Origin of the sequence: Micromonospora sp. WMMD961, assembly GCF_029626145.1 — a bacterium.
In the GTDB taxonomy this organism is placed as follows: Bacteria; Actinomycetota; Actinomycetes; order Mycobacteriales; family Micromonosporaceae; genus Micromonospora.
Genome location: NZ_JARUBJ010000002.1, coordinates 1808116 through 1865786 on the forward strand (window position 1 = coordinate 1808116; position 57671 = coordinate 1865786).

Consider the following 57671-nt stretch of genomic DNA (forward strand, 5'->3'; position numbering starts at 1 on the left):
ACTGTCACCGCGCTCACCGGCGTACCGGTCAGGATGGTCGCCCCGGCGGCGCGGGCGGCCTCGGCGAACGTCCGCGAGACGGTGCCCATCCCACCCTCGGCGATCATCCAGGTGCCGCCCGAGCCCGGGAGTCGGCACATGTTGTGGACGAGGAAGTTGTGGCCGGTGCCGGGGTCGTCCGGGCCGGCGTTGAGGCCGGACAGCCCGTCGGTGACCGCGTACATGCTGACCAACAGCTCGGAGCGGAACTCGAACCGGGCCAGGTAGTCGGCGACCGAGCCCTTGACGAGGTCGACGAAGACCTGCCGCAGGGCCGGTCGGACGTGCCGCTCGGCGGTCTCCTGGACGTTGAGCGGCTCGGCCAGCCAGGCCGGCGCGAGGTCCTCGCGCAGCGCCGCCAGCTCGGCCTGCATGGCGTCGTCGGCGGCCACGTCGGCGGGGGAGAAGAACTCGGCGAGCTGCGCCCGGGTCGCGGCGGTGTCACTGCCGAAGAGCAGGTACGGCGAGCCGAGGCCGCCCGGGGTGGGCAGGAAGTAGTGCGGGTCGCGGCGCAGCACCGGGATCCGTACGTCGAGGGTGGCGAGCAGCTCCGGCGGCATCAGTCCGAGCAGGTACGAGCCGGTGGAGTGGCGCAGGCCCGGCACCTTCGGGAACGGGCTCTCGGTGCGGGTCGCGCCACCGATCACGTCGGCGGCCTCCAGCACCAGGACGTCCAGCCCGGCGCGGGCCAGCAGTACTGCGGAGACCAGGCCGTTGTGCCCGGCACCGACGATCACGACGTCGGCGCGGGCCGGAATCTCACTGCTCATGCCGCGGCAGCCTAGTCCGCGCCGCCCGGCCAGGTCAGCCCTTCGCCCGCCCAGCCGTCACCGCTCGTTCACCGGGCAGTGGCTGTGATCGATGCCGGTGTGGTCCTACCGTCGGTTGGACATCGACCACTCCGGGAGGTTCACCGATGGACCGTCGTACCGTCCTGCGTTCCGCCGTCGCCGGTGCCGCCGCTTTCTCCGGCAGCCTCTGGGCCGGGGCCGCGCTGGCCGCGCCCGCCCAGCCCGGCCCCGGCCCGTACGGGGACCTGTTGGCGGCCGACGTCAACGGCATCCAGTTGCCGGCCGGTTTCACCAGTCGGGTGATCGCTCGTTCCGGACAGCGGGTCACCGGCACCTCGTACCTCTGGCACTGGGCCCCGGACGGCGGCGCCTGTTTCCCCGCCGGCGACGGCTGGATCTACGTGTCGAACTCGGAGGTCCCGTTCGTCGGGGGCGCGTCGGCGGTCCGCTTCGGCGCGGATGGTTCGGTCGTCTCGGCGTACCGGATTCTCGGTGGCACGAACGTCAACTGCGCCGGTGGCGCCACCCCGTGGGGCACCTGGCTCTCCTGCGAGGAGGTGCCGCTCGGTCGGGTCTTCGAGACCTGGCCGGACGGCAGCCGGTCGGCCGAGGAGCGGACCCGGATGGGCCGGTTCACCCACGAGGCCGCCGCCTGCGACCCGGACCGCAGGGTGGTCTACCTGACCGAGGACGAGGAGGACGGCTGCTTCTACCGCTTCGTGCCGGACACCTGGGGCGACCTGCGTACCGGGCGGGTGCAGGTGCTCTGCGCACCCGCCGACCAGGTCGCCGGGCCGGTCACCTGGCGGGACGTCCCGGACCGGGACGGCTTCCCGATCCCCACCCGACTCCAGGTGGGTGCCGCGAAGCACTTCGACGGCGGTGAGGGCTGCTGGTACGACCGGGGCACCTGCTGGTTCACCACCAAGGGCGACAACCGGGTCTGGGCGTACGACGCGGTCAACCAGCGTCTCGACCTGGCGTACGACGACTCGTTGGTGCCGGCGGGCGCGGCACCGCTGACCGGGGTGGACAACATCACGGGCACCGCCTCCGGCGACCTCTACGTCGCCGAGGACGGCGGCAACATGGAAATCAACGTCATCACGCCGGCCGGCGTGGTGGCGCCCGTCGTGCGGATCATCGGGCAGTCGTCGTCGGAGATCACCGGCCCGGCCTTCTCCCCGGACGGCTCCCGCCTGTACTTCTCCTCCCAGCGCGGCACCAGCGGTGCGTCAACCGGTGCCAACGGCATCACCTACGAGATCCAAGGCCCCTTCCGCCGCTGACCCCACCCCACCCCACCCCACCCCACCCCACCCCACCCCACCCCACCCCCACCCCCGTTGCCTCGGTGATCATGAAGTTATTGCCACGACTCGCCGACGTCGATGGCGATAACTTCATGATCAACCCGACTGGGCGGGGGTGGCGGGGCGGGCGGCGCGGTTGGTGCGCCAGGTGGAGAGGGCCAGGGTGGCGGAGTAGCCGGCCAGGACGATCACGTGGAACAGGTAGAGCCAGAGGAGCACGGCCACGCCGGCACCGATCTCGTCGAAGCCGCCGAAAGGCACCCCCAGGTCCAGCGGAAGCGAGGCGAAGAGCACGAAGCCGTGCAGGAAGCCGGAGAGGTTCGCGGCGGTGAACGACCCGACCCCGAGGGTGGAGAGCCAGTCCGGTGAGGCCGGCCCGACCACCCGGAACACCCACATCAGCACCGGCGTGAGCACCAGCCAGACCGCCAGGAACGACAGCACCACGCCGAGCACACCCAACCAACCGCCCTGCCGTACGAGGCGGGTGGTGAGCGGAAGCGCCAGCAGGATGGAGAGCAGCAGTGCGGGGGCCGGCGCGAGCAGTGGCAGCAGCAGGAGCCGGCCCCGCCAGCCGACCAGGTGCTCGTCGGAGCGGGGCGCGGCAACCGACACGAATGCCCGGCGCAGACCCTCGCCGTACAGCGAGGCCGGCAGCAGGGAGGCCAGCGCCAGCAGCGGGGTCAACTCCACTCCGGCGTTGACCAGCGCGTCCACCGCCCGGGGTGCGCCGATCGCGGTGGGCAGGGCCTCCACGGCGTGCGAGGTGAGCCGGCGGACCCGGTCGGCCCCGGCCACCAGCGCGGTGAGCCAGATCGCCAGCAGGGCGACCGGCACCACCGCGATCGCCCCGTAGAAGGTGATCGCGGCGGCGTGTAGCGACAGATCCCGCCCGCGCACCGGGCGGAACGCGGCGCTGGTGATCCGCTTCGTTCGCTGCCATCCGTTGCCCATCGCCGTCTCCTTCCCGGTCGTCGGGGTCGCCACTCCTTAAGATCGCCGGTCATGACTGTTCTCACCACCGAACGCCTCATCCTGCGCGATTGGACCGACGAGCCGGCCGATCTCGCCCGGATCTACGACATCTACTCCCGCCCGGAGATCACTCGCTGGCTGGCCGTGTCACCGGGCCTGCCAATGACCGACCCGGCGCAGGCGGTCGAGCGGCTGCAGGTCTGGCGGGACCGGCGCGCCGCCGACGGCGGTCGGTACGGCACCTGGGCGATCGAGGTTCGCGACACCGGCCTGGTGGCGGGCACCGTGCTGCTCAAGCCGCTACCGGGCATCGACGAGGCGGTGCGGACCGGGGACATCGAGACGGGTTGGCACCTGCACCCGGACTCGTGGGGTCACGGGTACGCCACCGAAGCCGCTCGGGCGCTGCTGGCCCGGGAGTTCGCAGCCGGTACCCAGGAGATCTACGCCGTGGTGTCGCCGGGCAACGAGCCGTCGATGGCGGTCTGCCGGCGACTCGGCATGACGCACGTGGGCCAGCGCACCGACTGGTACGGCGGCGAGTTGTTGGAGACCTTCGTCCGCGCGGCGCCGGGCGGCTGATCACTGTCCTCGAAGGTCGCAGGTCCGGATGCCAATCCGGCACCCCGGGCCTGCTCCCGCCGTGCGCACCCGGCCGCGCCGCGCCCCGCGCTGCGCGCCTCCGCACTCGCGGCCGATACGGCTCAACGTGCTGTCCGCCCTGCCGCCTGCCCTCCTCGCGGCCTCGCGGCCGGTGACGTCCAGCCGCCCGACGACGTGTGGCGCGTGCAAGACCGTAAATAGTCACGCTGGTCGAAGTGTTGACGCTCCCGTAGCACATCAGTAACCTCTGGGCAAAGCCATGCAAGATTTCGACAAAGTCGTGCTTGTTTTCGTGCATCAGCTCGGAAGACCCGGCTTGACGTCTTCGCATGCCGCTGTACTGCCGCTCACCCCACCCGTGGTCACCCCCGCCCGCGGCAACCGTCCCCCGACGACAGGACAGTCATGAGACGAACGAATCTGTTCAGGATGGTGGCGGCCACAGCTGCCGCCGCGCTGGTCGCCACGGCCGGGGCGACCGCCGTCGCGATCCCGGCCGCCGCCCGCCCCGCCGAAGCTGCCCGCCCCGCCGACACGGCGGCCGCGCCGAGCAGCGACTTCGCCCCGGCTGCCACCAACCTCGCCCAGGGCCGGCCCACCCAGGAGAGCGGCCACGCCGACGTCTACGACTCGTCGAAGGTCGTCGACGGCAACGCGGGCAGCTACTGGGAGAGCGTCAACAACGCGTTCCCGCAGTGGGTACAGGTCGACCTCGGCGCAGCGCAGAGCGTCAACCAGGTCGTGCTGAAGCTGCCGACGAACGGCTGGGCGACCCGGACGCAGACGTTGAGCGTGCGGGGCAGCACCAACGGTTCGTCCTTCACCGATCTGGTCGGGTCGCAGACGTACACCTTCAACCCGGCGAGCGGCAGCACTGTCACGATCAACTTCAGCGCGACCTCCACCCGCTACGTGCGGATCACCGTCACCGCGAACAGCGGCTGGCCGGCGGGGCAGCTCTCCGAGCTGGAGGTGTACGGCAGCGGAGGCACCACCCCGGACACCACCGCGCCGAGCGTCCCGGGCAGCCTCTCGTACACCCAGTCGGGCACCACCATCAGCCTCAACTGGGTCGCGTCGACCGACAACGCGGGCGGCAGCGGCATCGCCGGCTACGACGTCTACCGCAACGGCGCGTTCCTCCAGTCCGTCGGGAACGTGACCACCTTCAACGACACCCAGCCGGTCACGGCGACGGTGTCGTACTACGTCCGGGCGCGCGACGCCGCCGGCAACCTGTCCGGTAACAGCAACACGGTCACCCGCACGGGCAGTGGCGACACCACCGCGCCGAGCGTCCCGGGGACGCTGTCGCAGAGCACGTCGGGCAGCACGATCACGCTGAACTGGGGTGCCTCCACCGACTCCGGTGGCAGTGGCCTGGCCGGCTACAACGTCTACCGGGGTGGCAACCTGATCGCGACGCTGGGCACCGTCCTCACCTACCAGGACACCCAGCCGGCGACGGCCACCGTCTCCTACTACGTCCGGGCCCGTGACGGCGCCGGCAACCTGTCCGGCAACAGCAACACCGTCACCCGGACCGGCAGCAACCCGCCTGCCTGCACCAACGTGGCGCAGGGCAAGAGCATGACAGCGAGCGGCTCCACCTTCAGCTTCACCCCGGACAAGGCGAACGACGGGCAGCTCGGCACCTACTGGGAGGGCGCGGCGAGCTACCCGCAGAACCTGACAGTGGCGCTGGGCGCGAACCACTCGATCTCCGGTGTCACCGTCAAGCTCAACCCGGACTCGGCCTGGGGTACGCGTACCCAGACCATCCAGGTCCTCGGCCGCGACCAGGCGTCGTCGTCGTACACCAGTCTGGTGTCGGCGGCGGCCTACCAGTTCGTGCAGGGCACCAACGTGGTGACCATCCCGGTCAGCGCGACCACCGCGGACGTGCAGTTGCGGTTCACCGGCAACACCGGCGCACCGTCCGGGCAGGTCGCGGAGCTTGAGGTGTGCGGTACGCCGGCACCCAACCCGGACCTGGTGGTCAGCTCGCTGAGCTGGTCGCCGTCGTCGCCCAGCGAGGTCAGCCAGGTGACCTTGTCGGCGGTGGTGCAGAACATCGGATCCGCCGCCGCGGCGGCCACCACAGTCAACTTCAGCCTGGCCGGCGCGGTCGTGGGCAGCGCCACTGTGGGCGCGCTCGCCGCGGGCGCCTCGACCACCGTGTCGTTCAACGCCGGTACGCGGCCGATGGGCAGTTACGCCGTCTCGGCGGTGGTCGACCCGACGAACACGATCGTCGAGCAGAACAACGGCAACAACAGCCTCACCGCACCGTCGCCCCTTGTCGTGGCGCAGGCCCCGGGCCCGGACCTCCAGGTGCTCAGCATCGCCTCCAACCCGCCGAACCCGGCGGTCGGGGCGTCCGTCACCTTCACCGTGGCGGTCCGCAACCGGGGTACCACCGCGACCGGCGCGACGACAGTCACCCGGTTGGTGGCGGGCAGCACCACCCTCAACACCAACACCGCCTCGATCGCGGCCGGCGCGACGGTCACCGTGGCCGTCAGCGGCAGTTGGACCGCCACCAGCGGCGGTGCCACCCTCACCGCCACCGCTGACGCCACCAACGTGGTCGCCGAGACCAACGAGACCAACAACGCGTTCAGCCAGTCGATAGTGGTCGGGCGCGGGGCAGCCGTCCCATACACCTCCTACGAGGCGGAGGCCGGTCGTTACCAGGGCACGCTGCTGGAGGCCGACCCGCTGCGCACCTTCGGCCACACCAACTTCGCCAGCGAGTCCTCGGGCCGCAAGTCGGTACGGCTCACCAGCACCGGCCAGTTCGTGGAGTTCACCTCGGCCAACCAGGCCAACTCCATAGTGGTGCGCAACTCCATCCCGGACGCTCCCGGCGGTGGCGGCATCGAGGCGACCATCAGCCTCTACGTCAACGACGTCTTCTCCCGGAAGTTGACCCTGTCGTCGAAGCACAGCTGGCTCTACGGCAACACCGACGGGCCGGAGGCGCTGACCAACACCCCGCAGGCCGACGCCCGGCGGCTCTTCGACGAGTCGAACGCGCTGCTGGCGCAGTCGTACCCGGCCGGCACCCGCTTCAAGTTGCAGCGCGACTCGGGTGACACCGCCTCGTTCTACGTCATCGACATGATCGACCTGGAGCAGGTGGCACCGCCCGCGAGCCAGCCGGCCGGCTGCACCTCGATCACCGCGTACGGTGCGGTCCCGAACGACGGGCTCGACGACACCGCCGCCATCCAGCGGGCGGTGACCGACGACCAGAACGGCGTCATCGGCTGCGTGTGGATTCCCGCCGGGCAGTGGCGGCAGGAGCAGAAGATCCTGACCGACGACCCGCTGAACCGGGGTACGCACAACCAGGTCGGCATCAGCAACGTCACCATCCGGGGCGCCGGCATGTGGCACTCGCAGCTGTACACGCTGACCGAGCCGCAGAACGTGGTGGGCGGCATCAACCACCCGCACGAGGGCAACTTCGGCTTCGACATCGACAAGAACACCCAGATCTCCGACATCGCCATCTTCGGCTCGGGCCGGATTCGTGGTGGTGACGGCAACGCCGAGGGTGGCGTGGGCCTGAACGGTCGCTTCGGCACCGGCACCAAGATCAGCAACGTGTGGATCGAGCACGCCAACGTGGGTGTCTGGGTCGGCCGGGACTACGACAACATCCCCGACCTGTGGGGGCCGGCCGACGGGCTGGAGTTCAGCGGTATGCGGATCCGCAACACGTACGCCGACGGCATCAACTTCAGCAACGGCACGCGCAACTCGCGGGTGTTCAACTCGTCGTTCCGCACCACGGGCGACGACGCGCTCGCCGTCTGGGCCAACCCGTACGTGAAGGACCGCAACGTCGACATCGCCCACGACAACCACTTCGTCAACAACACCATCCAGTTGCCCTGGCGGGCGAACGGCATCGCCATCTACGGCGGCTACGACAACTCGATCGAGAACAACCTGATCTACGACACCGCGAACTACCCGGGCATCATGCTGGCGACCGACCACGACCCGCTGCCGTTCTCCGGCACGACGCTGATCGCCAACAACGGGCTCTACCGCACCGGCGGCGCATTCTGGAACGAGGACCAGGAGTTCGGTGCCATCACCCTCTTCCCCTCCACCCGGGACATCGTCGGGGTCACCATCCGTGACACCGACATCATCGATTCGACGTACGACGGCATCCAGTTCAAGAACGGTGGCGGCAACATGCCGAACGTCGCCATCACCAACGTGCGGATCGACAAGTCCAACAACGGCGCCGGCATCCTCGCGATGAGCGGCGCCCGCGGCAACGCCAACCTGACGAACGTGACCATCACCAACTCGGCCGACGGCAACATCGTCATCCAGCCGGGCTCACAGTTCGTCATCACCCCCTGATCGACATTTGTTAAGTGACGTCGGGGTGTCCGCATGGTGCGGACACCCCGACGTTCGTCGTGGCAGGGGTCAACGCCAGCTCGTTCACCGAGATCTTGGAAGAATCCGGCCCCTGGAGGGGCGATTTCCTTCCAAGATCTGCACGAACCACTCGCGCGGTCTTCCGTGCGATTGGCGGGAGTCACTGTTCTGCGAGTTCGATGCCCTCCTCACCCCGGGAGCTCTGGCCGGCGCTCTGCGCGATGGCTCGCTGGCATGGAGACGAGTACGTCGAGCTGCTGGCCCTTGAGCCGGATTGCGATACGTACTGCCTGTCGACGCCGGCAACGTCCTCGCGATCCGCGAGGAGGCGACCGGCATCGCGGAGCGGCAGTGCTTCCAGTGCTCGCTCGGCCAGGTGAAGACGGCCTGGACCGCCAAGAACCAGGCGCCAAGGACGCCACCACCACGTACACCTATGGCAAGGCCGACGGGAACCAGCCCCGGCCGGCGCCGCGATCGCGGCCGCCGAGCGGTTGTACGAGCTGACCGGCGAGACGAAGTCCGTCACCTCCCTCCAGAACGGTGACCAGCAGACCCTGTCGTGGACGTACGACGGCCAGGTCGAGCGGATCGTCGGCGAGGGCACCAAGGGCCGGAGCTCGTACGTCGGCCCGGCCAACACGTGCGTCGACCTCAGTCGTGGGTTGGCCGTCCCGAACCAGCCTTTGCAGTTGTACGGGTGCAATGGGTCACCCGCGCAGCGGTGGGGCTTTGCCGCCACGCCGAACCTGAGCAACCCGAACCTGGGCACGCTGTCCCCAACCCCCTTGTCGACCGATCAGTGGCAGAAGTGCTGCTGGTAGAGGTGGCAAACAGGTCGGACTGGGTGTGCGATGACGCGCAACTGGGGCTGCGGTGGCTAGGCTGAGCTGAGCAGAATGTCCCGCTGAGGGGGTGAGCCGGATGGCCCAGGCCGCGTTCGCGCCGGAGCCGGCGCCGCAGCACACCGAGCCGTCGTTCGACGTGCTGCGGTGGCACGACGAACCCTGGACTGCGCAGCTCGCCCTCGACCTGTTGCCGGAGACCAACGGCCCCAAGGTTGAGGTCCTGAGCGGAAGCGTGATCGTGACACCACACGCGGGAATCGATCATCAGTCGGTCGAGCGGGAGTTGCCGTACGTGCTGCACCGCGCTGCGCGGAAGGCCGGATTCTGGGTCTATCCGGAGATCAACGTCATCTCCGGAGAGGATCTCTTCATTCCGGACATCGCTGTGCTGCGTAAATCCGGGGGTGGCCGCACGACGGTCCCCATCGCCGAGGCGGTGTTGTTGGGGGAGATCGTCTCGCCAGTTAATCGGCGCAAAGACGTGATCGACAGACCTCGGGAGTACGCCGCCGTCGGGGTGCCGTTCTTCCTCCGGGTGGACCTGCGTAACCGGGTGCCGACCATGGCCCTGTTCGAGCTGTCCGACGGCGAGTACCGGCCGTTGGCCGCCGCTGCGGCAGGGAGCACCTTCGCGATGCGGGAGCCGTTCGAGTTCTCCATTGATCCGGCCGAGTTGCTGGACGAGGAGGAGCCGGCCGAGGAGGGCTGAGCCGCCCCTTGATCGACACAAGGTCGGCGAGGTGGGGGTGTCGGGTAGCGGGGTTACGGCTAGATCGGCGATGTGGTGTTGATCAAGGGTGGGCGCGAGGGCGGGCGCAGCGGGGCGGGACGGCGCGGGGGAGGGCTGAGGCTCCCAGCGGGCTTGCAGTGACGGTGGGGAAGAATGGGCTCGTGACTTCACCCCGCGATCTTGTTCTGCTCGGGTCCACAGGTTCGATCGGTACGCAGGCCATCGACATCGTCCGGCGTAACCCGGACCGGTTCCGGGTGGTCGCCGTGGGCGCGGGTGGTGGCAACGTCGAGCTGCTCGCCGCGCAGGCCCTGGAGCTGGGCGTCGACGCGGTCGGGGTGGCTCGGGCGTCCGCCGCGCAGGATCTCCAGCTCGCGTTCTACGCGGAGGCGAGTCGGCGTGGGTGGGCCACCGGTGACTTCAAGCTTCCCAAGATCGTGGCCGGGCCGGACGCGATGGCCGAGCTGGCCCAGTGGCCGTGCGACATCGTGCTCAACGGGGTGGTCGGCTCGCTGGGCCTCGCTCCTACGCTGGCCGCGCTGGGTGCTGGTCGTACCCTCGCGCTTGCCAACAAGGAGTCGCTCGTGGCCGGCGGCCCGCTGGTCAAGGCCGCGGTGACGCGGCCGGGGCAGATCGTGCCGGTCGACTCGGAGCATTCGGCGCTGGCCCAGTGTCTGCGCTCCGGTACGCGCGGTGAGGTGCGCCGGCTGATCGTGACGGCCAGCGGCGGTCCGTTCCGGGGCCGGCGACGCGACGAGTTGACGCAGGTCACACCTGAGCAGGCGCTCGCGCACCCCACCTGGAACATGGGGCCGGTCGTCACGATCAACTCAGCGACCATGGTCAACAAGGCTCTTGAGGTGATCGAGGCGCACGAGCTGTTCGACGTGCCGTATGCCGACATCACCGTGATGGTGCACCCGCAGTCGGTGATCCACTCGATGGTCGAGTTCGTCGACGGGTCGACGATCGCCCAGGCCAGCCCACCGGACATGCGGCTGCCGATCGCGCTCGGCATCGGCTGGCCGGACCGGGTGCCGGAGGCCGCCACCGCCGTCGACTGGACGGCCGCGCACACCTGGGAGTTCGCGCCGCTCGACGACGAGGCGTTCCCGGCCGTCGCGCTGGCCAAGGCCGCCGGCGAGGCCGGACGCAGCCGCCCGGCGATCTACAACGCGGCGAACGAGGAGTGCGTCGAGGCGTTCGTGGCGGGCCGGCTGCCGTTCCTCGGCATCGTCGACACCCTCGAACGCGTGTTGGAGGAGGCTCCGGACTTCGGCGAACCAGGTACCGTCGAGGACGTGCTCGCGGCCGAGTCGTGGGCACGCGCGCACGCGCAGGAGATCATCGCGGGTTCGGTGGAAGGAGCTTGATGTCGTACCTGCTCGGGGTGGTCCTCTTCGCCCTGGCCATTCTCATCTCGGTGAGCCTGCACGAGGCGGGGCACCTGCTGACCGCCAAGGCGTTCGGGATGAAGGTCACGAAGTACTTCGTCGGCTTCGGCCCCACGATCTGGTCGTTCAAGCGGGGTGAGACCGAGTACGGCCTCAAGGGCATCCCCCTCGGCGGCTTCTGCAAGATCGTCGGGATGACCCCGCAGGACGACGACGTCGAGCCGGGCGACGAGTCGCGGGTGATGTGGCGCTACCCGGTCTGGAAGCGGACGATCGTGATGGCCGCCGGGTCGATCACGCACTTCGCGCTCGCCCTGGTCACGATCTGGATCCTCGCCGTCTCCGCCGGCCTGCCCAACCCGGACTTCCCGACCACCGACGCGCAGGCCCGCCAGGAGCCGGCCGTCATCCGACTCAGTGACTGCGTGGTGGCGGAGAACTCGGTGCGCGCCTGCGCCCCCGGCGACGCCGCCAGCCCGGCCGCCCAGGCGCAGCTGAAGAACGGCGACCGGATCACCGCGATCAACGGCACCCCGGTCAACTCCTACGGCGACCTGCTCACCACACTGCGGGGGCTCAAGCCCGGCGACACCACGCAGATCGCGTACGTCCGCGACGGGCAGCCGGGCACCACCAGCACCGTGCTCGCGCAGACCCAACGTCCGCCGCTGGACGACCCGAACGGCACCGTCGCGCCGGTGGCCGCGCTCGGCGTCGGGCTCGTCCCCAGCACCCCCACCCGCGTGACGTACGGCCCGGTCGGCGCCTTCGGCGCCACCGCCGACTTCACCGGTCAGCTCGCCGTCGGCACCTTCGAGGCGTTGCAGCGTCTCCCGCAGAAGGTCCCCGCCCTGTGGACCGCCCTCACCGGCGGCGAGCGCGACATCGACACCCCGATCAGCGTGGTCGGCGCCAGCCGACTCGGCGGCGAAGCGGTGGAGAACAACGCCTGGCTGGTCTTCTTCATGCTCTTCGTGTCGCTGAACTTCTTCATCGGCGTGTTCAACCTGCTGCCGCTGCTCCCGGTGGACGGCGGCCACATCGCCGTCGCCTGGTTCGAACGCGCCCGCTCCTGGATCTACAGCAAGATCGGCCGCGCCGACCCCGGCCGGGTGGACTACCTCAAACTGATGCCCTTCACGTACGCGGTGATCCTGATCGGTGGCGCGTTCACGCTGCTGACCATCGCCGCGGACGTCGTCAACCCGATCACGCTCTTCTCAAGGTGAGTGCCTGAAGTGACAGCTATCAGTCTCGGTATGCCAGCCGTGCCGCCTCCGCCGCTCGCTCCCCGTCGGGCCAGCCGCCAGATCATGGTCGGTTCGGTCCCGGTCGGTGGCGGTGCGCCGGTGTCCGTGCAGTCGATGACCACGACCCTCACCTCCGACATCAACGCGACCCTCCAGCAGATCGCCGAGCTGACCGCGTCCGGCTGCCAGATCGTCCGGGTGGCCGTGCCGTCCCAGGACGACGTCGAAGCGCTGCCCGCGATCGCCAAGAAGTCGCAGATCCCGGTGATCGCCGACATCCACTTCCAGCCCAAGTACGTCTTCGCCGCGATCGACGCCGGCTGCGCCGCGGTCCGGGTCAACCCGGGCAACATCCGCCAGTTCGACGACAAGGTCAAGGAGATCGCCCGCGCCGCCGGGGACGCGGGGGTGCCGATCCGCATCGGCGTCAACGCCGGCTCGCTGGACAAGCGGCTGCTGTCGAAGTACGGCAAGGCCACCGCCGAAGCGCTCGTCGAGTCGGCGCTGTGGGAGTGCTCGCTGTTCGAGGAGCACGGCTTCCGCGACATCAAGATCTCGGTCAAGCACAACGACCCGGTCGTGATGATCCGCGCGTACCGGCAGCTCGCCGAGCAGTGCGACTACCCGCTGCACCTCGGCGTCACCGAGGCCGGGCCGGCGTTCCAGGGCACCATCAAGTCGGCGGTCGCCTTCGGTGCGCTGCTGGCCGAGGGGATCGGCGACACCATCCGGGTGTCGCTGTCCGCGCCGCCGGTCGAGGAGATCAAGGTCGGCAACCAGATCCTGGAGTCCCTCGGTCTGCGCGAGCGCGGCCTGGAGATCGTCTCCTGCCCGTCCTGCGGGCGCGCCCAGGTGGACGTCTACAAGCTCGCCGAGGAGGTCACCGCCGGCCTGGAAGGGCTGCCGGTGCCGCTGCGGGTCGCCGTCATGGGTTGCGTCGTCAACGGTCCCGGCGAGGCCCGCGAGGCCGACCTCGGTGTCGCCTCCGGCAACGGCAAGGGCCAGATCTTCGTCAAGGGGCAGGTCGTCAAGACGGTGCCCGAGGCGCAGATCGTGGAGACGCTGATCGAGGAGGCGCTGCGGATCGCCGACGAGATGGGCGCCGAACTGCCCGAGGAGCTGCGCGGGCTGGTCACCGGCCCGACGGTCACCGTGCACTGATTTTCCATCTGGAAAATGCGGCCGTTCCCCGTGCGGGGAACGGCCGCATTCGTCGTACCCGATGGCGTTCCTGCTGCCGTGTGCGACGCGGGGGTCGCGCGTGCCGGCAGGTGTCGTGCGGACGTCGGCGCTGGTCGGCGCTGGTCGTGCGGACGTTGGTGTTCGGGTCGGCGTTGGTGTTCGGGTCACTCGGATTCGGCGAGGATCGCGTACAGCTTGCGTCGCGTCTCGTCGAGCACCTGCGCGGCCCGCTCGCGTTGGTCGTCGGTGCCGTTCATCATGACCTGGCGCAGAGCGTTCATCGCCTGCGCGCCGGAGTCGCGGATGTCGTGCCAACTGGTCACAGTGGTCTGGGCGACGTCCGCCCACGCCGGGGTCTGCGCGGCCTCGGTGGCCTCTGCCTGCCCGGCCTCGGTGACCGTGAACCGCTTCCGCCCGCCGCCGGACTCCTCAGTGCTGGCGACGATCACGCCCTCGTCCTCCAGTAGCTGGAGGGTGGGGTAGATCGACCCGGGGCTCGGTCGCCACGCACCGCCGGTGCGGGAGTCGATTTCCTGGATCATCTCGTAGCCGTGCATCGGCCGCTCGGTGAGCAGAGCCAGCACAGCGGCCCGGACGTTGGGGCGTCGCCCCCGACCTCGACCTCTGCCGCGACCCCGGCCGCCCCAGGGGCCGCCGTGTCCGTGCTCGTGACCATGGTCGTGCGGGCCGGGCGGAACCGGCGGGAAGCCGAACCCTCGCATCCGCGCCTCGTGCATCGGGTGGTGCTGTCGATGGAACCTCATCAGGTTCTCCCTCTCTTCGTACTGTCGCTGATGCATCAACGATATATCGGCAATGCATCGTCGACAACCCTCGTTCTTGAAAACCGTACGTACGTCTTGCTAACGTCGCGGTCATGAGCCTGCTTCCCCCACCCGGGCCGGCCCGGATCCTCACCCTCGGAACCCTGGTCAAGACCGTCGGGCGCGGCCTCTGGCTCGTCGCCAGCGCCCTCTTCCTCACCCGATCGGTAGGCCTGTCGGCGACCCAGGTCGGCATCGGGTTGACCATCTCGGCGCTCGTCGGGGTCCTGGCCAGCGCGCCGAGTGGCTACCTGGCCGACCGCGTCGGCCCACGCGGCGTACAGGTCGGCGCGCTGATCGTCGCCGGCACCCTCACCGTCGGCCTGATCGCCGTCCGGTCCTTCCCCACGTTCGTACTGGTGGGTGCCGCCACCGCACTCGCCGACGCGGTCGAGCGCGGCGCCCGGGGCGCGTTGATCGCCGGAGCGATCCCGGCCGACCAGCGGGTACGCACCCGCGCCTACCTGCGCGCCACCACCAACGTCGGGATCTCCGTCGGCGCGGTCCTCGGCGGCTTCGCCATCGCCGCCGACACCCGGACCGGGTACGTCGCACTGATCCTGACCACCGCAGCGGCGTCACTCGCCGCCGCACTGGTCTTCCTCCGACTGCCCCGCATCGCCCCGGTCGCCGCCCCGACGCACGGCCCCCGACTGATCGCCCTACGGGACCGCCCGTTCCTGGCCTTCACCCTTGTCGACGGGCTCATGTCCATGCACTTCAGCCTGCTCCCCATCGCACTGCCGCTGTGGATCGCCTCGCACACCACGGCACCCATCTGGATGATCTCCGCGTTGACGTTGGTCAACACCGCGCTCGTGGTCCTCCTCCAGGTACGCGCCGCCGGCGCCGCCGCCACAGTGCCCGCAGCCGCCCGCGCCGCCCGTCGAGCCGGCGCCGCCATCGCCCTGGCCTGCGTACTCTTCGCCACCAGCGGCGCGCTCCCCACCGCCGGGGCGGTGGGCCTGCTCGGCGTCGGGTCGCTCGCCCACGTGATTGGGGAACTGTGGCACTCCGCCGCCGGCTGGGCGATCTCCTTCGGGCTCGCGCCGACCAACGCCCAGGGGCAGTACCAGGGGACCTACGGCATGGGCTACGAACTGGGCAAGATGCTCGCCCCGGTGGTGGTGACCACCCTCGCCCTCGGCTGGGGCGTACCGGGCTGGCTGGTGCTCGGTGCGCTGTTCCTCCTGCTCGGGGCCCTCGTGCCACCCGTCGTCCGGTGGGCCGAGCGGACCCGCCCCACCAGCGAGCCGGCCAAGCCGGTGCCGGCCTTGTCACTCGACCGGCGCAGCAGGGGGTCGATCTGGCAGGCTGGTAGTCGTGCTGACGGTGCCGGTACGGCAACTGGGGGAATCGGAGCGCCGCGCGGTCGAGCGACTCCTCGACCATGACCCGTTCGCGGGCGCGCAGGTCGCCGAGCGAATCGCCGCGCGCGGCCTCTCGTGGTGGCGGGCCGAAGGCAGAATCCTGGGGTACGGCGCACGCCGCAACCTGGAATCGCTGTGCTGGCTCGGCGGCAACCTGACCCCGGTCCTGGCGAGCGACGCCGCGGTGGCCGCCTTCGCCGACCTGCTCGCCGGCGAGGAACGGCTGTGCTCCTCCATCGTCGGCCGGGCCGATGCCGTACTTGGCCTCTGGGACCGGCTCTCCGACACATGGGGGCCAGCGCGAGACGTCCGCCCCAACCAACCACTGCTGGCCACGGACACCCTGCCATCCGTACCTGCCGACCCGGAGGTACGCCAGGTCCGTAGCGGAGAGGTCGACAAGCTCTTCCCGGCGGCGGTGGCCATGTACACCGAGGAGGTCGGTGTCTCCCCGCTGGCCGATGACGGCGGACGTAGCTACCGCCGGCGGGTCAACGACCTGGTCCGAGCCGGTCGGGCGTACGCCCGCTTCGTCGACGGCACTGTCGTCTTCAAGGCGGAGTTGGCCGTGGTGACCAAGCGGACGGCGCAGGTCCAGGGCGTCTGGGTGGCACCCGAGTGGCGGGGCCGCGGGATCGCCACGGCGGCCATGGCAGCAGTGGTCCGCGACGCGCTGCTGCGGGTCGCCCCCACGGTCAGCCTCTACGTCAACGACTTCAACCTCCCGGCCCGCCGGGTCTACGAACGCTGCGGCTTCCAACCGATCGGCACCCTCGCGACGGTCCTGTTCTGACCCCGCCGGGTGCCTGGTCGTCCGTGACCGTTCCGCCCTTCACGTTGGCAGGCGCGCGTGGTCGCGGGTCGAGCTGGCCCGCCTGTTTTGTCTTCCTGAGGCGCAGGTCGCGCGCAGCTCCGTAGATCTTGGACAGTTTCCGTTCTCGCGTTCTCGCGTAACGGAAACTGTCCAAGATCTCGGGGTGGATGTGCCGCTGGCCGGCACCCCGGGTGGGGTGCCGGCCAGCGGTCGGGCTGTGCGGTGGGTCAGCTGTTCCAGTACTGGCCGACCAGGTCGGCGGCCTGCTGCTCCCACTGGGCGTACGCGTCCGGGTAGGCCGACACCTGCACGGTCTGCGCGGCCTCGGTCAGCGGCATGTCCTGCCACCCGTCGACCTGCTTCAGGCCCTTCAGGAACGCCGTGGTGGAGTACTCGGGGTCGGTGATCTGCTCCGGGGTGCCCCAACCACTGGACGGGCGCTGCTGGAACAGACCCAGCGAGTCATGGTCGTTCATATCGCCCAGGTGGCCCAGGTTCTCCAACTTCGACTCCTGCAGGCTGGTGGCGATCGAGATGACCGCGGCCCGCTCGGGCAGGCCGGCCTTCTTCGTCGCGGCGATGATCGCCTTGACGTTGGCGGTCTGCTCGTCGTTCAGGTCGATGTGCGACTGCTCGCCCTGCGGCTTCGGCGCCGCCGACTGCACCGCAACCGCAACCGGCTTCGCATCCACGGCCGGGGTGGCGGCGTGGGCGGCGATCGGGCCGGCGAACACACCACCGGCGAACGCCAGACCAGCAACGGACAGCACACTCTTACGCATGATCGTGTTCATGGGGGAAGCTCCTTCGGGGGTAAGGACACCCGCACACGTGCCGCGGGTGTGAGCACCTCGTCCGGCGCTGCAACAAAGTCTTGAGGGGTTCATCGGCGGCCTGCGAGCGGGGGCTCGCGGCGCCGGGGTCCAGGTGTAACGACCCGGGGTCGGGGGTCATTCCCGGGGGCGGACCATCGCGCCGACCGGCCGTGGTCCTGCGATCGTCAGGGTGTGTAACGACCCCGACCCGGCCAGGATTCCAGCCGGCATGTGCCTCCGACCACACGCCGATACCACCCAAACGGAACAAGATACTCGACCCCAGGTGCCAAACCGCCCAGGCCGACGGGCAGAACACCCCCAGCCCCGCTTGATCCACACGACGTCGCTGATGTGGGGGTATCCGTGTGGGTTTGATACCGCGACGTCGTCGAAACGGAGTCGATCATCCCTATTTGGGAGGTCCGGGCGGCGTTGCGCCATCGGGGTCGAGGGTTCGGGCGGCGTTGCGTCGGCGGGGTTTGGCCGGTCTTGCGGCATGGGGGTCGAGGGTTCGGGCGGCGTTGCGGGGGTGGTCGTCGAGGTGTGGCGATCCGCTCGGCGAGCGACCCGACCAGCCCCGGGCGGCATCGCCCAATGGCGTCATCGAGGTGCCCAGGGCGCGGCGCGGCGGATGAGGGAGACAGCCGGATGCCCTGCTCAGAGCCCGGAAAATCGGTTGAGATGAGGTGCTGACGCCGGCAGGCTGAAGTCTCCGCCACCCCACATCCGGAGGACTTCCATGCGCCTGCTCCGAGATCTGTGGGGCACCTCGACGCGCCGGATGACGGTTGTGGTCATCCTGATCGCGCTCGGCGCCGCCGGTCAGGCCGGTGCCTCGGCGTTGGCGGGCGCGGTGCTGGTGCACCGCTCGGCCGGCTTCTTCGCCGTGCTGGCCGCGGCACTGGTCGCCGTGGTCCTCAGCGACCTCGCGGTGAGCCTGCTGATGGCCGGCCTGACCGCCGACTGGTCCGCCGACGTGCGTCGCCGGCTCTGTCAGGTCGCATTCGGGCAGGACCTGCCGACGCTGGAGACCACCCCGGTGGGCGAGTTGCTCGACCGGATCGACGGGGATGTCTACCAGGTGGCGTCGGCGATCCGTAACCAGGGCACGCGGCTCGCCCAGGGGCTCTGCGTCGGCCTGTTGTCGATGGTCGTGGCGCTGGTCGTGTGGTGGCCGGCCGGGGTGGCGATGTTGCTGCTCACCGTGGTGCTCGCCGTCAGCCTTCGCCGGCCCACCGCGCGGATCGGTCCGGCCCGGATGGCCGAGGAGGAGGCGTGGTCGGACCTGGCCGCGGTGATGGAGGAGGCGGTGCACGGACAGGACGACGTACGGACCAGTCTGGCCCGGCCGTACGTGCTGCGCCTGTACGCGCGGCGGGCCGCCGCCGTGCTGTCCCGGGGTCGCCTGGTCTGGGTGCTGTCCGCCAAGGTGGCGTCGGCCGCCACCGCGACGATCCGGGCTGGCATCGGCGTGGTGGTGCTCGGCGGGGCCTGGGCGCTGGCCACCGGCCGGGTCGACGCCGCCCGCCTCACCGCCATCTGGCTGCTGGCGCTGGCCTTCGGCGCCACGGCCGAACACGTCAGCCGGATGGTGCCGGAGATCCAGGAGGCTCTCGGCGCGTGGGCCCGGGTGCAGTTGCTCCAGCGGGCCCGGCAGGAACCCGTCGGCGGCCTCCACCCGACCGAGGGTGACCTGCGCATCGAGGACCTGACCTTCAGGTATCAGGAAAGCGGCCGGGGGGCCGCGCTGCGCGGGCTCAGCCTGACCTTCGCGCGCGGTCGCTCGTACGCGCTGATCGGGCGGACCGGTTCGGGTAAGTCGACGCTGGCGAAGGTGCTCACCAGAGCCGTCGACGTGCCGCCGGGAACGGTCTTCCTCGGCGGCACCGACCTGGGTGACCTCGATGTCGAGCAACTGCGCCGCTGGGTGGCACTGGTGCCGCAGCGCACCGAGATCCTGGCCGGCACGCTCGCCGAGAACGTCGCGCTCTTCGATCCGGATCTGCTCGACGCCGCAGCCCGGGCACTCGACGAGTTGGGCCTGGCGGGTTGGATCGCCGAGCTACCGGACGGCTTGGCTACCCGGCTGGGGGAGGGCGGGCATGTGCTCTCCGCCGGTCAGGAGCAGTTGGTGGCGTTCGCCCGGATCCTGGTCCGTGATCCCCATGTGGTGATCCTCGACGAGGCCACCGCGCGGCTCGACCCGGTGACCGAGGCGCGGGTGCAGCGAGCCACCGAACGACTGCTGCGCGACCGGATCGGGATCGTCATCGCGCACCGGCTCTCGTCCGTGCGCCGCTGCGACGAGGTGGTGGTGCTGGCCGACGGTGCGGTGGTCGAAGCCGGCCCGCTGGAGACGTCGACGCGCTTCGCCGAACTGCTGGCGACCAGTCACGCCGCCGCGTACGCCACGGCCGCACCGGCCGGCCGCGCCGGCGGCGGCACCGACCTGCTGGTCGGCCCCGACCCGAACGACGCCTGGCCAACCGGGCCGGCGACCGCGTGGCCCGATCCGGTCGAGCCCGCGTCCGTGCGGGCCGAGCCGGCGATCGCGCGGGCCGAGCCGGGTAACCCGACCGGGCGGGCCGAGCTGGTCGAGCCGGCGACCGAGCCGGTCGGGGCGAACCGCGCCGACCCGCCGCCGCTGCCGCCCATGCCGCCGGCCCGGACGTTGCGGGAGATCTTCCGGCTCTGCCTCAACGATCCGCGGTACGGGATGGCTGCGGTCGGGCTGTTCCTCGGGCTCAGCCTGCTGGGGCTGGACGGGCCGGTGCTGCCCTGGCTCTGGGCCGATCTGGTCGACGGCACCGGCAGCCCGTACCTGCCGGCGGTCGGGATCGTGGCCGGGTTGCTGGTCACCATGCCGCTGCCGTACTACACCCATGTCTGGTTCCCGGGGTGGTGGGTGCGGCAGATGCTGCGGATCGGCCTGCGCCTGGTACACGGTCAGACCGGGCCGCGCCGGGTCAGCTCGCACACCCCGGCCGAGGTCGTGGCGCAGGGCGGCGACACCGAGCGGGTGGTGCAGCTCGCCGACAACGTGCTGGACCAGATCGTCGCGCTGGTCCTGGTGGTCGCCATGACGGCGGTCACCGGCAGTGTCGTGCCGGGACTGTTCTTCCTGGGCACGATGGTCGTCTCCGGGCTGGCCGCGACGTTGTTCGGGCCGAAGCTCGAACGGGCGGCGCGGGCCACTGTGGCGGCGCGGGCCGCCTTCGCCACGGCGCTGGTCTCCGCGCTGTCCGCGGCGCGGACGGTGAAGCTCGCCGGCGCGACCACGGCGGTGCTACGCCATCTGGCCAGCCTGGACGTGCTGCGCAGCGACCGGCAGCGGCGGGAGATCGCGGTGCAGGTGTGGGCGCGTTCCACGCCGTCGATGGCCAGTGGACTGTTGCCGATCGGCGCGTGGGCGCTCTACCTGAGCGGTGGACTCTCCGCCGGGGCGGTGCTGGTGGCGGTCTCCACGCTGGGCGCGGCCCGCTGGTTCGCCTGGACCACCGCGTCGTTGATCTCCCAGCTGCCGTCGGCGCGGGTCTGGACCCGGCGTACGGTGGCGATGACCGGAGTGAGCGCGTACTCCGCGGGGGTTCCGGCTGTCGACCTGGCCGCCGGGACGGCGCCCGCGCCGACGCCGGCACCCCGGCACCCGCTGCGCCGCCTGGAACTGCGCGACTTCGGAGTGGTGCACTCCGACGGTACGGTGGCCGTCCGGAATGTCGACCTGACCGTGCAGCGTGGGCAGCTGGTGCTGGTGGTCGGGCCGGTCGGGTCGGGCAAGTCCTCGTTGCTGCGGGCGCTGGCCGGGATCGTGCACCACACCGGTGAGCTGGCCTGGAACGGCGACCCGGTCACCGAGCCGGAGCTGTTCCTGCGCCCCAACCAGGTCGGCTACGTCGGCCAGTTGCCCCGGGTGCTGTCCGGCACGGTCGCCGACAACATCGCGCTCGGGCACCAGGTCGACGCGGCGGGCGCGGTCAGCACCGCCCAGCTCGACCACGACCTGGTCGCCGCCGGCGGTGGGCTCGGCCTGCTCATCGGGCACAAGGGCACCCGGCTGTCCGGCGGGCAGTTGCAGCGGTTGGCGCTGGCTCGCGCGCTGGCACCGCGTACCGAATTGTTGGTCGCCGACGACGTGTCGTCGGCGCTGGACGTCACCACCGAGCTGGCGCTGTGGCAGGCGTTGCGCGACCACGGGGTGACAGTGGTCGGCTCGACGGCGAAGCGCGCGGCGCTGGTCCGGGCCGATCACGTGGTGGTGTTGCTCGGCGGGGCGGTCGCGGCCCAGGGCACCTGGCAGGACCTGGAGGGTGACTGGTCGCACCTGGCCGGCTGACGGTCGGGCGGCTGTCGGGGCACGGCAGCCGCCCGACCACGTCGGTGTCAGTAGGCGCGGGCGTACTGGTCGGGTCCGCTGTACGCGACGCCGAGCTTCGCGGCTGCCCGGCGCGGCCAGTACGGGTCGCGCAGCAACTCCCGGCCGAGCAGCACCAGGTCGGCTTCGCCGCCGGCGACGATCTGCTCGGCGTGCTCGGGCTCGACGATCAGGCCCACCGCGCCGGTCGGCACGCCGGCCTCGCGGCGGATCTGGGCGGCCAGCGGCACCTGGTAGCCGGGGCCGAGCGGGATGCGCTGCTCGACGCTGACGCCCCCGGACGACGCGTCGACCAGGTCGACGCCGACACCGGCCAGCTCGCCGGCCAGCACCACACTGTCGTCGATCGTCCAACCGCCCTCGACCCAGTCGGTGGCGGAGATCCGGGTCAGCACCGGCACGTCCTCGCCGACCGCGGCGCGCACCGCGCGGGCCACCTCCAGGGTGAGCCGCATCCGGGCGGCCCGGTCGCCGCCGTACGAGTCGGTGCGGCGGTTGGTCAGCGGCGAGAGGAACTCGTTGAGCAGGTAGCCGTGCGCGGCGTGGATCTCCACGGCGGCGAAGCCGGCGTCCAGCGACCGCTCGGCGGCGGTCGCGAACGCCTCGACCACGCCGGCGATGCCGGCCTCGTCGAGGCTGGTCGGCGTCCGGTAGCCGGTGGTGAACGCCTCCGAGCCGGGCGCGACGGGCGTCCATCCGCCCTCGGCGTCCGGCACGCCGCCGCGTTCCGGTGCCCACGGCCGGTACGTGGAGGCCTTGAACCCGGCGTGCGCGAGCTGCACGGCCGGCACCGAGCCGTGGGCGGCGACGAACGCCGTCACCGGCCGCCAGGCGTCGACGTGGGCGCCGGACCACAGCCCGGTGTCCTGGGGGCTGATCCGGCCCTCGGGGAGTACGGCGGTCGCCTCGGTCAGCACCAGACCGGCACCGCCGACCGCGCGGCTGCCCAGGTGGGTCAGGTGCCAGTCGGTGGGCAGACCGTCGGGGCCGGCGGAGTACTGGCACATCGGTGCCATGGCGATCCGGTTGGGCAATGTGACCGCACGCAGGGCCAGGGGGGTGAACAGGGAACTCATGGGGGACATCCTCTCGAACGGCGGCGGCGACGGGTCCCCGGGGAGAGGGGCCCGTCGCCGCACGACGGTGACGTGGTCAGGCGGGAACAGGGCTCAGTTCGGGCCGGGTCTCCGCGACCGGCTCCGGTTCGCTCAGGTCGCGTCGACCGGCGGACTCGTACGCGACCCGGTCGAGGGTGCCCTCGCGGGCGGCGACGACGGTCGGCACCAGAGCCTGCCCGGCCACGTTGGTGGCGGTGCGGATCATGTCCAGGATCGGGTCGATGGCCAGCAGCAGGCCGGCGCCGGCGAGCGGCAGGCCCAGCGTGCTGAGGGTCAGGGTCAGCATCACGATCGCGCCGGTCAGGCCGGCGGTGGCCGCCGAACCGACCACCGAGACGAAGGCGATCAGCAGGTAGTCGGTCAGGCCGAGCTGCACACCGAACACCTGGGCCACGAAGATCGCGGCGAGCGCCGGGTAGACGGCGGCGCAACCGTCCATCTTCGTGGTGGCGCCGAACGGCACCGCGAACGAGGCGTACTCGCGGGGCACGCCGAGCCGCTCGACGGAACGCTGGGTCACCGGCATGGTGCCGACCGAGGAACGGGACACGAAGGCCAGCTCGATCGCCGGCCAGGCACCGGCGAAGAAGCGCAGCGGGTTGAGCCGGCCGGCGAGGATCAGCACCAGCGGGTAGACCACGAACAGCACGATGGCGCAGCCGACGTAGACGGCGGTGGTGAACTTGGCGAGGGGGGCCAGCAGGTCCCAGCCGTACGAGGCGACGGCGTTGCCGATCAGGCCGAGCGTGCCGATCGGGGCGAGGCGGATGACCCACCAGAGCGCCTTCTGGACGATCTCCAGCAGGGAGCGGTTCAACGCCACGAACGGCTCGGCGGCTTCGCCGACGAGCAGGGCGGCGGCGCCCACGACGACGGCGAGGAAGACGATCTGCAGGACGTTGCCCTCGACGAACGCGCCGATCGGGTTGGTGGGCACGATGCCGGTGAGGAAGTCGGTCCACGAGCCGGTCTTCTTCGGTGCGGCAGCGCCACCCAGGTCGAGGCTCACGCCCCGGCCGGGGTTGGTGAGCAGGCCGAGCCCGATGCCGATGCTCACCGCGATCAGGGCGGTGATGCCGAACCACATCAGCGTCTTGAGGGCGAGCCGGGCGGCGTTGGCGACACCGCGCAGGCTGACCACGCTGACCACGATGGCGGTGAAGACCAACGGCGGCACGGCCAGCTTGAGGAGCTGGACGAAGAGGCTGCCGACGGTGTGCAGGGTGCTGGTCAGCCAGCTCAGGTCGTTGGTGCGGGCCAGGAAGCCCAGCGCGACGCCGAGCACGAGGCCGAGCAGGATCTGCACGGAGAAGGGAATCTTGCGCAGGCTGAAGGGCATGGTCTATCCATTTGTCCGGTCTGATTCAGGGCAGGCGTGAAAGCGCAGCTAGCCCGTACAGATGCCACTGGCCTGCAGTCGGAGATCGACATACAGGCGGACAGTGAGGCCCCAGACATTGGTCATCGTTCGCCGACGCTACGCCGATTTCCGTTTATTGGAAGGAGTGGTCGGCGTGAGGCTCCTTACAGCGGGTGAACTTTCCGCTGCCAGGGCCAGTGCGGTGGCGGTGGCCACACCCCACAGCACGGCGAGTGCGAGGATCAGCCGCTCCAGCACGCCCACGAACGTGCCCCGACCGAGGACGAGCATCGCCAGCCCCACTGCGGCGCAGAGCGGCAGGGTCAGCGCGGCGGCCACGCCGGCCAGTCGGCGTACCGTCGGGCCCGCCGGCCCGGACACGGCGAGCGTGACCATGGCGAAGACCACCGCCGCGGTCGCCGCGATGCTCGCGCCGCCGTGCACCAGATCCGCTACCGTCGCACGTTCGAACGGCGGCAACGGGCAGCCGGCGGAGCAGGTCACCGCTCCGGACACGGCGGTGAAGACCGCGCTGGTGGCGAGCAGCGCCGGGGCCGCCCACACCCCGGAGGGCAGCGCCGCGCCGACCAGCAGCAGCGCGGCGGCAAGAGCGAGGATCCCGATCCGGTACGTCGGGGCGTGCGCACTGCCGGCGATGCCCGCCTCGCTGACGTACCCGGTGAGCCCTGGACCGGGGCCGGCGACCACGGCGACCGTCACCGCGACCGCACCGGCCACCGCGCAGCCGGCCGCCGCGGACCCGGCGACCCGGCGGGCGACGTCGGCGCGGATCCCCGCCGAGGTCGTGGTGCCGGGCCGACCCGGCTCAACCACGCCCGTGCGGCGTGCCCCAGCCGGACTCGTCCGGCCCGAGCGGCACGATCCCGGTCGGGTTGATCTCCCGGTGCGTGCCGTAGTAGTGCCGTTTGATGTGGTCGAAGTCGACCGTCTCGCCGAAGCCCGGGGTCTGGAACAGGTCCCGGGCGTACGCCCACAGCACCGGCATCTCGGTCAGCTTGCTGCGGTTGCACTTGAAGTGTCCGTGGTACGCGGCGTCGAAGCGGACCAGCGTGGTGAACAGCCGCACGTCGGCCTCGGTGATCGCGTCGCCCATCAGGTAGCGCTGCCCGGCGAGGCGTTCGGAGAGGACGTCCAGTCGGGCGAACAGAGCCCGGAACGCCTCGTCGTACGCCTCCTGGGAGGTGGCGAACCCGCACCGGTAGACGCCGTTGTTGACGTCGGTGTGGATCTCGGCCATCAGCGCGTCCATCTCGGGACGCAACTCGACCGGGTACAGGTCCGGCGCGCCGGGCGCGTGCAGCCGCCGCCACTCGGTGGAGAAGTCGAGGGTGAGCTGCGGGTAGTCGTTGGTGACGACGCGGCCGGTCAGTGTGTCCACCAGCGCCGGCACTGTCACCCGGCCGGTGTAGTCCGGGTCGGTGGCCAGGTACGCCTCGGAGAGGAAGCCGACACCGAGGACCGGGTCGAAGCCGTCCGGGTCGAGGGCGAATGCCCAGCCCCGCTCGTCCCGGATCGGGTCGACGGTGCCCAGCGAGATCGCGTCGTCCAGCCCGAGCAGGCCGCGCACGATCCTCGCCCGGTGCGCCCACGGGCACGCCCGGCACCAGATCAGCCGGTACCGGCCGGCCTCCAGGGGCCAACGGTCCTGCTCGTCCGGGCCGCCGCCGGGTGGCGACGTGGAGTCGGCGGTGACCCGCCCGGTGAACCGGTTGGGCTGGCGGACGAACGCGCCGCCGCCACTGGTCTCTGCGCTGAACTGGGCCCGAGCCATGCCGCCAACCTATCCGCTGCCGGCGCGGATATCCTGGCGGCCGGTAGCCCCCGCGAACCGGTGGGCGTGCCTCCACCCCCGCCGTCTGCACCCCCGAAGGACTCGCGATGACCGTGGCATACCTGGTGGCCGGTGTCCGCACCCCGATCGGCCGGTACGCCGGCGCGCTGGCCGGCATCCGCCCCGACGACCTGGCCGCGCACGTGATCCGCGAGCTGGCCGCCCGTCACCCGTCGGTGGACTGGGCGCGGGTGGACGACGTCGTGCTCGGCTGCGCCAACCAGGCCGGCGAGGACAACCGCAACGTGGCCCGGATGGCGGCGCTGCTGGCCGGCCTACCCGAGGAGGTGCCGGGCAGCACTGTCAACCGGCTCTGCGGCTCGGGCCTGGACGCGCTCGCCACCGCCGCCCGGTCCATCGTCGCCGGGGACGCGGAGCTGGTGATCGCCGGCGGGGTGGAGAGCATGAGCCGTGCGCCGTTCGTCATGCCGAAGGCGACGTCGGCGTACTCCCGCTCGGCCGAGGTGTACGACACCACGCTGGGCTGGCGGTTGGTGAACCCGCTGATGCGTGACGGGTGGGGCGTCGACTCGATGCCGGAGACGGCGGAGAACGTCGCCGCCGAGTACGGCGTCAGCCGGGCCGAGCAGGACGCCTTCGCGTACCGCTCGCAGCAGCGCGCGGCCAAGGCGCAGGCCGACGGCCGGTTCGCCGAGGAGATCGTGGCGGTGTCCGTGCCGGCCGGCCGTCGGGAGACCCGGCTGGTCGAGGTCGACGAGCACCCCCGGGAGACCACGCTGGAGAAGCTGGCGGCGCTGCCGACACCGTTCCGCGACGGCGGCACGGTGACCGCCGGCAACTCGTCGGGCGTCAACGACGGTGCGGTGGCTCTGCTGGTCGCCAGCGAGGCGGCGGTGCAGCGGTACGGCCTCACGCCGCTGGCTCGGGTCAGCGGCGCGGCGGCGGCCGGCGTACCGCCCCGGATCATGGGGATCGGCCCGGTGCCGGCGACCCGTAAGCTGCTCGCCCGGGTCGGCGTCGAGCTGGGTGCGGTGGACGTGGTGGAGCTGAACGAGGCGTTCGCCGCGCAGTCCGTGGCGGTGTTGCGGGAGCTGGGGCTGCCGGTGGGCGCCGAACACGTCAACCCGAACGGCGGCGCGATCGCGCTGGGGCACCCGCTCGGTGCCAGCGGCGCGCGCCTGGCGCTGACCGCCGCCCTGGAGTTGCGCCGCCGCGGAGGTCGCCGGGCTCTGGCCACCATGTGCATCGGTGTCGGTCAAGGGATCTCGCTGTTGCTGGAGTCAGCCGCCTAGAGTGGTCCACACCACACGACCCGCGGGTCTGCCGGTGGTCGTGCACGTCCGTCGACGCCGGTGCCGTCCCGCGTCGCGGCGACGAACTGGGGAGCACACCGATGCCCGACGGACTGCCGACCGAGATCGATCTGACCAGGCCGAGCGCGGCCCGGGTGTACGACTACTTCCTTGGCGGGGCGCACAACTTCGAGATCGACCGGCAGTTGGCCGAACAGATCGCGAGCATGACCCCGAACCTCGCCGCCACCATGCGGTCCGGCCGTGAGTTCCTACGACGGTCCGTCCGGGTGCTGCTCGACGCCGGAATCGACCAGTTCCTCGACATCGGCTCCGGAATTCCTACCGTCGGCAACGTGCACGAGGTGGCGCAGGGGAAGAACCCCAAGGCCCGGGTGGTGTACGTCGACATCGACCCGGTGGCGGTGGCGCACAGCCGGGAGTTGCTCGCGGGCAACGAGCTGACCGGGGTCATCCACGCCGACCTGCGTGAGCCGGAGCGGATCCTCGCCGAGACCCGGCAGCTCGGGTTGATCGACTTCAGTCGACCGATGGGCATCCTGCTGGCCGGGGTGGTGCACTTCATCCCCGACGGCGACGGGCCCGAGCGGATCCTGGCCGCCCTGCGGGCCGCTGCCGCGCCGGGCAGTTTCCTGGTCATCTCGCACTCCACGTTCGAGGACCAGCCGCAGGAGATGCTCGACGCCCAGCGTCTCTCCGCGCGCACGGACACCGAGATCACCCTGCGCTCCCGCGACCAGGTGACCGGCTTCTTCGGCGACTGGACGGTCCTGGAGCCGGGCGTGGTGCACATGCCGCTCTGGCGTCCCGACTCACCGTCCGAGGTGGACGATCACCCGGAGCGGTTCGGCGCCTTCGGTGGCGTCGCCCGGTACGACCAGCCCGCCGGCTGATCCCATGGCCGCCGTCCCGGACCACGCGGGGGTGGACGCCGACCGGGCCGACGTCCAGGGGTACGCCGCCGACTGGGCCCGCGCCGTACGCCGCCTCGGCTTCGTCCCGCTCAGCGCGGCCGAGACCGAGCGGCTGCTGCTGGTGCACACGATCCGGCTGGCGCAGGCGGTACGGGCGGAGCAGTTCACCGCCCGCCCCGCCGAGGAGGTCGGCGCGGCGCTGGTGGAGGCGCACCTGACCGAGCCGAAGGCCCTGGACTGGACGTTGCACGCCCTCGGTGCGGACTTCCCGCACCGGGTGCTGGGGGTCACCGACCGGCCGGCGGACCTCGCCGACCGGATGGCGGCCCTGCAGGGTGGGCTGGCCGCCGGATTCGCCCGAGCGCTACGCGACCGTACGTTCAGTCAGCAGGAGCGGATCGCCCGCTCGGCCTGGCAGGCCCGCGACGAGGTCGAACAGGCGCTGCGCGACAGCGAGGCACGGTTTCGGGCGGTCTTCACCGGTGCCGCGATCGGGATCGGCATCGCCGGCGTGGACGGCCGGATCATCGACGTCAACCAGGCGTTCGCCGACATGCTCGGCTACTCGATCGAGGAACTGTGCGAGACCAACGTGGCGGCGTTGTTCCACGCCGACGACGCCGCCGGCATGTGGGAGCTGTACCAGGAGCTGATCGAGGGCAAGCATGACGCCGTCCGGGTGGAGAAGCGTTATCACCGCAAGGACGGCAGCATGGTCTGGACCGACCTGGCCGTCTCGCTGGTCCGGCACGACGACGGCCGGCCCCGCTTCACCGTCGCGATGATCGAGGACATCACCCAGCGGTACGAACTCCAGCAGCGGCTGCGCTTCCAGGCGCTGCACGACCCGCTGACCGGGTTGCCCAACCGGACGTTGTTCTTCGAGACGCTGGGTCGGGTCCTCGACAGCGCGGGCACCGGGCAGCGGGTCGGGGTGTGCTTCCTCGACCTGGACGGCTTCAAGGCGATCAACGACAGCCTCGGCCACGACCTCGGTGACCAACTGCTCGTGATGATCGGCCGGAGGCTTAACGCGTGCGTGGCCGACCACGGCCACCTGGTTGCCCGGATGGGCGGTGACGAGTTCGTGATCCTCGTCGACGGAGGAGACGACGTCGACGACGCGGTGGCGGTCGCGGAGGCGGCGCTGGCCGCCGTAGCGGCCCCGGTGCACGTCGGTGACCACCAGTTGGCCGTCTCGGCCAGCGTCGGCATCGTGCAGTGCCCGGCGGCGGAGACCAGTCCGTCCGAGCTGATGAAGGCGGCGGACACCACGCTCTACTGGGCGAAGGCGGCGGGCCGGGGCCAGTGGGCGGTCTACGACCCGGAACGCAGCGCCCGGGACATCGCCCGCTCGGCGCTGGTCGCCGGGCTGCCCGCCGCGCTGGATCGGGGCGAGTTCGTCCTGCACTACCAACCGATCGTGTCGCTGCTGGAGGGCAGCATGCTCGCGGTGGAGGCGCTGGTCCGGTGGGAGCACCCGGAGCTGGGCCTGATCGGGCCGGACCAGTTCATCGGCCTGGCCGAGGAGACCGGCCTGATCGTCCGGCTCGGCGAGTGGGTGCTCCGGCAGGCCTGTCACGACGCCGAGCGGTGGTGGCGGGACTTCCCCGACGCCCGGCTGGTGGTCAGCGTCAACCTTGCCGCGCGGCAGGCCGACGACCCGGCGATCGTGGAGACCGTGGCGGACGCGCTGCACACCAGCGGCCTGCCCGCCGACCTTCTCCAACTCGAGTTGACCGAGAGCGCGGTGATGGGCAGCGCCGACGAGCCGTTGCGCAGCCTGTACCGGCTCGCTGCCCTGGGTGTGCGGCTGGCCGTGGACGACTTCGGCACCGGGTACTCCAACCTGGCGTACCTGCGGCGGCTGCCGATCCACTGCCTGAAGCTCGCCGGCCCGTTCGTCGAGGGCATCCGCGCCGACGGTGCTGCCGACCACCGCGACGAACGGATCGTGGACGCGTTGGTGCGGTTGGCGCACGCGCTGGAATTGTGGGTGACCGCCGAGGCGGTGGAGACCGGGGAGCAGGCGGAACGGTTGCGGGCGCTGCGCTGCGACACCGGGCAGGGCCGGTTCTTCGGCGCCCCGGCGCCGGTCGACACGATCACCGCCCGGCTCCGTGGTGACGTGGTGCCGTGAGTCAGGTGCAGCAACGTGGCGAGCGGGCGACCGTTGCGGGCTGAGCGGCGGCAGGGGAAGGTGACTGCGTGAACCTGACCGACTCGCAGACGGCGGTGACCGTGGTCGCCGGGTTGGCCATCCTGGCCGGGATCGCCGGCGTGGTGGTGCCGGGCCTGCCGGCGTTGCCGCTGTGCTGGGGTGGCGTGCTGCTCTGGGCGATCTTCGGCGGTGCCGGCATGGGTGGCTGGGCGGTGTTCGCCGCCGCCACCGTGGCCGCCGCGGGTGGCGTCGTGATCAAGTACGCGTGGCCAGGCCGGAACCTGAAACGCACAGGTGTGCCGACGTCCACCTTGCTCGCCGGCGGGGTGGTCGGCATCATCGGGTTCTTTGTGGTGCCGGTCGTCGGGTTGGTGCTCGGCTTCGTCGGCGGGGTGTGGGCGGCGGAACGCCTACGGCTCGGCAGCAACCGCCTCGCCTGGCCGTCCACTGTGCAGGCGCTCAAGGCCGCCGGCCTCTCGATGCTCGTGGAGTTCCTGGCCGCCCTGATCATCGCCGCCCTCTGGGTAGCCGGCCTCCTCCTGACCTAGACGAAGTGGTCCCGACTCAAGACGGGACTGCGGGCTCAGCGAAGTTGCCAGCCCTCCGCTTCGGTCGGCCCGCCATGCCGATGTGCTTGTCACCTACCACCAGGCACATCGAAGTGGAACAAGATCGGGCACCGGCTCTTCTCGCACATCACCCGGCCATCTCCGCATCAAAGACGCGGAGATGGCCGCCCTGCCGCTGACCCGGCACGCGTTCCAGGGCGCCCGGAACAATGCACTCCACCCCCACCCTTCAGTCGAGTCACCAGTTCGTCAGTTTCAGCGGATTAAGCATCAGCCACACGCTCGTGACACAGTCAGCGCTGACGTCAAAGGTGGCCATCCCATATCGACGCCCCTCATTCCTGAGTATGTATCCGAGACCGTCAGCCGTGTCTCGTCGCTCAAAACGGAGAGCGGGTTGCTTACGCATCACTCCCATGAGCCACCGCGCTACATGATCCGAACCACGGATAACCTGAGGTGCGGCATTGACGAATCCGCCGCCATCTACTCGCAGTTCGACATCCGGGGCCAATACGCGCAACAGGTCTTCAATATTCCCTCCAACCGTTGCGTCGCGGAATGCCCGAACAACTTCATCATGTTGTTGAGGAGAAACTCGGGCTCGCCTTCCTCCTCGAACGTGCCGACGTGCGGACGTCGCCAATTGCCTCACGGCTCCTGGTGAACGGCCTACAACACTGGCAATCTCGCCGAACGGCACGCCGAACACATCATGCAGCACGAATGTCACTCGCTCTGCCGGGGTCATCGACTCGAGGACCGTCAACAGAGCCATACTGACCGTATCATCGAGGGAAACGCGATCGAGCGGATCGGCGGCGATATGACTGGAGCTCGTTGGCTCCTTCGCTGTGTCCGCAAAGAGGTCAGATGGGACTGGCTCCGGTAGCCATTGTCCGACGTACGTCTCCCGTCGTGCCCGCGCGGAGCCCAGCATGTCGAGTGAGATGCGGCTCGCAACTCGCATCAACCACGCAGCGGGCGTGGCAATTGCTTCACGTTCCTCGGCCTCAAGGCGGTACCATCTGACATACGTCTCCTGCACAACATCTTCGGCGTCGGCCAGGGTGCCCATCATGCGAAATGCCAGCGACATCAAACGGCGTCGCTCGGCCGCGACGGAATCGAGAATCCGCGATTCATCACGCTCGGCTTCTTCACGCCCAACGGATTCGGCAGGAAGATCTTCCGACATTGGGCACCCTTTCCCATATGAGCGCGGCCTGCCTCAACTATCGGCTGACAGTCGAGCGTTCCGTCGTCCTCTTATCCTGGCTTCAGGCGAGGGGGATTCCTGAAACGGGGTACCGCACAGTGCCTACCCGGTGAGCGCCACGTGGAACCATGGTATCGGGTGCCCCTTCCGCGTCCACGGTCACAACCTCGCGGTCGTCTCCGCGATCAGCCAGCGTGGCACGGAAGAGGTCATCGTGGTAGAAGCGGTCGGGTCCAGCGATCTCGACCTCGCTTCCCGGCTCCAATGTCGTGGCAGCCTCGGCGAGCAGCTCAATGACCTCGTCCAGCTCGACGGGCTGGATGAACGACCTGGGAGCGAAAACCTTTCCGTCCACAGTGTGCTGGTCAATGAGGATGGGAATGTAGCTCTGGAACTGAGTGGCTCGGATGATGGTTGCGGGGATCGAACTGGATCGTGCGGCCTTCTCCTGCGCTACCTTGCCGAGGTAGTACCCAATCTCAGACGCGTCTCCTTGTCCGACGCCGACGATGGAGAGCAGGACGTGATGACGCACACCTGCCCGCTTGCCCTCCGCATTCAGATTGTTGATCGCTCCCTCGAAGAACGAAATGGCCCCCTCCGCATCAAAACGGGGGGTGTTCAGGACGTTCACGATGGTGTCGACTCCGACGAGGGCACCGGCGAGCCCCTCGCCAGAGATCACGTCGATCCCGTCAGCAAGTCCTCCCGAGACCACCTCGACGCCCCTGGCCTCCAGCTTGTCAGCAAGGGGGGAGCCGACACGGCCGCGCCCACCAGCGATGAAGACCTTCATTTTTCACTCCGTTCCGGGCCCGCGGTCGCCGCCCTCACCAATATGACGACGCAGGTCAGGACAATGTCAGGCTCCGAGGCGGATCTTTTCTCAGAGCCCCTCAGCCGCTGCGACCGGCGGGGGCAACTGAGGGCGGACCGCACCGGTTACTGAGGGCCGTGGGCAGGGCTACGGCGCGCGCGTAGCGCGGTGAGGCGTATGCCAACACGAAGCGAAGGTGCGCGGAGCCCGGTCTCGGCGTGATCGACATCACCTGAGTCCCGTTCGCGCCTCTTACGACGTGGGAAAGACGCTTACCCCCCTCGTCGTCGAGATCACCTTCGACCTCGGAGAAGAATTTGCCCCCGTCACCTGGACCCTCGAAAGGGGGTCTGCCGAAGGGCGGACTCAGCAGGCCCGCGGGCATGGGCGACGCGCAGATCGGCTCCACCGCTCGGGAGCCCCGCACGCTCCTGCTTGGCCTCTACTCTCCCGGCGGGAGCGCTGAGTTCAGGCTCCCGCGACAGGCTCTCGGCGACTTCCTCCGGCGCGCCGCCGAGTTGGTCCCCTACGGATGCGAGGCGGAAGCACCGGATCTCCTCGCAAGCCTGGACCGAGCGCTGGCCAGCATGCTCGCCGGCGACCCTGAGTGAGGACTCGTCCACCACCCCACCCCACCGTTGATCAAGAGCTTTGCGTCATGCAGGGCCCGAAATCTGACGCAAAGCCTTTGATCAACGCAGGGAAGGGCGCAGGGGGAGGGCGCGGGTAAGGAGGGCCAGGGTGCGGGGGAGGGCGCGGGGCACTTTTCGGGTACGGCGGAGCGCCGCACGTGAGAGAGAGGTGTGCCCCGCGCCTCCGGGGCCGGGCGGTCCGAGTGCCCGGCGTCGGCCCTGATCGGCCTGGTCACGGGATCAAGGATGCGTGCCGGGAGGGCCGGACGGCAACGCATTTAGCCCGCTGGCGGCGACATTCCCACCGACCATGTATTGACCGGCTTGAGCGGCCAGGATCACACTTTGCCCACTCGCACGCGGAACCACCTCAGGGAGGTGTGCAGTGGCAACGACCCCCGTGCCAACCGCAGAGCAACCGATGGACGACGACGCGCGACGGCTCGCCGAACTCGGCTACAAACAGGAGTTGCGCCGCAAGTGGAGCGGCTTCTCCAACTTCGCCATCTCGTTTTCGATCATCTCGATCCTGGCCGGTTGCTTCACCACCTTCGGCCAGGCGTGGAACAACGGTGGCCCGGTCGCCATCTCCTGGGGCTGGCCGCTGATCTCCCTGTTCATCTTGATCATCGGTTTCTGCCTGGCGGAGCTGGTGTCGGCGTACCCGACAGCGGGCGGGATCTACTGGTGGGCGGCCACCATGGGTCGCCCGGTGCACGGCTGGTTCACCGGCTGGTTGAACCTGATCGGTCTGGTGGCGGTCACCGCCTCGGTCGACTACGGCTGCGCGACGTTCCTCAACCTCACCCTGTCGGCGCTCTTCGACGGCTGGGCCGGGACGCTGCGGCAGGCGTTCATGCTCTTCGTGATCATCCTGGTGCTGCACGGACTGATCAACATCTTCGGGCACCGGATCATCGACGTACTCCAGAACGTCTCGGTCTGGTGGCACGTGGCCGGCGCGGCCGTCGTGGTGGCCATCCTGGTCTTCGTTCCCGACAACCACCAGAGCTTCCAGTTCGTGTTCACCGAGCGGTTCAACAACTCCGGCTTCGGCGACGGCGACATCGGTGGGCTGACGTTCTGGTTCTACGTGCTGCCGCTGGGTTTCCTGCTGACCCAGTACACGATCACCGGCTTCGACGCCTGCGCGCACGTCTCGGAGGAGACCCGGGGCGCGTCGCAGGCCGCGGCCCGTGGCCTCTGGCAGTCGATCTTCTACTCGGCGGTCGGCGGCTGGATCCTGCTGCTGGCGTTCCTCTTCGCGGCCACCGACGTCGAGGCGGTCAACGCCGCGGGCGGCTTCTCCGGTGCCATCTTCGAATCCGCGCTGACCCCGGTCTTCTTCAAGATTGTCATCATCATCTCCACCATCGGCCAGTTCTTCTGCGGCATGAGCTGCGTGACCTCGATGAGCCGGATGGCGTATGCGTTCAGCCGGGACCGGGCGGTGCCCGGTTGGCGGCTCTGGTCGACTGTCGACCGCAACGGCACCCCGGTCAACGCGATCATCGGCGCCACAGTGGCCGGCCTGGTGCTGACCCTGCCGGCGCTCTACGAGAGCTCGGCCGGCATCCCGGTCGCCTTCTACGCGGTGGTGTCCGTCGCCGTGCTCGGGCTCTACCTGTCCTTCCTCATCCCGATCGCGCTGCGACTGCGGATGGGCGACCGGTTCACCCCTGGCCCGTGGACATTGGGACGGAAGTACAAGCTGCTCGGCTGGATCGCGGTCATCGAGATCGCGGTCATCGCGGTCTACTTCGTGCTGCCCATCGTGCCCGCCGGCGTGCCCGGCAACGACGGGTTCACCTGGTCGGCGGTGAACTACGCGCCGCTGGCCGTGGGCGGGGTGCTGCTGGTGGTCACCGTCTGGTGGTACGCGTCGGCCCGGAAGTGGTTCACCGGTCCGGTGCGTACTGTCGACCAGGGCACCGAATAGGGAGGCCCAGGGCAGTTCCCCGCACGACCGGGCGCAGCGTGGCTATTCGCGACCCGTCCAGGCGGCGGCGCACGCCTCGTCACCCTCGGCGAAGACGCGGGCCTGCGCCCGGTCGTGCGGTACGGCGACGCTGAGATGCTGCTGCTCGGCTTCGCCGACGAGGTGACCGATCGCGTCGACGAGCGCGACGCCCCTGGCCAGCGAACCGGTTCGGAAGTGGGCCGAGACCAGGTGGTAGAGGCTGCGCCAGTCCTCGACACCATCGGCCGCGTGGAACTGCCCGGCAGACCAATCAGTCGAGGCAGAACTCGTTGCCCTCGACGTCCTGCATCACCAGGCATGACTCGTTCTCCTCGTCGGCGAGCATCAGCCGCACGCGCGTCGCGCCGAGCGCGGTCAGCCGTGCACACTCCGCATCGAGGACGGCCAGGCGCTCCTCACCCACCAGACCGGTGCCGACCCGCACGTCGAGATGCAGCCGGTTCTTGACGACCTTGCCCTCGGGCACGCGCTGGAAGTACAGGCGCGGGCCGACACCTGTCGGGTCGCTGCCGGCGAACCACGCTCCCTGCTTCTCGGGTGGCAGGGTGAGGTCGAATTCCTCCCAGGTGGCAAACCCCTCCGGCGGGGTCGGTGGGACGTAGCCCAGCACCTCGCACCAGAAGCGGCCGACGCGCACGGGGTCCGCGCAGTCGAAGGTGACCTGGACCTGCCTTACCGACGTCATCGCGACACCATAGGCAAAGATCGGCTGTCGCTTCCACCCGGTTCCGGCACCCTGGTGTCGCCCTCCGGCCCGGACGGATGTTCCGGGGTGCCGACCGACGTCCCGGCTGATCGGCGCACGAGGCGCACCGCCGGTCGATCGGGTTTGCCGCCGACCCTCGCGGGGGCATTGACGGTGATCCGGTTTGCCAGTAGACCTTGGTGATGGAGGCCCGCCATGAGTAAAGCGCCGCTCACGCTGGAACAGCTGCGGGTCGCCGTCGCCGAGGGCGAGATCGACACCGTGGTGTTGGCCCTGGTCGACATGCAGGGCCGACTGCAGGGCAAGCGGTTCCACGCGCCGTTCTTCCTCGACCAGGTGGTGGCCAACGGCAGTGAGGGCTGCAACTACCTGCTCGCCGTGGACGTCGACATGAACACCGTGGACGGGTACGCGATGTCGAGCTGGGAGCGCGGCTACGGCGACTTCGCGATGGCGCCGGATTTCGGCACGCTGCGCCGGATGCCCTGGCAACCCGGCTCGGCGATGCTGCTGGCCGACCTGACCTGGCTCGACGGCTCGGGTGACGTGGTCGCGTCGCCCCGGCAGATCCTGCGTCGGCAGCTGGACCGGTTGGCCGCGCACGGGCTGACCGCGTACGCCGGCACCGAGCTGGAGTTCGTGCTGTTCCGCGACTCGTACGAGGACGCCTGGCGGCGCGGCTACCGGGACCTCACCCCCGCCAACCAGTACAACGTGGACTACTCGTTGCTCGGCACCGCCCGGGTGGAGCCGCTGCTGCGCCGGATCCGCACCGAGATGGCCGCCGCCGGGCTGACGCCGGAGAGCGCCAAGGGCGAGTGCAACCTCGGCCAGCACGAGATCGCGTTCCGGTACGACGAGGCGGTCGCCTGCGCCGACCATCACGTGATCTACAAGAACGGCGCCAAGGAGATCGCCGCCCAGGAGGGCATGGCGATCACCTTCATGGCCAAGCCGAACGAGCGGGAGGGCAACTCCTGCCACATCCACTTCTCCCTGCGGGACAGCGGTGGGCGTTCGGCGATGCTCGGCGACGGGCCGGCGCACCTGTCGCCGACCGGGCAGCGGGTGCTCGCCGGGCTGCTGGCCACCATGCGCGAGTTCAGCCTGCTCTTCGCCCCGAACATCAACTCCTACAAGCGCTACCAGCCGGGATCGTTCGCCCCGACGGCCCTGCGGTGGGGGGTGGACAACCGGACCTGCGCACTGCGGGTGGTCGGGCACGGGCAGGGCATGCGCGTGGAGAACCGGGTGCCCGGCGCGGACGTCAACCCCTACCTGGCGATCGCCGGGCTGGTCGCCGGCGCGCTGCACGGCATCGACCACGAGCTGGAGCTGGGCGACGAGTGCACCGGCAACGCGTACGACGACCCGCAGGCCGAGCGGGTCCCCGGCACGCTGCGCGACGCTCTGGCCCTCTGGGAGGCGTCGACGGTGGCCCGGGAGGCGTTCGGCGACGAGGTGGTGGCCCACTACGCCAACCAGGCGCGAGTCGAGCTGGCCGCCTTCGACGCCGCGGTGACGGACTGGGAGCTGACCCGTGGTTTCGAACGCCTCTGACCCGCGCCTGGTCGGCGTCGATCATGGAGTGGTGGTGGGCGGTATGAGGTGGACTGCGGCTTTGATGGGGCACCGCGACTCCATGATCGACGAGGCGGGGGCGGGGTGGGGCTGGTGACGCTCGTGGTTGACCCCTCTTCCGGGGTGGGGTTTCGTGAGGTTCCCGGGGCCTCGCTGGGGGAGGTGGACGCGGCTGTTGCGCGGGCGGCTGCCGCCTTCAAGACGTGGCGGAAGGTCGGGCCGGGGGACCGGGCCCGCTTGCTGCGGCGGTTCGCCTCCGTCGTCGACGCGCATCTGGACGAGTTGGCCGCGCTGGAGGTCCGCAACTCCGGGCACACCATCGGCAACGCCCGGTGGGAGGCCGGCAACGTCCGGGACGTCCTGGACTACTACGCCGGAGCGCCCGAGCGGTTGACCGGGCGGCAGATCCCGGTGCCGGGCGGGCTGGACGTCACCTTCCACGAGCCGCTCGGCGTGGTCGGCGTGATCGTGCCGTGGAACTTCCCGATGCCGATCGCCGCCTGGGGCTTCGTACCAGCCCTCGCCGCCGGCAACACCGTGGTGCTCAAACCCGCCGAGCTGACCCCGCTCACCGCGCTGCGGCTGGCCGAGTTGGCCCGCGAGGCCGGCCTGCCCGACGACGTGCTCACCGTCGTACCGGGCGAGGGAGCGGTGGTGGGGGAGCGGTTCGTCAGCCACCCCGCGGTCCGCAAGATCTGCTTCACCGGCTCCACCGAGGTCGGCACCCGGATCATGGCCGGCTGCGCCGCGCAGGTGAAGCGACTCACCCTGGAGTTGGGCGGCAAGAGCGCGAACATCGTGTTCGCCGACGCGGACCTGGAACGCGCCGCCGCGACCGCGCCGGGGGCGGTCTTCGACAACGCCGGCCAGGACTGCTGCGCACGGTCGCGGATCCTCGTCCAACGGCCGGTGTACGACCGGTTCCTGGCACTCCTCGAACCAGCGGTACGCGCGGTGCGGGTCGAGGACCCGTCCCGGGACACCGCCGAGATGGGTCCGCTGATCTCCGCGGCCCAGCGGGACCGGGTCGCCGACTACGTGACCGGCGCGACCGTGGCGTTCACCGGATCCTGCCCCGACGGTCCCGGGTTCTGGCACGCGCCCACGGTGCTGCTGGCGGACTCACCGGCCGACCGGCACTGGCGGGAGGAGATCTTCGGGCCGGTGGTCTCGGTGCTGCCGTTCGACGACGAGGCCGACGCGGTCCGGCTCGCCAACGACACCGAGTACGGGCTCTCCGGCTCCATCTGGACCCGGGACGTGGGTCGGGCGCTGCGCGTGGCCCGCGCCGTCGAGGCGGGCAACCTCAGCGTCAACTCGCACTCCTCGGTGCGCTACTGGACCCCGTTCGGCGGGATGAAGCGCTCCGGGCTCGGCCGTGAGCTGGGCCCGGACGCGCTGCACTCCTTCACCGACGTCAAGAACGTGTTCATCTCGACTGAGGAGTGATGCGGGTGCAGGGTCGGTTGCAGGACCGGGTGGCCGTGGTCACCGGCGCGGGCAGCGGCATCGGGCTGGCCACCGTCCGGCGGTTCGCCGCCGAGGGAGCCCGGGTGGTGTGCGTGGACATCGACACGACGGCCGGCACGAAGGCCGCCGAGGAGTGCGGCGGCGAGTTCGTCCACACCGACGTGGCCGACGAGTCGGCGGTACGCGACCTGTTCGACGGGGTGGCCGACCGGCACGGCCGGGTGGACGTCGCGTTCAACAACGCCGGCATCTCCCCGCCCGACGACGACTCCATCCTGGACACCGGCCTCGACGCCTGGGAGCGGGTGCTCCGGGTCAACACGACGAGCGTCTACCTGTGCTGCAAGTACGCGATCCCGCACATGCGTCGACAGGGCAAGGGGTCGATCATCAACACCGCCTCCTTCGTGGCGCTGATGGGCGCGGCGACGTCGCAGATCGCGTACACCGCGAGCAAGGGCGGGGTGCTGGCGATGACCCGGGAGCTGGGTGTGCAGTTCGCCCGCGAGGGCATCCGGGTCAACGCGCTCTGTCCCGGCCCGGTGGCCACCCCACTGCTGTTGGAGTTGTTCGCCGCCGATCCGGAGCGGGCCGCCCGCCGCCTCGTGCACGTGCCGATGGGCCGGTTCGGGCAACCGGAGGAGATCGCTGCCGCGGTGGCGTTCCTGGCCAGCGACGACGCCTCGTTCATGACCGCCGCGCAGTTCGTGGTCGACGGCGGCATCACCGGCGCGTACGTCACGCCGCTGTGAGCGCCAGCTCGCTGCGGAGGCCGCTGATCGGGATCAGCGCGTACGTCGAGCCGGCCGACTGGGCGGTGTGGAGGGGCGTGCCGGCCGTGCTGCTGCCGGAGGCGTACGCGCGGGCGGTGACGGCCGCCGGTGGGCGGGCGGTGGTCCTACCGCCGGACGACGTGGACGGCGACGTGGTGGCGGTCCTGGACGGGCTGCTGTTGGCCGGCGGGGCCGACGTGGGTCCGGGGCGGTACGGCCAGCGGCCCGACCCGCGTACCGAGGACCGGCCGGACCGGGACGCCGGCGAGCTGACCCTGTTGGCCGCCGCGCTCGCCGCCGACCTGCCGGTGCTCGGTGTGTGCCGGGGGATGCAGTTGCTCGCCGTCGCCTACGGCGGAACCCTGCACCAGCACCTGCCCGACGTGGTCGGTCACGAGGCGCACCGTCCGGCGCCCGGTGTCTACGGCAGCCACCCGGTGCGGTTCGCGCCGGGCAGCCTGGCCGCGACGGTGCTGGCCGGGGTGGACCGGGTCAACTCCTACCACCACCAGGCGGTCGCCGATCAGGGCCGACTGTCGGTCACGGGTTGGGCCGAGGACGGTGTGGTGGAGGCGGTGGAGGACCCGGCCCTGCCGTTCGTGCTCGGTGTGCAGTGGCATCCGGAGAACGAGCCGGATCCCCGGCCGATCACCGCGCTGGTGCGCGCCGCCCGGCGGCGGGCCGACGGCGGGTGTGACGCTCGTCGCCCCCGTGCGGTGGTGCCGCCGGTGGGAGGATCGACGTATGGGCAAGGTGTATCCGGAAATCGACGGTCGGCTGGGTGACTTCATCACGGCTCAGCCGGTCTTCTTCGTGGCCACCGCGCCGTCCGGTGCCGAGGGGCACGTCAACGTCTCACCGAAAGGCATGCGGGGCACCTTCGTGCTCCTCGGGCCGCACCGGGTGGCGTACCTCGACTATCACGGCAGCGGTGCGGAGACCATCGCCCACCTGCGGGATAACGGCCGGATCACGCTGATGTTCTGTGCCTTCGACGGGCCTCCGAAGATCGTCCGGTTGCATGGCCGGGGCAGCAGCGTCGCCGTGACCGACGAGACCTTCGCCGAACGGCTCGCCGAGTTCCCCGCACCTCCGGACGTGCACGCCGTCCGGGCGGTGATCACCGTCGAGGTGCAGCGGGTCAGCGACTCCTGCGGCTACGCGGTGCCACTGATGGACTTTCGCACCGAGCGTGATCTGTTGCTCACCTCACACTCCCGCCGTACGGCCGAGGATCTGGTGGTCTACCGGGCCACCAGGAACGCGGCGAGCATCGACGGGTTGCCGGTCTTCTGACTGGTCGGGGCGCTTCGGCCACCGCCGTTCGATGCCGCCGCACACCCGTACCGTCCGGTGCCCGACGGCTCGCGCGAACGTCAACAGCGTCCATCTGCCGTGATGCGTTACGTTGCTGGTCCGCTGGGGTACAAGTCGGAGCACGGCGGGTGAAGATCAACGGTCGCGGGGCACGGCCGGAGCGGGAGGCTGCATGAGCTCGGCCCAGGGGGGCGCGGACATCGGGCGTGCCGCTCTGTCCGGCCGCGAGACCCCTCCGATGCTGGCGGCCGCGTTCGCGGCCGGCGGTGAGATGGGTGACCGGCTGGCGTCCCTGGACTGGTCCTCCGGCCCGCTGGGTGAACCCGGTCAGTGGCCCCCGGCGCTCTCCAACGCGGTCGGCATGATGCTCGCCTCCAGCGCGCCGATCGTCATGTTCTGGGGCGACGAGCAACTCGCCTTCTACAACGACGCCTACCGGCCCACCATCGGCGCGAAGCATCCGGACGTGATCGGCCAGCCGGCCCGGTCCTACTGGGCGGAGACCTGGGAGGTGCTCGGCCCGCTGCTCGACGGCGTCCGGGACACCGGGCGCTCCTACCGCGGCGAGGACCACCCGTTCCTGCTGGACCGGCACGGCTTCCTCGAGCAGACCTACTTCAACGTCTCGTACGACCCGATCCGCGGTGCCGACGGCTCGGTCGATGGCGTCTACTGCATCGTCAGCGAGACCACCGGACGGGTGCTCGGCGAGCGCCGGCTGCGGGCACTGGCCGAACTGGGCGCCGAACTGAACGACATCGGCAGCTCCGCCGAACTCGGCCGAACCGCGGCCGAGGTGCTCGGCCGGCACCGGGCGGACGTGCCGTTCGCCCTGATCTACCTGGCCGACGACAGTGGTCACCTCGCCCTGGTCGGTTCCACCGGCAGTGTCTCGCCCTCCGTCGGCACCATCGCGCGGGTGTTGGCCCGGGTCACCGCCGACGGCACGCCCACCACCGTCGAGGTGGCCGACCTGCTCGACCCGCCGTCGGTCGACGCCGCCGACCAGGCCCTCGTGCTCCCGCTCACGGCGACCAACCAGACGGTGGGCGCGCTGGTCGTCGGAGTGGGCCGTCAGCTGCCCCTCGGCGACGACTACCGAAACTTCCTCGACCTGGTCGCCGCCCAGATCTCCCGCGCGGCCGGCACGCAGCGGGCGTACGGGCAGGAACGGGCCCGGGCCGCCGAGTTGGCCGCGCTGGACCAGGCGAAGACCAACTTCTTCGCCAACGTGAGCCACGAGTTCCGCACCCCACTGACCCTGGTGCTCGGCCCGCTGGAGGACATGCTGGCCGACCCGGCGCTACCCGCGGCTTTGACCGAGCGGCTCACCACCATGCACCGCAACGCGTTGCGCCTGCTCAAGCTGGTCAACACCGTGCTGGACTTCTCCCGACTGGAGTCCGGTCGGCTCGCCGCCCGCTACCAGCCCACCGATCTCGCCGGCTACACGGCCCGGCTGGCCAGCACCTTCCGCTCGGCCACCGACCGGGCCGGGTTGCGCCTGGTGGTCGACTGCCCGCCGCTGCCGACACCGGTCTTCGTCGACCGGGACATGTGGGAGAAGATCGTCCTCAACCTGGTGTCCAACGCGGTCAAGTTCACCTTCGACGGCGAGATCCGGGTGCGGGTCCGGGCCCTGGACGGCGCGGCCCGGCTGGAGGTGACCGACACCGGCATCGGCATCGTGGCGGACGAGATACCGCACGTGTTCGAGCGTTTCCACCGGGTGTCCGGGGCCCGCGCACGCACCTACGAGGGCACCGGGATCGGCCTGGCGCTGGTCCGGGAGCTGGTCGAGATGCATGGCGGGGAGGTCGGGCTGACCAGCCGGGTCGACGAGGGCAGCAGCTTCACGGTGACCGTCCCGACCGGATCGGAGCACCTGCCCGCGGACCGGGTGGTCACGTTCGGCCACCTGCCGACCGGCGAGCCCGAGCAGGCCCGCCTCTACGTGGCGGAGACCGCCTTGTGGACCGGCACCGGCCCGGCGCCGGAGTACGACAGCCGGCCGACCGACGGCACCCCGGCCGGCCGGATCCTGGTCGTCGACGACAACGCGGACCTGCGCGAGCACGTCACGCGGCTGCTCTCCCCCACCTGGGAGGTGGTCACCGCGAGCGACGGGCTGGCTGCGCTGCCACTGGCCCGCGAGGGCGGGTTCGACCTGGTGCTGAGCGACGTGATGATGCCCCGACTGGACGGGTTCGGGCTGGTCGGCGCGCTGCGCACGGACCCGCGTACCCGGCATGTGCCGATCGTGCTGCTCTCCGCCCGGGCCGGTGCCGCGGAGGCCGTCGCCGGCCTCTCCGCCGGTGCCGACGACTACCTCACCAAGCCCTTCGCCAGCCAGGAGCTGATCGCCCGGGTTCGGGCCAACGTCGAGCTGGGCCAGCTCCGCGGGCAGATCATCCGCCGGCTCCGGGCGCTGGCCGACGCGGCGGTGGCGGTGAACACCGCCCGATCCACCGGCGACGTCCTCCAGGTCGCCGCCCGGCACGCGCTCAGCCTCGCCGAGGCCGCCCGAGTGGTGATCACCGCGGCCGGCGCCCGCTCCGAGGCGGACGGCGGTGGCAGCACCGCCGCGGACCCCTCATTCGTGACCGACCTGACCGGCACCTCCGGTGACGCACTCGGCGAGCTGCGGGTCTGGCGGCCCGCCGGCGACGACGCGCCGGCCGACGACGCCGCGCTGACCCAGCTGGCCCGGCTGGTCGGGGTGCGGCTGGAGAACGCACAGCTCTACGAGGCCGAACACCGCATCGCCACCACCCTGCAACACAGCCTGCTGCCGCAATCGCTGCCACAGCTGCCCGGGACGGTGCTGGCCAGCCGCTACCTGCCCGGCACCGCCGACGTCGAGGTCGGCGGTGACTGGTACGACGCCATCGCCCTCGACAACGGTGAGCTGGTGCTGGTCATCGGCGACGTGGTGGGCAAGGGCGTCCAGGCCGCCGCGGCGATGGGGCAACTGCGCAACGCGCTGCGGGCGTACCTGCTGGAGGGCTACGGCCCGGGTGAGGCCCTGACCCGGCTCAACCGGCTGGTGGGGTCCACCGAGCGCCGCACCTTCGCGACGGTGCTCTGTCTGCTGTTCGACCCGCGTACCAACCGACTGCGGTACGCCAGTGCCGGTCACCCGTCCCCACTGCTGATCAGAGGAGGCGACGTGGCGTTCCTACACGTCCGCGCGCTCGGCGCGCCGGTCGGCGCCATCCCCGACGCGACGTACGAGGCGGTCGAGGCGGAGTTGTCCCGCGGCAGCCGTCTGCTGCTCTACACCGACGGGTTGATCGAGGATCGACGGCTCGACATCGACGGGGCGTTGGCCCAGCTGCGCCTGGACGCCGCGACCCCCAGTGAGCACCTGGCCGACCTGATCGACGCGGTGGTCGAGCGGGTCGACGGGCGACCACGCCGCGACGACGTGGCCGTCCTCGCCCTGGAGGCGGCGGAGCTGAACCGCTTCGCGCTGCGGCTACCGGCGGACCCGACCCGGCTGAGCGTGCTGCGTAAACGTCTGGAGGACTTCCTGGTCGCCCACGAGGTTGGTGAGACCGACGTGTTCGACCTGACCGTCGCGGTCTCCGAGGCCGCGGCGAACGCCATCGAGCACCCGGTCCACCCCGCCGAGGCCACGATCAGCGTGGAGGTGGCGATCGAGGACCGGACGGTGACGGCCACGGTGCGCGACAGCGGGCAGTGGCGGGAGTCGACCGGCTCCGGGTTCCGGGGGCGCGGTCTGGCCCTGATCAAGGCGCTGGGCGAGCTGTCGGTGCGGCGTACCGATGAGGGCACCGAGGTGACGCTGCGCCGGCAGCTGCGGGACTGACCGTGCGACCGGCCGGGCCGTTCAGGCCGGGCTGAGCCAGCTCTGCCCGCCCAGGCCGGAGATGTCCAGCACCCGACGGACCTGCCGGGACGGCAGGACGGTGAGCGTGCCCGGAAACCGCTCGGCGAGCCGGACCAGGGCGTGGATGGCGGCCGAGTCGAAGAAGGTGACACTGCGCAGGTCGAGGGTGATCCGCTCGGCGGGCTCGCGTAGCGCGGTCTGGAGCATCGTGTCCGCCGTCGCCATGTCGACCTCGCCGGCCACCACCACACGGAGGTGGTCACCGTCGATCTCCGCGCTGGCCGAGAAGACGGGCGGTGCTCCCCCTTGATCCACGCAGACACCATGGCACAGCGATACTTGCAGGGCAACAACCTGCCCGGAGCGGCCGTGGCGCGGGTCACCAGCGCTCCCGGCGATAGGCTTGTCGCATGACCGTCCGCCCTCCGCTGACACCCGGCACGCTCTCCCCGCTGCGACCGGTGCCGTCCCAGATCGCCCGACCGGAGTACGTGGGCAAGAAGGGTCCGCAGCAGTGGCGTGGCTCGCACGTCCAGACGCCGGAGACCATCGAGAAGATGCGGGTCGCCAGCCGGCTCGCCGCCCAGGCGACCCAGCTCGCCGGCGAACACTGCAAGCCCGGCGTGACCACCGACGAGATCGACAAGGTGGTGCACGAGTTCCTCTGCGACCACGGCGCCTACCCGTCGACGCTGGGCTACAGGGGCTTCCCGAAGTCCTGCTGCACCAGCATCAACGAGGTCATCTGCCACGGCATCCCGGACTCCACTGTCATCCAGGACGGCGACATCATCAACGTCGACGTCACCGCGTACATCGGCGGGGTGCACGGCGACACCGACGCCACCTTCTGTGTCGGTGAGGTCAGCGAGGAGGCTCGGCTGCTGGTCGAGCGCACCCACGAGGCGATGATGCGCGGCATCCGCGCGGTCGCCCCGGGGCGGCAGATCAACGTGGTGGGTCGGGTCATCGAGTCGTACGCCAAGCGGTTCGGCTACGGCGTGGTCCGCGACTTCACCGGCCACGGCATCGGCGAGGCCTTCCACAGCGGCCTCTACGTGCCGCACTACGACAGCCCGCGCCCCACCGACATCATGGAACCGGGGATGACGTTCACCATCGAGCCGATGATCACGCTCGGCACCTACCAGTACGACATGTGGGACGACGGCTGGACCGTCGTCACCAAGGACCGGAAGTGGACGGCCCAGTTCGAGCACACCATCGTGGTGACCGACGACGGCCACGAGATCCTGACCCTGCCGTGACCGAGACCCCGGCAGCCCTGCGCGAGGCGCACCACGCCGACGTCTCCGGCGGCTGGCTGCGCCCAGCCGTCTTCGGCGCGATGGACGGGCTGGTCACCAACATCGCCCTGATCGCCGGCGTCGGCGGCGGCGGAGTGTCGCCGCACAGCATCGTGCTCACCGGCACCGCCGGCCTGGTCGCCGGGGCGATCTCGATGGGGCTCGGCGAATACACCAGCGTCCGGTCCGCCAACGAGCAGGTCGCCGCCGAGGTGGCCAAGGAGCGACGGGAACTGGAACGCCACCCCGAGGCGGAGGCCCGCGAACTGGCCGACGCCTGGGTGGCCCGCGGCCTACCCCGGGACCTCGCCACCCAGGTCGCCGAAGCGGTACGCCGCGACCCGGAGGAAGCCCTACGGGTGCACGTCCGCGAGGAGTTGGGCGTCGACCCCGACGACCAGCCCAGCCCATGGGCCGCGGCGACCTCGTCGTTCCTGTTCTTCTCGCTGGGCGCACTGATTCCGCTGCTGACCTACCTGTTCGGCGCCACCGACCTGTGGCTGGCACTCGCCGTCGGCGGGATCGGGCTGTTCGCCGCCGGTGCGGTGGTCGCCCGCTTCACCAACCGGCCCTGGTGGACCGGCGGCCTGCGCCAACTGCTGCTGGGTGCCGCCGCGGCCGGCGCCACCTACCTCATCGGCACGCTGATCGGGGTGCACGGCGGGCTGTGACGCCTGTCAACCGGTGAGCAGGTCGTCGATCGTCCCGTCGACCGCACGACCACGGGCGGCCAGGTCCTCGGCCTGCCGGGTCAGCACCGCACCCACCTCGGTCATGTCCGCGCCGGCCAACCCGGTGCGGCGAACCGCGTCCCCCGGGTCACGGAAGTAGGTGCGGCTCAGCAGGCCCGTCACCGTGGCCGCCGCCAGCCGGGCCTCACCGAGCATCAACAGGGCCTGGTCGGTCTCGTACCACTCGGCGAGCCGCGCCGCCCGGGCGTGCGCCGCGCTGCCCCGATACCAGGCCTGCCGGGCCGCGGTGCTGAACTCCGCCGGTCGAGCCCGGGCCAACCGGCCCAGATGCTCGTCGCGCAGCGTCCGCAACCAACCCGTCGGGTCGTGCAACGCCTGGGTGGTGACGTACCGGTCGGCGGTCAGCGGCCACAGTGCGGAGATCACCCGAGCCTGCGCCAGGTAGTCCTCCGCGCCGGCCACGGTCAGATCGACAAGCACCCCGTCCACCCGGCGGGTCGCCGGTGACGGGCCGGCACCGGACCGGTAGGTGACCACCAACATCCCCGCCTCACGGTCCCCACCGCCGTCGTCGTCACCGTGCGCCAGGGGCCCGTGCACCGCGACCGCGAGCACGTCGGCCGGGAAACGCCGCCGGACCGCCTCGGCGACCCGCTCCGCGACCGCCCACCGTCCGTCGTCGAGACCCCGATCGACACCGGTCTGCTCGCTGCCCGCGCTCACGGGGCCACCTCTGTTCGCGACTGCGGGGCTCGCAAACCCGGCTCACTCCTCGCGCTCACGGGGTCACCTTCCGCTGGCTGGGCGTCAGCCTAGCCAGCCGGCGGCGGACCGGCGGGCGCGCCGCGCCCGGTCGGTACCAACCGGAAGATGCGGATCTCCCGGCCACCGGCCCGCTGCACGTACGTGCGGTACGCGGGCCACTCGGTGACCAGCAGCTGCCACAGCCGGTCCCGTTCGGCGCCGGATGCCGGCTCGGCCCGCACCGGGATCCGCCGGCCCTTCACGTCCACCTCGGCGGCCGGATCGGCGAGCAGGTTCATCGCCCAGCCCGGATGGTGGGCCTGCCCCCAGTTGGAACCGATCACCACGTAGGCGTCGCCATCGGGCACGTACAGCAGCGGGTTGCTGCGGGGCTTGCCGGAGCGGCGACCCGTCGTGGTGATCACCAGGGACGGCATCAGGCCGAGCGCGACCACCCGACCCCGGGTGAGCCGACCGATCACGCGGTCGGCTGGCACCAGCAGACGTGCGGCGGCGCCGAACCAGCGGTAATGACCAACTCGGCGGGTGATATTTCCCAGCACTGACACGCGGATCAGTCTGCCGGTTGCCCGGCCCCGGCGGCACCCCCACGCCCGCCCGGATCGCCGACCGGCCGGTCGGTCACCCGCCGACCGGCGGGCCACGGAGGTCGGTCAGTCCAGCCGCCGTTCGATCGGCAGCCGGGCGCGGGTGAACAGACCGGCCCCGAGCATCGCCACCACCGGCACCAGCACCAGCACGCCGAGCGTGGGCCACGGCACCAGGATCGGGTACGGATCGGATGCCGGCCAGTCGCTGGCGTACTGCCGGTTGACCGAGAACAGCACGATCGCCGCGGTGCCCAGCCCGGCCACGATGCCGAGCACCGAACCGAGCCCGGCGATGACCCCGGCCTGGCAGACCGCCAACATCCGGCGCAACGCCGGTGCCGCGCCGACGGCCGCCAGGGTGGTCAGCTCGGCACGTCCCTCGGCGGCGGCGAGCGCGGTGGCGATACCAGCAGCTCCCACCGTGATCAGGCCGGCCGCCGCTGCGAGCAACAGGAGCAGCGGTGAGATGTCGCGCGGTGCGGAACCCTGCTCCACGTTCAGCGAGAACGTCCCGAACGAGCGCAGGGCGGCGGCGAACCGGGCCTGCTGCTCCTCGTCGGGTGGCGACGGGGTGCCGATCACCCAGCCGGCCGAGGACCAGTTCAGGTCGAGTTGTCGGGCCGCGGAGGTGGACAGCAGCAGGCGGGGGTAGCCGGTGGCCCGGGGCAGCGCGTACCCCGGGAGGTCACGGAGCGCGGTCATTTGATCGGGCCCGGTGTCCACCCGGCTGACGCGTACGGTGACCAGGCCGTCGTGCAGGTAACGCGGGTCGGTCACCACCACGCCACCGGCGCGCAGCACCGCCGATGCCGCCGCGGTCGTCGTCGGGTCCGCGCCGGTGAGAAGAGGTATTGCGGAGCCGTCGTCCACCCAGGGCTCCACGTAGCCCCCGGAGGAGTCCGCCCGGCAGCGTGGGTCGGCCCGGGCCTGCCGGCGGTCCGGCGCGGGAAGGTCGTCGCCGGGCTGCCACGGGCAGACCTGGGTCGGTGGGAGCACCGGCGCGATGTCGCAGTAGCCGGTGCCCGCCGCCTCGCAGTTGGGCGCGTAGACGGAGGCGACCGCGCCGACCCCCAACTGATCCCGGGCCGCATCGACGACCTGGGCCAGCGTGGGTTGCTCGGCCGACCCGTTCTGGTAGACCAGCATGTGACCGGTCGGCAGCGTCGGCTGGTACGCGCGCGCGTCACGGGCGCCGTCACTGGCCAGGTACCCACCGAGCGCCACGCTGCTCGCTACGGCTGCCATCACGGCGCAGATGGCCGGTGCTGCGGCGGCCCGGTTACGGCTGGCGTCGCGCAGCGCGATCCGAGGTGCCAACGGCAACAGCCGACCGAGGCGGGCGAGCGACCCGATCAGCGTGGGCGTGCAGCACACCAGACCCAACTCGCCGAGGATCAGACCGGTGAGGATCACCGCCGGGGAGGTCCGGCTGGCCCCGTACGCCGCCAGCCCGGCCCCGCCGACCACCAGCGCCAGACCGACGACCAACCAGCGACCCGGGGACACCGGTGGGGTACGTCGCCCGGCGAGCCCGGCGCTGACGTCCTGCCGGGCTGCCGTCCAGGCCGGTGCCAGCGCGGCGAGCACCCCGGCCAGCACCGCGACCCCACCGAGCAGCACCAGGGCGGCCGGCCAGCAGCGGTAGCCGCCGAAGCGCATGCCGAAGACGTACTGCTCCATCAGCGGGCGACCGGCGAACGCTGCGCCGACACCGACAACCAGGCCGGTGGCGGCGCCCAGCACACCCAGCACCACACCGTCGGCCAGCACGACCCGGCGCAGTTGGGCGGCGTCCCCGCCGGCCACCGCGACCAGCGCCAGATCCCGTCGTCGGCGACGGACACCGACGGCGAAGGCCGGCCCGACCAGAAGGACGACCTCCAGCAGCCCGAGGCCGGCGATCAGGACGCCGGTACTCAGGTCGTTGGCGTCGCTCGCGCCGGTCAACCCGAACCACGTCCGGTCCGCCCCGCCCCCAGGGCCGGTCCAACGACGCGCGGTGACCACCACTCCCCGCTCGTTCAGCCGGGACACCAGCGCGGCGTCGACGGTCCCGGGTACGTCCGCCAACCAGACGCTGTCCGGCTCCGGACCGGTCCTCGGTACGGCTCCCGGATGCAGCGCGACGACCGGACCGAGGTCGTCGGCGAACTCGACCACCCCCACCACGGTGTACGCCCTGCTCCCGTCGGCGACCGTGACGGCGGCACCGAGGCGCAGGTCCAGGCGGCGCAGTGCCGCCGGGCTGACCGCGACCTCGCCGGCCTGCTGCGGCGCCCGGCCGGCCAGGAACCGCACCAGCCCGCGGGCCAGTGGGTCGCCGAGGTCCAGCACCCGACCGGCCACGTCCTCGTCGCGGTGCGGACCGGGCAGGGTCAGCGGGGCGTACGGGCGCACCTCGGTGACCCGGCTGCCCGGCCCCAACAGCGCGGTCATCTGGGCTGCGGTGGCCCTTGCCGGGGGCGTGCCATCCTGCGTGTTCCAGCCCTCACCCCACTCGTCCTGTCCCACCGGACCGCTGGCGACCCACTGCAACTCCGCGTCGGCCACGCCGAGCCGACGGTCGACACGTTCCTGCGGGGTCAGCTCGGCCATGTCGTAGCTCGCCGCGAGGAAGGCCAGCGCGGCCACCGGGAGGGCGATCATCGCGAGGACGAGGATGGTCCGTCGCCGGGCCCGGCGGGACTCGCGCCGCGCGATCCGCAGCGCGGTGCGCCAGGAGCCGGTCAGCTCGGCGATCCGCCGCCGGCCGACGAGCGCGGATGGTTGGACCGGTCCCGCCGGGGCGGGGTCGGTCCGGCCAGGGGCCCGCCGCGTACGGCGGACGATCACCGGTCGCTGCCGGACAGCAACTGCTCGACGCTGCCCAGCGGTGCCGTCGTGTCGACCAGCACGCCGTCGCGGAGGAACACCACCCGGTCCGCCCAGCCGGCATGTCGTGCCTCGTGGGTGACCAGCACTCCGGCGGCACCCGCGTCGATCCGGCGGCGCAGCAGGTGCAGCACCGCCTCACCGGTCTGCGAGTCCAGTGCGCCGGTGGGCTCGTCGGCGAGCACCAGCCGGCGCTCGCCCACCAACGCGCGGGCGATGGCCACCCGCTGCTGCTGCCCGCCGGAGAGCTGGTCGGGGAAACGGTCGCCCAGCCCGGGCAGGCCCACCTCGGTGAGCGCGGCCCGGGCCAGCGCGCGGGCGCGGCGTCCGCTGGTGCCGTCGAGCTCCAACGGGAGCGCCACGTTCTCCAGCGCGCTCAGACTGCCCAGCAGGTTGAGCTGCTGGAAGATGTAGCCGATCCGGCGACGACGAAGCTGGGCCAACCCGCGACGGTCCAGAGCCCCGAGCGGTTGCCCCTCGACCCGGACCTCGCCGTCGGTCGGCCGGTCCAGCCCTCCGGCCAGAGCCAGCAACGTCGACTTGCCGGAGCCGGACGGCCCCATCACCGCGACCAGTTCGCCGGGCCGGACGGCCAGGCTGACGCCGCGCAGCGCACGCACCGCCGACGGTCCGGTGCCGTGGGTGCGGTGGACGGCGCGGATGTCCAACACCGCGTCGTCCGCCCCGCTCACCGTCGCGCCTCCTCGCCGGCCCAGGTCACCGCGTCCCGCGCGTCGGCGTCCCCCGGTCGGAGAACGGGCGGCGGGGGGTCGGTGGGTTGGTGCCGCACCAGGCTGGTCTCACAGTGGTCCAACCAGCGCACCTCCGCCTCGGCCTGGAACACCATCGAGTCCAGTACGAGTCGCCAGGGGAGATCCTCCGGCCGGTTACTGCCGTACTTCAGCCGGGTCAGCTCCTGCAGGGCCCGCATCGTCGCGCTGCGCTGGGCCTGCACCACCGAGCGGACGTCCACCCCGGGGGTGGTCAGCGCCAACGCCAGCTTGATGGCCAACTCGTCGCGGGGTCGGTCCGTGCGGCTGATCGGGGTGGCGAACCACAGCGCCAGGTCCGCCCGTCCGGCGTCGGTGATCTCGTACGGGCGCTGCCCGGCCTCGCTCTCCGGCAGCGGGCGCACCAGACCGTCCCGTTCCAGCCGGGACAGCGTGGTGTAGACCTGCCCGATGTTCAGCGGCCAGGTCGAGCCGGTCGACTCCTCGAACGCGGCGCGCAGCTGGTAGCCGTACATCTGGCCGCGTTCGAGCAGGGCGAGCAACCCGTGACGGATGGACATGGCAACGGAGTATGCATACCTGGTATGCGCACCGCAACCGGAGCGGACCTGTTCAGGCTGGTCGACCGGGAAACGGGACGGTCAGCGGCGTCGACCCGGCCGTCTTGCGCCACCGGGTGGCGCGCACGGCGTACTCCACCAGGGCCGCCAGCGCCTGGTCCCGGTCGGCGCCGGTGGTGGACGCCAGCGCCGCCCGCCAGTGCGCGGCCGCGCGTTCCTCCACCTCGGCGGCGAGCCGCAACGCGCTCGCCCGGTCGGTGACCGGGAACGGCAGCGCGTAGCCGGCGCGGTCCGGCGGCACGACGCCGCCGGCGGTGGTGAGCTGCACCACCAGGGTGTCGCGCCGACGTCGATGCGCGGCCTCGGCCTGGTGTGCCGACTCCCGTGCCGCACCGGTGAGCCGGACACCGATCCGCCCGTAGGCGTAGATGGCCGCGTACTCGGCGGACAGCGCGGAGGCGAGTGCCTCTCCGGCGGACGGCTGCCTCACTTCAGTGCCTCCTGGTGGGTCGCGCGGGCGGCGACGATCGACCCGAGCAGTGCGGCCCGCTCCGCGGGTGCTGCGGCGCAGGCGGTGGTCGCGGACTGCTGGGCGGTCTTCTCCAGTGCGCGCAGCGCGGCGAGCGCGCCGGCCGGGTCGGCCGCCGGGGCGGTGGTCGGGGCGGTGGGCCCCGCCGACGGCAGGGCGACGCCGATCACCCGGGCCAGCTCGGTGGCGTGGGCGGTGTGCGCCTCGGCGATCGGGTCGAGCCGGCCGGCCAGGTCGGGGTACGCCGCGGCGCTGCTCCGGTACGCCTCGGCCAGCGCGAGTGACTCGTCCACCATCGGCCGCAGCGGGTCCGGCGGCGGTGCTGGCTCGTCGTCACGGTCGAAAAGATCACAGCCGGTCAGTGGCGCGGCGGCGCCACCGAGCACCAGCAGCGCCCCGCCGTGCAGGAGCTTACGCCGGGAATGTCCGGATGCCTGGTTGCGCTGTGTCGTTCTGCCGATCCCCACCGGGCAAGTCAACACCATGTGCGCCGCTCCGGGGGCCACCGGCGTCGGTGCGCCGCCCGGCCCGACGCCGGGCAGGCGCGTTACGCTCTGCGCAGCCGCCGGCGTGTCCGCTCCGGTGGCGTGCCGGCATGGCCGGACGACCGACCACCGTCGACCAGGGAAAGGTGCGGAGATGACGCAGCGTGGCCGTGCCACCAGGCCGACGGGTCGACCCCGCGATGCCGCGGGCCCCCGTGGTGGTGACCTCGCCGGGAGACGCGCCCGGCTTCGAGCCGTGATCGAGCCCGTCGTCGACGACGCCGGCTACGACCTGGAGGACCTGTCGGTCTCCCGGGCCGGTCGCCGGCACGTGGTGCGGGTGATGGTCGACGCCGACGGCGGGATCGACCTGGACGCCGTCGCGGACGTCTCCCGCGCGGTCTCGGCCGCGCTGGATGCCGCGGAGGAGGCCGGTGGTGACATCGTCGCCGGGGAGTACCAGCTCGAGGTCAGTTCGCCGGGCGTCGACCGCCCGCTCACCCTGCCCCGACACTGGCGGCGCAACGTGAGCCGACTCGTCAAGGTCACCGTTCGGGGCGCGACCGCGCTGCCCGGCCAGCGCGGCGAGCAGCCCGCCGGTGACCGCCAGCTGACCGGCCGGGTGATCGCGGCCGACGACGAGGGCGTGCTGCTGGAGACCGAGGCCGGGCGTGCCTCCTGGGCGTACGCCCAGCTGGGCCCGGGGCGCGTGCAGGTCGAGTTCACCCGCCTCGCCGAGCTCGGCGAGGCGGACGAGGAGTTCGACGACGCGGACGATTCTGACGAGATCGACGATTCAGACGACATCGACGACGAAGATGATGTGGAGGACGAGGAGAGGTGAACATCGACCTCGCGGCGCTGCGCGCACTCGAGCGCGAGCGGGAGATCCCGTTCGACACGATTCTCGCGGCGATCGAGACCGCGTTGCTGACCGCCTACCGGCACACCGACGGCGCCGAGCCGCACGCCCGGGTGGAGATCGACCGTAAGTCCGGCGCCGCTCTGGTGTACGCGCAGGAGATGGACTCCGACGGCAGCCTGGTGCGGGAGTGGGACGACACCCCGCACGACTTCGGCCGGATCGCCGCCATGACCGCCAAGCAGGTGATCCTCCAGCGTCTGCGGGAGGCCACCGACGAGGTGCACTTCGGTGAGTACGTGGGCCGCGAGGGTGACCTCGTGACCGGCGTGGTGCAGGCGCACGAGACGCGTACCGAGAAGGGCATCGTCAGCGTCGACCTGGGCAAGCTGGAGGGTGTGCTGCCGCAGTCCGAGCAGGTGCCCGGTGAGCGGTACGCCCACGGTGAGCGGGTCCGCTGTGTCGTGGTGCACGTCGCCAAGGGCATGCGCGGGCCGCAGATCACCCTGTCCCGGTCGCACCCGGCGCTGGTCAAGAAGCTGTTCGCGCTGGAGGTCCCGGAGATCGCCGACGGCACTGTCGAGATCGGCGCGATCGCCCGTGAGGCAGGTCACCGTACGAAGATCGCCGTCCGCTCCACGACCCCCGGGGTCAACGCCAAGGGCGCCTGCATCGGGCCGATGGGCCAGCGGGTGCGCGCCGTGATGAGCGAGTTGCACGGCGAAAAGATCGACATCATCGACTGGTCGGACGACCCGGCCACCTTCGTCGGTAACGCGTTGTCGCCGGCCAAGGCGCTACGGGTCGAGGTGGTCGACCTGGCCGGTCGAGCCGCCCGGGTGACCGTTCCCGACTTCCAGCTTTCGCTGGCCATCGGCCGGGAGGGGCAGAATGCCCGACTCGCGGCCCGTCTGACCGGTTGGCGGATCGACATCCGCTCCGATGCGGAGCAGACCGCCCCGGCCGCGCGTGAGGGAGCTGATCACGTGCGGGAGCCGGGCGGCGCGATCTCGGGCGGCTAGGGGTAGACTTCTTCCAGTGGTACGACGCGCGCAGCCGGAGCGCACCTGTGTGGGTTGCCGGCAACGTGCGCCGGCCAGCGAATTGCTGCGGATTGTCGCGGTCAGGGACGAGGTTGGTCACAGCCTCCGGCCTGACCCGCTTCGCAGGCTGCCGGGTCGGGGAGCGAACATGCACCCGGATCCGGCCTGCTTCGCGCTGGCGGTGCGGCGCCGCGCCTTCGGGCGTGCGCTGCGCATCACCGAGGTCCTCGACCACGGTGTGCTGGCGGAGCACGTCGATGCGCCAACCACTACGTCCGGTCAGCCCGACCGGGCGAGGGTCGCTAGCAGGGTAGGACGACCGACATGAGCACACGATGAAGTCCCTGAAATGACCAGGCTTCAAGTGCACGAGTGAGGTCGCTGCGGGTGCTGCCCGCACGACCTCGGAGTGAGGAGTGCAGTGGCAGGCAAGGCCCGCGTACACGAGCTTGCAAAAGAGCTCGGGGTCGAGAGTAAGACCGTTCTCGCCAAGCTGAAGGAAATGGGCGAGTTCGTGAAGTCCGCGTCGAGCACCGTCGAGGCGCCCGTCGCCCGGCGGCTGCGTAACGCATTCGTCGCGTCCGCCGGGGCTCCGGCACCGGCCGCCCCGTCGGCGCCCGCGTCGACGCCGGCTTCCAACCCGACCCCGACGACGTCCCCGACCCCGGGCGCGCCCCGGGTTTCGGCAAAGCCGATGCCGCCTCGGCGGCCGGCAGCGCCGACGCCCGGCCCGAAGCCGAAGGGTCCGGTGCCCGCCGCGCCGCAGCCGGCGGCTCCGGTCGCCAAGCCGGCGAGTGCCCACGACATCGAGGTGGCGGCCGCGGAGGCGCGTGCCGCCGCGCTGAAGGCTGAGCAGGAGGCCGCGGTCAAGGCCGCGCAGGCCGCCCGTCAGCAGCAGCGGGAGAACCCGGTTCGCCGGGAGCCTCCGGCAGACGGTGGCAACCGTCCCGGCCCTCGGCCGGGTCCGGCCGCGATGCCGCCCCGTCCCGGTTCGCCGGCAGCTCGTCCGAGCGCGCCTGCTCCGGGTCCGGGTGCCCGACCGGGTGGTCGCCCGCCGGCGCGCGGCGCCGGTAACAACCCGTTCGGCATCCAGGGTGGCCAGCAGCAGCGGCCCCCGGCCGCCGGTGCGGGTGGTCCCCGGCCCAACACCCCGGCGGGCATGCCGCCGCGGCCGAGCCCGAACTCCATGCCGCCGCGGCCGAGCCCGGCGTCGATGCCGAGTCAGCGTCCGGCGGCCGGTCGTCCCGGCCCCGGTGGCGCTGGTCGTCCCGGCGGCGGCGCTGGTCGTCCCGGTGGCGGCGGTGGCTTCCGTGGCGGTCCCGGCGGTGGCGCCGGCGGCGGTGGCGGTTACCGCGGCGGCCCTGGTGGCGGCGCGGGTGCCGGCGGTGGCGGTGGCTACCGTGGCGGTCCCGGCGGCGGTGGCGGTGCTCCCGGTGGCGGTTTCCGCCCGGGTGCTCCGGCCGGTGGCGGCGGTCGTCCGGGTGCGGGCGGTCGTGGCCGTGGCGGCGGTGCCGCGGGTGCCTTCGGGCGTCCGGGTGGCCGGCCGACGCGCGGTCGCAAGTCCAAGAAGCAGCGCAGACAGGAGTTCGACAACCTGTCGGCTCCGACCATGAGCTCGGGTGCTCCCCGGGGTCAGGGTCAGGTCGTCCGGCTGTCTCGCGGCGCCTCGCTGTCCGACTTCGCCGACAAGATCAACGCCAACCCTGGTTCGCTGGTCCAGGAGATGTTCAACCTGGGCGAGATGGTCACCGCGACCCAGTCCTGTTCTGACGACACCCTGCAGCTGCTGGGTGAGCACCTGGGCTTCGACATCCAGATCGTCAGCCCGGAGGACGAGGACCGCGAGCTGCTCGCGCAGTTCAACATCGACCTCGACGCGGAGGTGGCCGAGGAGCGTCTGGTCAGC

46 protein-coding genes and 2 pseudogenes (2 of these 48 only partly in view) are annotated in these 57671 nt (G+C 71.2%); 29 read left to right on the forward strand and 19 right to left on the reverse strand.

The features are described from left to right. Positions 1–809 carry the 5' portion of an NAD(P)/FAD-dependent oxidoreductase gene (locus tag O7614_RS08665; RefSeq protein WP_278137947.1) on the reverse strand. Its footprint begins 784 nt before the window's first position, so only the first 809 of its 1593 coding nucleotides appear in the window; it begins with the start codon at positions 807–809; its stop codon lies off the left edge, out of view. A 146-nt stretch (positions 810–955) separates the two neighbouring features. Between O7614_RS08665 and O7614_RS08670 the strand changes: the two genes are divergently transcribed. Further along, positions 956–2119 carry an alkaline phosphatase PhoX gene (locus O7614_RS08670; RefSeq protein WP_278137948.1) on the forward strand — a complete coding sequence of 388 codons (1164 nt, stop codon included), beginning with the start codon at positions 956–958 and terminating at the stop codon, positions 2117–2119. Positions 2120–2239: 120 nt separating this feature from the next. On the opposite strand, the gene O7614_RS08675 is transcribed toward O7614_RS08670, so the two are convergent. Beyond that, positions 2240–3097, reverse strand: coding sequence for a YhjD/YihY/BrkB family envelope integrity protein (locus tag O7614_RS08675; RefSeq protein ID WP_278137949.1), 858 nt, complete (start codon positions 3095–3097; stop codon positions 2240–2242). Positions 3098–3148: 51 nt separating this feature from the next. Here O7614_RS08675 and O7614_RS08680 point away from each other — a divergent pair, with 51 nt between their 5' ends. The 7 genes and pseudogenes from O7614_RS08680 to ispG all read left to right on the forward strand — a co-directional run bounded on the left by O7614_RS08680 (position 3149) and on the right by ispG (position 13514). Further along, positions 3149–3700: a GNAT family N-acetyltransferase gene (locus tag O7614_RS08680; protein ID WP_278137950.1), complete on the forward strand. Its 552-nt coding sequence runs from the start codon at positions 3149–3151 to the stop codon at positions 3698–3700. 426 nt (positions 3701–4126) lie between these two features. Beyond that, entirely contained in the window at positions 4127–8110 is a 3984-nt protein-coding gene (locus O7614_RS08685) for a CARDB domain-containing protein (protein WP_278137951.1), read from the forward strand. 319 nt (positions 8111–8429) lie between these two features. Then, positions 8430–8910 (forward strand): annotated as a pseudogene (locus O7614_RS08690) (hypothetical protein); the annotation flags it as partial. 145 nt (positions 8911–9055) lie between these two features. Beyond that, on the forward strand, positions 9056–9688 hold the full coding sequence (locus tag O7614_RS08695) for a Uma2 family endonuclease (RefSeq protein WP_278137952.1): 633 nt from the start codon (positions 9056–9058) through the stop codon (positions 9686–9688). Between the two features lie 182 nt (positions 9689–9870). Next, positions 9871–11082, forward strand: a complete 1212-nt coding sequence (gene dxr / locus O7614_RS08700) for a 1-deoxy-D-xylulose-5-phosphate reductoisomerase (protein ID WP_278137953.1) — start codon at positions 9871–9873, stop codon at positions 11080–11082. Then, positions 11082–12332 (forward strand): site-2 protease family protein, encoded by a 1251-nt coding sequence (locus O7614_RS08705; protein WP_278137954.1) that lies wholly within the window; start codon positions 11082–11084, stop codon positions 12330–12332. The genes dxr and O7614_RS08705 overlap by 1 nt, the downstream gene beginning before the upstream one ends. 9 nt (positions 12333–12341) lie before the next feature. Next, positions 12342–13514, forward strand: a complete 1173-nt coding sequence (gene ispG / locus O7614_RS08710; RefSeq protein WP_088991003.1) for a flavodoxin-dependent (E)-4-hydroxy-3-methylbut-2-enyl-diphosphate synthase — start codon at positions 12342–12344, stop codon at positions 13512–13514. A 185-nt stretch (positions 13515–13699) separates the two neighbouring features. On the opposite strand, the gene O7614_RS08715 is transcribed toward ispG, so the two are convergent. Beyond that, positions 13700–14299 carry a PadR family transcriptional regulator gene (locus tag O7614_RS08715; protein WP_278137955.1) on the reverse strand — a complete coding sequence of 200 codons (600 nt, stop codon included), beginning with the start codon at positions 14297–14299 and terminating at the stop codon, positions 13700–13702. A gap of 113 nt (positions 14300–14412) precedes the next feature. On the opposite strand from O7614_RS08715, the gene O7614_RS08720 reads away from it, so the two are divergent. Both O7614_RS08720 and O7614_RS08725 read left to right on the forward strand, forming a co-directional pair. After that, positions 14413–15753 (forward strand): MFS transporter, encoded by a 1341-nt coding sequence (locus O7614_RS08720; protein WP_278137956.1) that lies wholly within the window; start codon positions 14413–14415, stop codon positions 15751–15753. After that, positions 15683–16522, forward strand: coding sequence for a DUF4081 domain-containing GNAT family N-acetyltransferase (locus O7614_RS08725; RefSeq protein WP_278137957.1), 840 nt, complete (start codon positions 15683–15685; stop codon positions 16520–16522). Before O7614_RS08720 ends, O7614_RS08725 begins: the two co-directional genes overlap by 71 nt. A 248-nt stretch (positions 16523–16770) precedes the next feature. Here the strand turns inward: O7614_RS08725 and O7614_RS08730 are convergent, their stop codons facing one another. Further along, positions 16771–17337 (reverse strand): hypothetical protein, encoded by a 567-nt coding sequence (locus O7614_RS08730; RefSeq protein ID WP_278137958.1) that lies wholly within the window; start codon positions 17335–17337, stop codon positions 16771–16773. Positions 17338–18100: 763 nt separating this feature from the next. Between O7614_RS08730 and O7614_RS08735 the strand changes: the two genes are divergently transcribed. Next, the gene (locus tag O7614_RS08735; RefSeq protein ID WP_278137959.1) at positions 18101–21694 is read left to right on the forward strand and encodes an ABC transporter ATP-binding protein; all 3594 of its coding nucleotides are present in this window, start codon (positions 18101–18103) and stop codon (positions 21692–21694) included. Between the two features lie 47 nt (positions 21695–21741). Here O7614_RS08735 and O7614_RS08740 read toward each other — a convergent pair whose 3' ends face one another. The 4 genes from O7614_RS08740 to O7614_RS08755 form a co-directional block, all read right to left on the reverse strand. Further along, positions 21742–22809 (reverse strand): NADH:flavin oxidoreductase/NADH oxidase, encoded by a 1068-nt coding sequence (locus O7614_RS08740; RefSeq protein WP_278137960.1) that lies wholly within the window; start codon positions 22807–22809, stop codon positions 21742–21744. 76 nt (positions 22810–22885) lie between these two features. Then, a complete protein-coding gene (locus O7614_RS08745) occupies positions 22886–24178 on the reverse strand; it encodes a dicarboxylate/amino acid:cation symporter (protein WP_278142191.1) in 1293 nt (430 codons plus the stop codon). 150 nt (positions 24179–24328) lie between these two features. After that, positions 24329–25045 carry a DUF998 domain-containing protein gene (locus O7614_RS08750; protein WP_278137961.1) on the reverse strand — a complete coding sequence of 239 codons (717 nt, stop codon included), beginning with the start codon at positions 25043–25045 and terminating at the stop codon, positions 24329–24331. Beyond that, positions 25038–26003: a glutathione S-transferase C-terminal domain-containing protein gene (locus tag O7614_RS08755; protein WP_278137962.1), complete on the reverse strand. Its 966-nt coding sequence runs from the start codon at positions 26001–26003 to the stop codon at positions 25038–25040. The genes O7614_RS08750 and O7614_RS08755 overlap by 8 nt, the downstream gene beginning before the upstream one ends. 107 nt (positions 26004–26110) lie before the next feature. Here O7614_RS08755 and pcaF point away from each other — a divergent pair, with 107 nt between their 5' ends. From pcaF to O7614_RS08780, 5 genes and pseudogenes are all read left to right on the forward strand, one after another. Further along, entirely contained in the window at positions 26111–27316 is a 1206-nt protein-coding gene (gene pcaF, locus O7614_RS08760) for a 3-oxoadipyl-CoA thiolase (protein WP_278137963.1), read from the forward strand. Between the two features lie 101 nt (positions 27317–27417). Continuing rightward, a complete protein-coding gene (locus tag O7614_RS08765) occupies positions 27418–28230 on the forward strand; it encodes an SAM-dependent methyltransferase (protein ID WP_278137964.1) in 813 nt (270 codons plus the stop codon). Between the two features lie 4 nt (positions 28231–28234). Further along, positions 28235–30391, forward strand: a complete 2157-nt coding sequence (locus O7614_RS08770; RefSeq protein WP_278137965.1) for an EAL domain-containing protein — start codon at positions 28235–28237, stop codon at positions 30389–30391. Between the two features lie 68 nt (positions 30392–30459). Continuing rightward, entirely contained in the window at positions 30460–30960 is a 501-nt protein-coding gene (locus O7614_RS08775) for a DUF456 domain-containing protein (protein ID WP_278137966.1), read from the forward strand. Positions 30961–31047: 87 nt separating this feature from the next. Continuing rightward, positions 31048–31213: pseudogene (locus O7614_RS08780) on the forward strand (ISAzo13 family transposase); the annotation flags it as partial. Between the two features lie 6 nt (positions 31214–31219). On the opposite strand, the gene sigJ reads toward O7614_RS08780, so the two are convergent. Together sigJ and O7614_RS08790 are read right to left on the reverse strand one after the other, a co-directional pair. After that, entirely contained in the window at positions 31220–32179 is a 960-nt protein-coding gene (gene sigJ, locus O7614_RS08785) for an RNA polymerase sigma factor SigJ (RefSeq protein WP_278137967.1), read from the reverse strand. 82 nt (positions 32180–32261) lie between these two features. Then, on the reverse strand, positions 32262–32996 hold the full coding sequence (locus tag O7614_RS08790; protein ID WP_278137968.1) for an NmrA family NAD(P)-binding protein: 735 nt from the start codon (positions 32994–32996) through the stop codon (positions 32262–32264). Between the two features lie 1038 nt (positions 32997–34034). Here O7614_RS08790 and O7614_RS08795 point away from each other — a divergent pair. Then, positions 34035–35588 carry an amino acid permease gene (locus O7614_RS08795; RefSeq protein ID WP_278137969.1) on the forward strand — a complete coding sequence of 518 codons (1554 nt, stop codon included), beginning with the start codon at positions 34035–34037 and terminating at the stop codon, positions 35586–35588. A gap of 292 nt (positions 35589–35880) precedes the next feature. Here the strand turns inward: O7614_RS08795 and O7614_RS08800 are convergent, their stop codons facing one another. Then, positions 35881–36315, reverse strand: a complete 435-nt coding sequence (locus tag O7614_RS08800; protein WP_278137970.1) for a VOC family protein — start codon at positions 36313–36315, stop codon at positions 35881–35883. Between the two features lie 216 nt (positions 36316–36531). Between O7614_RS08800 and O7614_RS08805 the strand changes: the two genes are divergently transcribed. The 6 genes from O7614_RS08805 (at position 36532) to O7614_RS08830 (ending at position 45309) form a co-directional block, all read left to right on the forward strand. Further along, a complete protein-coding gene (locus O7614_RS08805; RefSeq protein ID WP_278137971.1) occupies positions 36532–37896 on the forward strand; it encodes a glutamine synthetase family protein in 1365 nt (454 codons plus the stop codon). A gap of 114 nt (positions 37897–38010) precedes the next feature. Continuing rightward, positions 38011–39366: an aldehyde dehydrogenase family protein gene (locus O7614_RS08810; protein ID WP_278137972.1), complete on the forward strand. Its 1356-nt coding sequence runs from the start codon at positions 38011–38013 to the stop codon at positions 39364–39366. 5 nt (positions 39367–39371) lie between these two features. Further along, a complete protein-coding gene (locus O7614_RS08815) occupies positions 39372–40139 on the forward strand; it encodes a 3-oxoacyl-ACP reductase (protein WP_208745085.1) in 768 nt (255 codons plus the stop codon). After that, a complete protein-coding gene (locus O7614_RS08820) occupies positions 40136–40945 on the forward strand; it encodes a gamma-glutamyl-gamma-aminobutyrate hydrolase family protein (protein ID WP_347404342.1) in 810 nt (269 codons plus the stop codon). The genes O7614_RS08815 and O7614_RS08820 overlap by 4 nt, the downstream gene beginning before the upstream one ends. After that, positions 40905–41456 carry a pyridoxamine 5'-phosphate oxidase family protein gene (locus tag O7614_RS08825; protein WP_278137973.1) on the forward strand — a complete coding sequence of 184 codons (552 nt, stop codon included), beginning with the start codon at positions 40905–40907 and terminating at the stop codon, positions 41454–41456. Before O7614_RS08820 ends, O7614_RS08825 begins: the two co-directional genes overlap by 41 nt. A gap of 193 nt (positions 41457–41649) precedes the next feature. Then, positions 41650–45309 carry a SpoIIE family protein phosphatase gene (locus tag O7614_RS08830; RefSeq protein WP_278137974.1) on the forward strand — a complete coding sequence of 1220 codons (3660 nt, stop codon included), beginning with the start codon at positions 41650–41652 and terminating at the stop codon, positions 45307–45309. Positions 45310–45330: 21 nt separating this feature from the next. Here the strand turns inward: O7614_RS08830 and O7614_RS08835 are convergent, their stop codons facing one another. Beyond that, on the reverse strand, positions 45331–45645 hold the full coding sequence (locus O7614_RS08835; RefSeq protein WP_278137975.1) for an STAS domain-containing protein: 315 nt from the start codon (positions 45643–45645) through the stop codon (positions 45331–45333). Positions 45646–45740: 95 nt separating this feature from the next. Between O7614_RS08835 and map the strand changes: the two genes are divergently transcribed. Continuing rightward, entirely contained in the window at positions 45741–46598 is an 858-nt protein-coding gene (map, locus tag O7614_RS08840; protein ID WP_278137976.1) for a type I methionyl aminopeptidase, read from the forward strand. Beyond that, a complete protein-coding gene (locus tag O7614_RS08845; protein WP_278137977.1) occupies positions 46595–47308 on the forward strand; it encodes a VIT1/CCC1 transporter family protein in 714 nt (237 codons plus the stop codon). The genes map and O7614_RS08845 overlap by 4 nt, the downstream gene beginning before the upstream one ends. A gap of 6 nt (positions 47309–47314) precedes the next feature. Here the strand turns inward: O7614_RS08845 and O7614_RS08850 are convergent, their stop codons facing one another. From O7614_RS08850 to O7614_RS08880, 7 genes are all read right to left on the reverse strand, one after another. Next, the gene (locus O7614_RS08850) at positions 47315–48052 is read right to left on the reverse strand and encodes a nucleotidyltransferase domain-containing protein (protein ID WP_278137978.1); all 738 of its coding nucleotides are present in this window, start codon (positions 48050–48052) and stop codon (positions 47315–47317) included. Between the two features lie 89 nt (positions 48053–48141). Then, positions 48142–48642 carry a nitroreductase/quinone reductase family protein gene (locus tag O7614_RS08855; protein WP_278137979.1) on the reverse strand — a complete coding sequence of 167 codons (501 nt, stop codon included), beginning with the start codon at positions 48640–48642 and terminating at the stop codon, positions 48142–48144. Between the two features lie 105 nt (positions 48643–48747). Then, positions 48748–51516 (reverse strand): FtsX-like permease family protein, encoded by a 2769-nt coding sequence (locus O7614_RS08860; RefSeq protein WP_278137980.1) that lies wholly within the window; start codon positions 51514–51516, stop codon positions 48748–48750. Next, positions 51513–52226: an ABC transporter ATP-binding protein gene (locus O7614_RS08865; RefSeq protein ID WP_278142193.1), complete on the reverse strand. Its 714-nt coding sequence runs from the start codon at positions 52224–52226 to the stop codon at positions 51513–51515. Before O7614_RS08865 ends, O7614_RS08860 begins: the two co-directional genes overlap by 4 nt. Before the next feature lie 17 nt (positions 52227–52243). After that, positions 52244–52846, reverse strand: coding sequence for a PadR family transcriptional regulator (locus tag O7614_RS08870; protein WP_278137981.1), 603 nt, complete (start codon positions 52844–52846; stop codon positions 52244–52246). Between the two features lie 52 nt (positions 52847–52898). Then, on the reverse strand, positions 52899–53336 hold the full coding sequence (locus O7614_RS08875; protein WP_278137982.1) for a ferritin-like domain-containing protein: 438 nt from the start codon (positions 53334–53336) through the stop codon (positions 52899–52901). Then, positions 53333–53860 (reverse strand): hypothetical protein, encoded by a 528-nt coding sequence (locus O7614_RS08880; RefSeq protein WP_278137983.1) that lies wholly within the window; start codon positions 53858–53860, stop codon positions 53333–53335. Before O7614_RS08880 ends, O7614_RS08875 begins: the two co-directional genes overlap by 4 nt. A 154-nt stretch (positions 53861–54014) precedes the next feature. On the opposite strand from O7614_RS08880, the gene rimP reads away from it, so the two are divergent. From rimP to infB, 4 genes are all read left to right on the forward strand, one after another. Further along, positions 54015–54704, forward strand: a complete 690-nt coding sequence (rimP, locus tag O7614_RS08885; RefSeq protein WP_278137984.1) for a ribosome maturation factor RimP — start codon at positions 54015–54017, stop codon at positions 54702–54704. Then, complete coding sequence (nusA, locus tag O7614_RS08890; protein ID WP_278137985.1) at positions 54701–55744, forward strand: transcription termination factor NusA; 1044 nt, start codon at positions 54701–54703, stop codon at positions 55742–55744. The genes rimP and nusA overlap by 4 nt, the downstream gene beginning before the upstream one ends. 16 nt (positions 55745–55760) lie before the next feature. Then, entirely contained in the window at positions 55761–56093 is a 333-nt protein-coding gene (locus O7614_RS08895; RefSeq protein WP_278137986.1) for a YlxR family protein, read from the forward strand. Between the two features lie 93 nt (positions 56094–56186). After that, a protein-coding gene (gene infB / locus O7614_RS08900) for a translation initiation factor IF-2 (RefSeq protein WP_278137987.1) crosses the window boundary here: on the forward strand, positions 56187–57671 show its start. The gene runs 1530 nt beyond the window's last position; 1485 of the gene's 3015 nt are visible here — the first part of the coding sequence; the start codon lies at positions 56187–56189; its stop codon lies off the right edge, out of view.

Excerpts from the sequence above, each read along its gene's own strand:
- O7614_RS08805 (WP_278137971.1), top strand. The coding sequence starts at position 36,532 with ATGAGTAAAGCGCCGCTCACGCTGGAACAGCTGCGGGTCGCCGTCGCC.
- O7614_RS08870 (WP_278137981.1), bottom strand. The coding sequence starts at position 52,846 with ATGTCCATCCGTCACGGGTTGCTCGCCCTGCTCGAACGCGGCCAGATG.
- O7614_RS08730 (WP_278137958.1), bottom strand. The coding sequence starts at position 17,337 with ATGAACACGATCATGCGTAAGAGTGTGCTGTCCGTTGCTGGTCTGGCG.
- O7614_RS08740 (WP_278137960.1), bottom strand. The coding sequence starts at position 22,809 with ATGAGTTCCCTGTTCACCCCCCTGGCCCTGCGTGCGGTCACATTGCCC.
- sigJ (WP_278137967.1), bottom strand. The coding sequence starts at position 32,179 with ATGTCGGAAGATCTTCCTGCCGAATCCGTTGGGCGTGAAGAAGCCGAG.
- pcaF (WP_278137963.1), top strand. The coding sequence starts at position 26,111 with ATGACCGTGGCATACCTGGTGGCCGGTGTCCGCACCCCGATCGGCCGG.
- O7614_RS08770 (WP_278137965.1), top strand. The coding sequence starts at position 28,235 with ATGGCCGCCGTCCCGGACCACGCGGGGGTGGACGCCGACCGGGCCGAC.
- O7614_RS08680 (WP_278137950.1), top strand. The coding sequence starts at position 3,149 with ATGACTGTTCTCACCACCGAACGCCTCATCCTGCGCGATTGGACCGAC.
- O7614_RS08790 (WP_278137968.1), bottom strand. The coding sequence starts at position 32,996 with ATGAAGGTCTTCATCGCTGGTGGGCGCGGCCGTGTCGGCTCCCCCCTT.
- O7614_RS08755 (WP_278137962.1), bottom strand. The coding sequence starts at position 26,003 with ATGGCTCGGGCCCAGTTCAGCGCAGAGACCAGTGGCGGCGGCGCGTTC.
- O7614_RS08880 (WP_278137983.1), bottom strand. The coding sequence starts at position 53,860 with ATGGTGTTGACTTGCCCGGTGGGGATCGGCAGAACGACACAGCGCAAC.
- O7614_RS08705 (WP_278137954.1), top strand. The coding sequence starts at position 11,082 with ATGTCGTACCTGCTCGGGGTGGTCCTCTTCGCCCTGGCCATTCTCATC.
- O7614_RS08765 (WP_278137964.1), top strand. The coding sequence starts at position 27,418 with ATGCCCGACGGACTGCCGACCGAGATCGATCTGACCAGGCCGAGCGCG.
- rimP (WP_278137984.1), top strand. The coding sequence starts at position 54,015 with ATGACGCAGCGTGGCCGTGCCACCAGGCCGACGGGTCGACCCCGCGAT.
- O7614_RS08685 (WP_278137951.1), top strand. The coding sequence starts at position 4,127 with ATGAGACGAACGAATCTGTTCAGGATGGTGGCGGCCACAGCTGCCGCC.
- O7614_RS08830 (WP_278137974.1), top strand. The coding sequence starts at position 41,650 with ATGAGCTCGGCCCAGGGGGGCGCGGACATCGGGCGTGCCGCTCTGTCC.
- O7614_RS08825 (WP_278137973.1), top strand. The coding sequence starts at position 40,905 with ATGGGCAAGGTGTATCCGGAAATCGACGGTCGGCTGGGTGACTTCATC.
- map (WP_278137976.1), top strand. The coding sequence starts at position 45,741 with ATGACCGTCCGCCCTCCGCTGACACCCGGCACGCTCTCCCCGCTGCGA.
- O7614_RS08670 (WP_278137948.1), top strand. The coding sequence starts at position 956 with ATGGACCGTCGTACCGTCCTGCGTTCCGCCGTCGCCGGTGCCGCCGCT.
- O7614_RS08675 (WP_278137949.1), bottom strand. The coding sequence starts at position 3,097 with ATGGGCAACGGATGGCAGCGAACGAAGCGGATCACCAGCGCCGCGTTC.
- O7614_RS08735 (WP_278137959.1), top strand. The coding sequence starts at position 18,101 with ATGCGCCTGCTCCGAGATCTGTGGGGCACCTCGACGCGCCGGATGACG.
- O7614_RS08800 (WP_278137970.1), bottom strand. The coding sequence starts at position 36,315 with ATGACGTCGGTAAGGCAGGTCCAGGTCACCTTCGACTGCGCGGACCCC.
- O7614_RS08720 (WP_278137956.1), top strand. The coding sequence starts at position 14,413 with ATGAGCCTGCTTCCCCCACCCGGGCCGGCCCGGATCCTCACCCTCGGA.
- O7614_RS08695 (WP_278137952.1), top strand. The coding sequence starts at position 9,056 with ATGGCCCAGGCCGCGTTCGCGCCGGAGCCGGCGCCGCAGCACACCGAG.
- O7614_RS08715 (WP_278137955.1), bottom strand. The coding sequence starts at position 14,299 with ATGAGGTTCCATCGACAGCACCACCCGATGCACGAGGCGCGGATGCGA.